At 54.5% G+C, this 57,671-nt stretch carries 49 protein-coding genes, 6 tRNA genes, 3 rRNA genes and 1 pseudogene (1 of these 59 only partly in view); 15 read left to right on the forward strand and 44 right to left on the reverse strand.

Annotated features, from left to right (window positions below; all coding sequences use genetic code 11):
* The 3 genes from dsbA to WM46_RS18900 all read right to left on the reverse strand — a co-directional run.
* Positions 1-597, reverse strand: the 5' portion of a protein-coding gene (dsbA, locus tag WM46_RS18890) for a thiol:disulfide interchange protein DsbA (RefSeq protein ID WP_044327813.1). The gene continues 27 nt to the left of window position 1, outside the view; the window shows 597 of its 624 coding nt (coding positions 1-597); it begins with the start codon at positions 595-597; its stop codon lies off the left edge, out of view.
* A 14-nt stretch (positions 598-611) separates the two neighbouring features.
* Positions 612-1,598, reverse strand: coding sequence for a serine/threonine protein kinase (locus WM46_RS18895; RefSeq protein WP_061075732.1), 987 nt, complete (start codon positions 1,596-1,598; stop codon positions 612-614).
* Positions 1,599-1,674: 76 nt separating this feature from the next.
* Complete coding sequence (locus tag WM46_RS18900; protein ID WP_042325406.1) at positions 1,675-1,944, reverse strand: YihD family protein; 270 nt, start codon at positions 1,942-1,944, stop codon at positions 1,675-1,677.
* Positions 1,945-2,013: 69 nt separating this feature from the next.
* Between WM46_RS18900 and mobA the strand changes: the two genes are divergently transcribed.
* Both mobA and mobB read left to right on the forward strand, forming a co-directional pair.
* Positions 2,014-2,598, forward strand: coding sequence for a molybdenum cofactor guanylyltransferase MobA (gene mobA, locus WM46_RS18905; protein WP_102603032.1), 585 nt, complete (start codon positions 2,014-2,016; stop codon positions 2,596-2,598).
* Positions 2,595-3,098, forward strand: coding sequence for a molybdopterin-guanine dinucleotide biosynthesis protein MobB (gene mobB / locus WM46_RS18910; protein WP_102603033.1), 504 nt, complete (start codon positions 2,595-2,597; stop codon positions 3,096-3,098). Before mobA ends, mobB begins: the two co-directional genes overlap by 4 nt.
* A 104-nt stretch (positions 3,099-3,202) precedes the next feature.
* On the opposite strand, the gene rrf is transcribed toward mobB, so the two are convergent.
* The 9 genes from rrf to pepQ all read right to left on the reverse strand — a co-directional run bounded on the left by rrf (position 3,203) and on the right by pepQ (position 12,745).
* Positions 3,203-3,318: ribosomal RNA gene (rrf, locus tag WM46_RS18915) — 5S ribosomal RNA — on the reverse strand.
* A 95-nt stretch (positions 3,319-3,413) separates the two neighbouring features.
* Positions 3,414-6,319, reverse strand: a 23S ribosomal RNA gene (locus tag WM46_RS18920).
* 182 nt (positions 6,320-6,501) lie between these two features.
* Positions 6,502-6,577: transfer RNA gene (locus tag WM46_RS18925), tRNA-Ala, on the reverse strand.
* 108 nt (positions 6,578-6,685) lie between these two features.
* A tRNA-Ile gene (locus WM46_RS18930) sits at positions 6,686-6,762 on the reverse strand.
* A 69-nt stretch (positions 6,763-6,831) separates the two neighbouring features.
* Positions 6,832-8,373, reverse strand: a 16S ribosomal RNA gene (locus WM46_RS18935).
* Together the 16S, 23S and 5S rRNA genes with 2 tRNA genes alongside form the textbook arrangement of a ribosomal RNA operon.
* Positions 8,374-8,752: 379 nt before the next feature.
* Positions 8,753-9,298, reverse strand: a complete 546-nt coding sequence (gene hemG / locus WM46_RS18940; RefSeq protein WP_061075735.1) for a menaquinone-dependent protoporphyrinogen IX dehydrogenase — start codon at positions 9,296-9,298, stop codon at positions 8,753-8,755.
* Positions 9,299-9,309: 11 nt separating this feature from the next.
* On the reverse strand, positions 9,310-10,761 hold the full coding sequence (gene trkH / locus WM46_RS18945; RefSeq protein ID WP_042326189.1) for a Trk system potassium transporter TrkH: 1,452 nt from the start codon (positions 10,759-10,761) through the stop codon (positions 9,310-9,312).
* Between the two features lie 38 nt (positions 10,762-10,799).
* On the reverse strand, positions 10,800-11,414 hold the full coding sequence (locus tag WM46_RS18950; protein WP_102603034.1) for an IMPACT family protein: 615 nt from the start codon (positions 11,412-11,414) through the stop codon (positions 10,800-10,802).
* Complete coding sequence (gene pepQ, locus WM46_RS18955) at positions 11,414-12,745, reverse strand: Xaa-Pro dipeptidase (RefSeq protein ID WP_061075737.1); 1,332 nt, start codon at positions 12,743-12,745, stop codon at positions 11,414-11,416. Before pepQ ends, WM46_RS18950 begins: the two co-directional genes overlap by 1 nt.
* Positions 12,746-12,934: 189 nt before the next feature.
* Here pepQ and fadB point away from each other — a divergent pair, with 189 nt between their 5' ends.
* Both fadB and fadA read left to right on the forward strand, forming a co-directional pair.
* Positions 12,935-15,124, forward strand: a complete 2,190-nt coding sequence (gene fadB / locus WM46_RS18960) for a fatty acid oxidation complex subunit alpha FadB (RefSeq protein WP_102603035.1) — start codon at positions 12,935-12,937, stop codon at positions 15,122-15,124.
* 9 nt (positions 15,125-15,133) lie between these two features.
* Positions 15,134-16,297: an acetyl-CoA C-acyltransferase FadA gene (gene fadA, locus WM46_RS18965; RefSeq protein WP_061075739.1), complete on the forward strand. Its 1,164-nt coding sequence runs from the start codon at positions 15,134-15,136 to the stop codon at positions 16,295-16,297.
* Positions 16,298-16,466: 169 nt separating this feature from the next.
* On the opposite strand, the gene fre is transcribed toward fadA, so the two are convergent.
* Together fre and ubiD are read right to left on the reverse strand one after the other, a co-directional pair.
* Positions 16,467-17,168, reverse strand: a complete 702-nt coding sequence (gene fre / locus WM46_RS18970; protein ID WP_061075740.1) for an NAD(P)H-flavin reductase — start codon at positions 17,166-17,168, stop codon at positions 16,467-16,469.
* A gap of 38 nt (positions 17,169-17,206) precedes the next feature.
* Positions 17,207-18,700 (reverse strand): 4-hydroxy-3-polyprenylbenzoate decarboxylase, encoded by a 1,494-nt coding sequence (gene ubiD, locus WM46_RS18975; RefSeq protein WP_102603036.1) that lies wholly within the window; start codon positions 18,698-18,700, stop codon positions 17,207-17,209.
* Between the two features lie 168 nt (positions 18,701-18,868).
* Between ubiD and rfaH the strand changes: the two genes are divergently transcribed.
* Positions 18,869-19,357 carry a transcription/translation regulatory transformer protein RfaH gene (gene rfaH, locus WM46_RS18980; protein ID WP_042326178.1) on the forward strand — a complete coding sequence of 163 codons (489 nt, stop codon included), beginning with the start codon at positions 18,869-18,871 and terminating at the stop codon, positions 19,355-19,357.
* Between the two features lie 7 nt (positions 19,358-19,364).
* On the opposite strand, the gene tatD is transcribed toward rfaH, so the two are convergent.
* The 9 genes from tatD to udp form a co-directional block, all read right to left on the reverse strand.
* Positions 19,365-20,147, reverse strand: coding sequence for a 3'-5' ssDNA/RNA exonuclease TatD (gene tatD, locus WM46_RS18985; protein WP_102603037.1), 783 nt, complete (start codon positions 20,145-20,147; stop codon positions 19,365-19,367).
* Between the two features lie 41 nt (positions 20,148-20,188).
* The gene (gene tatC, locus WM46_RS18990; RefSeq protein ID WP_061075742.1) at positions 20,189-20,980 is read right to left on the reverse strand and encodes a Sec-independent protein translocase subunit TatC; all 792 of its coding nucleotides are present in this window, start codon (positions 20,978-20,980) and stop codon (positions 20,189-20,191) included.
* A gap of 2 nt (positions 20,981-20,982) precedes the next feature.
* Positions 20,983-21,513 (reverse strand): Sec-independent protein translocase protein TatB, encoded by a 531-nt coding sequence (tatB, locus tag WM46_RS18995; RefSeq protein ID WP_061075743.1) that lies wholly within the window; start codon positions 21,511-21,513, stop codon positions 20,983-20,985.
* Between the two features lie 3 nt (positions 21,514-21,516).
* Positions 21,517-21,786, reverse strand: a complete 270-nt coding sequence (tatA, locus tag WM46_RS19000; RefSeq protein WP_061075744.1) for a Sec-independent protein translocase subunit TatA — start codon at positions 21,784-21,786, stop codon at positions 21,517-21,519.
* Between the two features lie 78 nt (positions 21,787-21,864).
* On the reverse strand, positions 21,865-23,505 hold the full coding sequence (gene ubiB / locus WM46_RS19005) for a ubiquinone biosynthesis regulatory protein kinase UbiB (RefSeq protein ID WP_061075745.1): 1,641 nt from the start codon (positions 23,503-23,505) through the stop codon (positions 21,865-21,867).
* Positions 23,502-24,107 (reverse strand): ubiquinone biosynthesis protein UbiJ, encoded by a 606-nt coding sequence (gene ubiJ / locus WM46_RS19010; RefSeq protein ID WP_102603038.1) that lies wholly within the window; start codon positions 24,105-24,107, stop codon positions 23,502-23,504. The genes ubiB and ubiJ overlap by 4 nt, the downstream gene beginning before the upstream one ends.
* Positions 24,108-24,120: 13 nt before the next feature.
* Entirely contained in the window at positions 24,121-24,876 is a 756-nt protein-coding gene (ubiE, locus tag WM46_RS19015) for a bifunctional demethylmenaquinone methyltransferase/2-methoxy-6-polyprenyl-1,4-benzoquinol methylase UbiE (RefSeq protein ID WP_042326162.1), read from the reverse strand.
* 94 nt (positions 24,877-24,970) lie between these two features.
* Positions 24,971-26,398 (reverse strand): DNA recombination protein RmuC, encoded by a 1,428-nt coding sequence (gene rmuC, locus WM46_RS19020; RefSeq protein ID WP_102603857.1) that lies wholly within the window; start codon positions 26,396-26,398, stop codon positions 24,971-24,973.
* 151 nt (positions 26,399-26,549) lie between these two features.
* Positions 26,550-27,311 carry a uridine phosphorylase gene (udp, locus tag WM46_RS19025; RefSeq protein WP_042998824.1) on the reverse strand — a complete coding sequence of 254 codons (762 nt, stop codon included), beginning with the start codon at positions 27,309-27,311 and terminating at the stop codon, positions 26,550-26,552.
* Between the two features lie 260 nt (positions 27,312-27,571).
* On the opposite strand from udp, the gene WM46_RS19030 reads away from it, so the two are divergent.
* Complete coding sequence (locus tag WM46_RS19030; protein WP_102603039.1) at positions 27,572-28,381, forward strand: dienelactone hydrolase family protein; 810 nt, start codon at positions 27,572-27,574, stop codon at positions 28,379-28,381.
* 66 nt (positions 28,382-28,447) lie between these two features.
* Here WM46_RS19030 and metE read toward each other — a convergent pair whose 3' ends face one another.
* Positions 28,448-30,709, reverse strand: a complete 2,262-nt coding sequence (metE, locus tag WM46_RS19035; RefSeq protein ID WP_102603040.1) for a 5-methyltetrahydropteroyltriglutamate--homocysteine S-methyltransferase — start codon at positions 30,707-30,709, stop codon at positions 28,448-28,450.
* A 117-nt stretch (positions 30,710-30,826) separates the two neighbouring features.
* Between metE and metR the strand changes: the two genes are divergently transcribed.
* The gene (gene metR / locus WM46_RS19040) at positions 30,827-31,780 is read left to right on the forward strand and encodes an HTH-type transcriptional regulator MetR (RefSeq protein ID WP_102603041.1); all 954 of its coding nucleotides are present in this window, start codon (positions 30,827-30,829) and stop codon (positions 31,778-31,780) included.
* On the opposite strand, the gene bioP is transcribed toward metR, so the two are convergent.
* The 3 genes from bioP to pldB all read right to left on the reverse strand — a co-directional run bounded on the left by bioP (position 31,668) and on the right by pldB (position 34,479).
* The gene (gene bioP / locus WM46_RS19045) at positions 31,668-32,567 is read right to left on the reverse strand and encodes a biotin transporter (protein ID WP_061075758.1); all 900 of its coding nucleotides are present in this window, start codon (positions 32,565-32,567) and stop codon (positions 31,668-31,670) included. The genes metR and bioP overlap by 113 nt on opposite strands.
* An 80-nt stretch (positions 32,568-32,647) precedes the next feature.
* On the reverse strand, positions 32,648-33,448 hold the full coding sequence (yigL, locus tag WM46_RS19050; RefSeq protein ID WP_061075759.1) for a sugar/pyridoxal phosphate phosphatase YigL: 801 nt from the start codon (positions 33,446-33,448) through the stop codon (positions 32,648-32,650).
* An 8-nt stretch (positions 33,449-33,456) separates the two neighbouring features.
* Positions 33,457-34,479: a lysophospholipase L2 gene (gene pldB, locus WM46_RS19055; protein WP_102603042.1), complete on the reverse strand. Its 1,023-nt coding sequence runs from the start codon at positions 34,477-34,479 to the stop codon at positions 33,457-33,459.
* A gap of 236 nt (positions 34,480-34,715) precedes the next feature.
* Here pldB and rhtB point away from each other — a divergent pair, with 236 nt between their 5' ends.
* On the forward strand, positions 34,716-35,336 hold the full coding sequence (gene rhtB / locus WM46_RS19060; RefSeq protein WP_061075760.1) for a homoserine/homoserine lactone efflux protein: 621 nt from the start codon (positions 34,716-34,718) through the stop codon (positions 35,334-35,336).
* 42 nt (positions 35,337-35,378) lie between these two features.
* Here the strand turns inward: rhtB and rhtC are convergent, their stop codons facing one another.
* The 3 genes from rhtC to pldA all read right to left on the reverse strand — a co-directional run bounded on the left by rhtC (position 35,379) and on the right by pldA (position 38,850).
* The gene (gene rhtC, locus WM46_RS19065) at positions 35,379-35,999 is read right to left on the reverse strand and encodes a threonine export protein RhtC (protein WP_102603043.1); all 621 of its coding nucleotides are present in this window, start codon (positions 35,997-35,999) and stop codon (positions 35,379-35,381) included.
* A 67-nt stretch (positions 36,000-36,066) separates the two neighbouring features.
* On the reverse strand, positions 36,067-37,896 hold the full coding sequence (gene recQ / locus WM46_RS19070; RefSeq protein WP_102603044.1) for an ATP-dependent DNA helicase RecQ: 1,830 nt from the start codon (positions 37,894-37,896) through the stop codon (positions 36,067-36,069).
* 84 nt (positions 37,897-37,980) lie between these two features.
* Positions 37,981-38,850, reverse strand: coding sequence for a phospholipase A (pldA, locus tag WM46_RS19075; protein WP_061075761.1), 870 nt, complete (start codon positions 38,848-38,850; stop codon positions 37,981-37,983).
* A gap of 164 nt (positions 38,851-39,014) precedes the next feature.
* Between pldA and yigI the strand changes: the two genes are divergently transcribed.
* Both yigI and rarD read left to right on the forward strand, forming a co-directional pair.
* A complete protein-coding gene (gene yigI / locus WM46_RS19080) occupies positions 39,015-39,482 on the forward strand; it encodes an acyl-CoA thioesterase YigI (RefSeq protein WP_042292767.1) in 468 nt (155 codons plus the stop codon).
* A 43-nt stretch (positions 39,483-39,525) separates the two neighbouring features.
* The gene (gene rarD, locus WM46_RS19085) at positions 39,526-40,419 is read left to right on the forward strand and encodes an EamA family transporter RarD (protein WP_061075762.1); all 894 of its coding nucleotides are present in this window, start codon (positions 39,526-39,528) and stop codon (positions 40,417-40,419) included.
* A 90-nt stretch (positions 40,420-40,509) separates the two neighbouring features.
* Here the strand turns inward: rarD and corA are convergent, their stop codons facing one another.
* The 8 genes from corA to lptM all read right to left on the reverse strand — a co-directional run bounded on the left by corA (position 40,510) and on the right by lptM (position 47,446).
* Complete coding sequence (gene corA, locus WM46_RS19090) at positions 40,510-41,460, reverse strand: magnesium/cobalt transporter CorA (protein ID WP_042326126.1); 951 nt, start codon at positions 41,458-41,460, stop codon at positions 40,510-40,512.
* A gap of 154 nt (positions 41,461-41,614) precedes the next feature.
* Positions 41,615-41,671 carry a YsgD/CorL family protein gene (gene ysgD / locus WM46_RS26515; RefSeq protein WP_212723238.1) on the reverse strand — a complete coding sequence of 19 codons (57 nt, stop codon included), beginning with the start codon at positions 41,669-41,671 and terminating at the stop codon, positions 41,615-41,617.
* Positions 41,672-41,819: 148 nt separating this feature from the next.
* Positions 41,820-43,982 (reverse strand): DNA helicase II, encoded by a 2,163-nt coding sequence (gene uvrD, locus WM46_RS19095; protein ID WP_102603045.1) that lies wholly within the window; start codon positions 43,980-43,982, stop codon positions 41,820-41,822.
* Between the two features lie 86 nt (positions 43,983-44,068).
* The gene (gene yigB / locus WM46_RS19100) at positions 44,069-44,785 is read right to left on the reverse strand and encodes a 5-amino-6-(5-phospho-D-ribitylamino)uracil phosphatase YigB (RefSeq protein WP_061075763.1); all 717 of its coding nucleotides are present in this window, start codon (positions 44,783-44,785) and stop codon (positions 44,069-44,071) included.
* Complete coding sequence (gene xerC, locus WM46_RS19105; protein WP_102603046.1) at positions 44,785-45,681, reverse strand: tyrosine recombinase XerC; 897 nt, start codon at positions 45,679-45,681, stop codon at positions 44,785-44,787. The genes yigB and xerC overlap by 1 nt, the downstream gene beginning before the upstream one ends.
* Positions 45,678-46,385, reverse strand: coding sequence for a DUF484 domain-containing protein (locus WM46_RS19110; RefSeq protein WP_102603047.1), 708 nt, complete (start codon positions 46,383-46,385; stop codon positions 45,678-45,680). The genes xerC and WM46_RS19110 overlap by 4 nt, the downstream gene beginning before the upstream one ends.
* Positions 46,382-47,206 (reverse strand): diaminopimelate epimerase, encoded by an 825-nt coding sequence (gene dapF / locus WM46_RS19115; RefSeq protein ID WP_102603048.1) that lies wholly within the window; start codon positions 47,204-47,206, stop codon positions 46,382-46,384. The genes WM46_RS19110 and dapF overlap by 4 nt, the downstream gene beginning before the upstream one ends.
* Before the next feature lie 36 nt (positions 47,207-47,242).
* Positions 47,243-47,446: an LPS translocon maturation chaperone LptM gene (gene lptM / locus WM46_RS19120; RefSeq protein WP_061075767.1), complete on the reverse strand. Its 204-nt coding sequence runs from the start codon at positions 47,444-47,446 to the stop codon at positions 47,243-47,245.
* 138 nt (positions 47,447-47,584) lie between these two features.
* Here lptM and cyaY point away from each other — a divergent pair, with 138 nt between their 5' ends.
* Positions 47,585-47,905: an iron donor protein CyaY gene (cyaY, locus tag WM46_RS19125; protein WP_042998806.1), complete on the forward strand. Its 321-nt coding sequence runs from the start codon at positions 47,585-47,587 to the stop codon at positions 47,903-47,905.
* A gap of 33 nt (positions 47,906-47,938) precedes the next feature.
* Here cyaY and cyaA read toward each other — a convergent pair whose 3' ends face one another.
* Positions 47,939-50,485 (reverse strand): class I adenylate cyclase, encoded by a 2,547-nt coding sequence (cyaA, locus tag WM46_RS19130; RefSeq protein WP_061075768.1) that lies wholly within the window; start codon positions 50,483-50,485, stop codon positions 47,939-47,941.
* Between the two features lie 390 nt (positions 50,486-50,875).
* Here cyaA and hemC point away from each other — a divergent pair, with 390 nt between their 5' ends.
* From hemC to hemY, 4 genes are read left to right on the forward strand one after another with little or no spacing between them, the layout of a single operon-like run.
* On the forward strand, positions 50,876-51,817 hold the full coding sequence (hemC, locus tag WM46_RS19140) for a hydroxymethylbilane synthase (RefSeq protein WP_102603049.1): 942 nt from the start codon (positions 50,876-50,878) through the stop codon (positions 51,815-51,817).
* Positions 51,814-52,554 carry a uroporphyrinogen-III synthase gene (gene hemD / locus WM46_RS19145; RefSeq protein ID WP_102603050.1) on the forward strand — a complete coding sequence of 247 codons (741 nt, stop codon included), beginning with the start codon at positions 51,814-51,816 and terminating at the stop codon, positions 52,552-52,554. Before hemC ends, hemD begins: the two co-directional genes overlap by 4 nt.
* A gap of 21 nt (positions 52,555-52,575) precedes the next feature.
* Positions 52,576-53,760 carry a uroporphyrinogen-III C-methyltransferase gene (hemX, locus tag WM46_RS19150; RefSeq protein ID WP_061075771.1) on the forward strand — a complete coding sequence of 395 codons (1,185 nt, stop codon included), beginning with the start codon at positions 52,576-52,578 and terminating at the stop codon, positions 53,758-53,760.
* Between the two features lie 2 nt (positions 53,761-53,762).
* On the forward strand, positions 53,763-54,959 hold the full coding sequence (gene hemY / locus WM46_RS19155) for a protoheme IX biogenesis protein HemY (RefSeq protein ID WP_102603051.1): 1,197 nt from the start codon (positions 53,763-53,765) through the stop codon (positions 54,957-54,959).
* 688 nt (positions 54,960-55,647) lie between these two features.
* Here the strand turns inward: hemY and WM46_RS19165 are convergent.
* The 5 genes and pseudogenes from WM46_RS19165 to thrP all read right to left on the reverse strand — a co-directional run bounded on the left by WM46_RS19165 (position 55,648) and on the right by thrP (position 57,568).
* Positions 55,648-55,724: transfer RNA gene (locus WM46_RS19165), tRNA-Pro, on the reverse strand.
* A 42-nt stretch (positions 55,725-55,766) separates the two neighbouring features.
* Positions 55,767-55,853: transfer RNA gene (locus WM46_RS19170), tRNA-Leu, on the reverse strand.
* A gap of 19 nt (positions 55,854-55,872) precedes the next feature.
* A tRNA-His gene (locus WM46_RS19175) sits at positions 55,873-55,948 on the reverse strand.
* Between the two features lie 56 nt (positions 55,949-56,004).
* Positions 56,005-56,081: transfer RNA gene (locus WM46_RS19180), tRNA-Arg, on the reverse strand.
* Positions 56,082-56,183: 102 nt separating this feature from the next.
* Positions 56,184-57,568: pseudogene (gene thrP, locus WM46_RS19185) on the reverse strand (bifunctional threonine/serine APC transporter ThrP).
* Positions 57,569-57,671: the final 103 nt, after the last annotated feature.

Below are 57,671 nucleotides of genomic sequence, written 5' to 3' on the forward strand. Positions count from 1 at the left end.
CGTGTCAGCATATTGCTGAACAAAGATATCCATGCTGCTGGTATCCATGCCCTGCGGATTCACCTGATATTTACCGTTAACAAACATCGCCGGAACGCCCTGCAGTTGCAGATCGGCAGCGGCTTTTTCCTGCTGCGCAACCAGTGATTTCACGACAAAGCTGTTCCACGCGGCATCGTAATCTTCGCCTTTAACGCCGGCATCCACGAACACTTTACGGATATCTGCAACACTCTGCACGGTCTGGGTTTTCTGTACCCCTTCAAACATCGGCACAGTCACTTTATCTTCTACGCCCAGTGCCATCGCGACGGCCCACGCTTGCGTCAGATCCTTGCCCAACGGGCCCAGGAACTCAACGTGGTATTTGGTCATTTTGACGCCTTCAGGAAGTTTTTTCTTCACGTTCTCAGAAACATGAAGAACTTCTTCAAACTGGTAGCAGTGTGGGCAATAGAAAGAGAAGAACTCCAGCACCTGCGGTTCACCGGCAACGGGCTTTTCCAGGGTGGTATACTGCTTACCATCCTCGAATTGCGCTGCCGATGCGCTAAAAGCTAAAACCATACCAGCCAGCGCCAGCCAAATCTTTTTCATGATTACGTCTCCGATTAATACATGGGTGTTAATTGTAATGGGGGTTCTTGCAGGACTTTTGCCTGCTCGATAAATGTCGCGGTCTGTCGTTGCCAGTAATCTTCCCCGGTCAACCACGGGAAGTTTTTAGGAAACGCAGGATCGTCCCAACGACGCATCAGCCAGGCAAGATAATAAACCAAACGCATAGCACGTAAAGGTTCAATCAGTTCAATTTCAGATGTTTCGAACTCACTAACTTCTTCATAAGCTTCAATAATCGTCTCAAGCTGCATACGTTGCTCAGCTTTATCACCATTAAGAAGCATCCACAAATCCTGAATGGCAGGACCATTGCGGGAATCATCTAAATCGACAAACAGCGGCCCCTCGCGCCAGAGGATATTTCCAGCGTGGCAGTCGCCATGTAGACGAAGGCGGTCAAAATTCGTATGCCACCGCTCAGTGACGGCCGCAATCAGCGTATCCGTCGCTTTCAGGAAAGCGGCCTTTTGTGCGGACGGAATGAGTCGGGCATGTTCGAAGAGTTTACGCGGCTCGACGAGGTATTCGTCCAGGCCGATGGTTGGTCGCCAGGTAAATGGCTGCTTACGGCCGGTCTGGTGCAGACGCCCCAGATAACGGCCCACCGCTTCCATTTGATCGATATTATCGGCTTCGAACTGTCGACCGCCTACGCTTGGAAAAATCGCGTAGTGGAACCCCTGATGCGATAATAGCGTCTGACCATTAAAAGCCAGCGGCGCAGCAACCGGGACCTCATCCTCGAGCAGCTCAATTGCAAACTGGTGCTCTTCCAGGATCTGGTCAACCGACCAGCGCTCAGGGCGATAAAATTTAACGACAAAACGCTGACGGTCTTCATCCTGAAACTGATAGACGCGGTTTTCATAGCTGTTAAGCGGGGTAAGACCAGAATCCACCCGGATCCCCTGCTCAAACAGCGCATCCATGATGGTATCCGGGTGTAATGTCTGGAAATTGAAAGCGTTGTTATTCATCCCATCATCCGGAAAATACGTCGAATGATTCAGGATATCATTTCATAACAACTTCGGTGGCCCCGCTTACAAGCTTTTACTCTTTAATTACGCCACGAGCGCGCAACAGCGCCGTTTTGAAATCTTCCTCGTAATCTTTCTGAATACCGGGAATAACCGCGTCTTTTGCAGAGTCGCGCATTTTCAGGTGATAGATCAGAATGTCGTCGGTTAAATCCGCCAGTTCACCGTCAAAACCTGACTCTTTCGCCAGTTTCTGCAAAAATTGCATCAGGTTCAGGTCGGGCTCTTTTTGCCAGGCTGGCTGGAGGAGTTCAATAACTTCATTCAGGCGTTTACATTTCATGGTCGTGCTCCTTACTCTTGAGACAGACACGTTAGCAGGGTCAATCCCACAATAAAAGAGGCGATATCAGTGAATCAGGATAGTGCAATAACAGGGGTTGTACTGGCTGGCGGAAAGGCCAGGCGAATGGGGGGCATTGATAAAGGCTTGCTTGAGCTTAGAGGGAAACCGCTGTGGAAACATGTCGCCGATACACTGTTATCGCAACTGAATACAGTGGTTGTGAATGCGAATCGACATCAGGAAATTTATCGCTCGGGTGGCCTGAAAGTCATTTCAGATGTGATGGCGGATTTTCCCGGCCCGCTGGCGGGCATGCTTTCTGTTTTTCAGCAGGAGGCTGGCGACTGGTTTCTGTTCTGCCCTTGCGATACCCCTTTTATCCCGCAGACGCTGGCAGCCCGATTACGTGTCCGGTGCAATCAGGCACCGGTGGTATGGGTGCATGATGGAGAGCGCGATCATCCCACCATTGCGCTGGTTCACCGCTCAGTCCAGCCATTTTTGCAGCGCTATTTACAGTCAGGCGAGCGGCGGGTAATGGTTTTCATGCGTCAGGCAGGTGGGCATGCCGTTGACTTCAGCGACTGCAAGGAAGCGTTTGTGAATGTGAATACCCTTGAGGAGCTTGATAAATGGCAGGAGAAACCATGATCCCTCTACTGGCTATCGCCGCGTGGAGCGGAACGGGAAAAACGACGCTGCTCAGGAAGCTCATCCCGGCGCTGTGCGCCGCCGGGATCCGCCCAGGGCTTATCAAACATACGCATCATGATATGGATGTGGATAAGCCAGGCAAAGACAGCTACGAGCTACGCAAAGCAGGAGCGGCACAAACGCTGGTCGCCAGTCAGCAACGTTGGGCATTAATGACTGAGACGCCTGAAGAACCCGAACTGGATCTGGCGTACCTGGTCAGCAGGATGGATCATGCCACGCTGGATCTGGTGCTGGTTGAGGGATTTAAGCATGAGGCCGTGCCTAAGATCCTGCTGTTCAGAAGCGATGCCGGGCATGATTTCAGCGAGTTAACGCTGGATGAGCATGTGATTGCGGTGGCCAGTGATGTTGTATTGCCGCTTGAAGTTCCGGTGCTGAATTTAAATGATGTGGATGTGATTGCGGAGTTTATTGTGGAGTGGAGTGCGATCTGACGACTTGCCGGGTGGCGGCTTCGCCTTACCCGGCCTACATAATTTGGCGGTCCAGAAACGCAAAAAAGCCCATCCTGTCGGATGGGCTTTTTCACTTATTTGATGCCTGGCAGTTCCCTACTCTCGCATGGGGAGACCCCACACTACCATCGGCGCTACGGCGTTTCACTTCTGAGTTCGGCATGGGGTCAGGTGGGACCACCGCGCTACAGCCGCCAGGCAAATTCTGTTTTATCACCCCGTTTTCACGCAGTGACATAATCTGTTATCAAGCTGAAAAATCTCTCAATTCCGCCAAAACATCTTCGGCGTTGTAAGGTTAAGCCTCACGGTTCATTAGTACCGGTTAGCTCAACGCATCGCTGCGCTTACACACCCGGCCTATCAACGTCGTCGTCTTCAACGTTCCTTCAGGACCCTTAAAGAGTCAGGGAGAACTCATCTCGGGGCAAGTTTCGTGCTTAGATGCTTTCAGCACTTATCTCTTCCGCATTTAGCTACCGGGCAGTGCCATTGGCATGACAACCCGAACACCAGTGATGCGTCCACTCCGGTCCTCTCGTACTAGGAGCAGCCCCCCTCAATTCTCCAGCGCCCACGGCAGATAGGGACCGAACTGTCTCACGACGTTCTAAACCCAGCTCGCGTACCACTTTAAATGGCGAACAGCCATACCCTTGGGACCTACTTCAGCCCCAGGATGTGATGAGCCGACATCGAGGTGCCAAACACCGCCGTCGATATGAACTCTTGGGCGGTATCAGCCTGTTATCCCCGGAGTACCTTTTATCCGTTGAGCGATGGCCCTTCCATTCAGAACCACCGGATCACTAAGACCTGCTTTCGCACCTGCTCGCGCCGTCACGCTCGCAGTCAAGCTAGCTTATGCCTTTGCACTAACCTCCTGATGTCCGACCAGGATTAGCTAACCTTCGTGCTCCTCCGTTACTCTTTAGGAGGAGACCGCCCCAGTCAAACTACCCACCAGACACTGTCCGCAACCCGGATTACGGGCCTACGTTAGAACACCAGCCATTAAAGGGTGGTATTTCAAGGTTGGCTCCACACGAACTGGCGTCCGCGCTTCAAAGCCTCCCACCTATCCTACACATCAAGGACCAGTGTTCAGTGTCAAGCTATAGTAAAGGTTCACGGGGTCTTTCCGTCTTGCCGCGGGTACACTGCATCTTCACAGCGAGTTCAATTTCACTGAGTCTCGGGTGGAGACAGCCTGGCCATCATTACGCCATTCGTGCAGGTCGGAACTTACCCGACAAGGAATTTCGCTACCTTAGGACCGTTATAGTTACGGCCGCCGTTTACCGGGGCTTCGATCAAGAGCTTCTCCGCGAGGATAACCCCATCAATTAACCTTCCGGCACCGGGCAGGCGTCACACCGTATACGTCCACTTTCGTGTTTGCACAGTGCTGTGTTTTTAATAAACAGTTGCAGCCAGCTGGTATCTTCGACTGATTTCAGCTCCACGAGTAAATCGCTTCACCTACGTATCAGCGTGCCTTCTCCCGAAGTTACGGCACCATTTTGCCTAGTTCCTTCACCCGAGTTCTCTCAAGCGCCTTGGTATTCTCTACCTGACCACCTGTGTCGGTTTGGGGTACGATCTGATGTTACCTGATGCTTAGAGGCTTTTCCTGGAAGCAGGGCATTTGTTGCTTCAGCACCGTAGTGCCTCGTCATCACGCCTCAGTGTTAAAGTGAACCGGATTTACCTGGAACACACACCTACACGCTTAAACCGGGACAACCGTCGCCCGGCCAACATAGCCTTCTCCGTCCCCCCTTCGCAGTAACACCTGGTACAGGAATATTAACCTGTTTCCCATCGACTACGCCTTTCGGCCTCGCCTTAGGGGTCGACTCACCCTGCCCCGATTAACGTTGGACAGGAACCCTTGGTCTTCCGGCGAGCGGGCTTTTCACCCGCTTTATCGTTACTTATGTCAGCATTCGCACTTCTGATACCTCCAGCATGCCTCACAGCACACCTTCACAGGCTTACAGAACGCTCCCCTACCCAACAACACTTAGTGTCGCTGCCGCAGCTTCGGTGCATGGTTTAGCCCCGTTACATCTTCCGCGCAGGCCGACTCGACCAGTGAGCTATTACGCTTTCTTTAAATGATGGCTGCTTCTAAGCCAACATCCTGGCTGTCTGAGCCTTCCCACATCGTTTCCCACTTAACCATGACTTTGGGACCTTAGCTGGCGGTCTGGGTTGTTTCCCTCTTCACGACGGACGTTAGCACCCGCCGTGTGTCTCCCGTGATAACATTCTCCGGTATTCGCAGTTTGCATCGGGTTGGTAAGTCGGGATGACCCCCTAGCCGAAACAGTGCTCTACCCCCGGAGATGAATTCACGAGGCGCTACCTAAATAGCTTTCGGGGAGAACCAGCTATCTCCCGGTTTGATTGGCCTTTCACCCCCAGCCACAAGTCATCCGCTAATTTTTCAACATTAGTCGGTTCGGTCCTCCAGTTAGTGTTACCCAACCTTCAACCTGCCCATGGCTAGATCACCGGGTTTCGGGTCTATACCCTGCAACTTAACGCCCAGTTAAGACTCGGTTTCCCTTCGGCTCCCCTATTCGGTTAACCTTGCTACAGAATATAAGTCGCTGACCCATTATACAAAAGGTACGCAGTCACCCCATTAAAGAGGCTCCCACTGCTTGTACGTACACGGTTTCAGGTTCTTTTTCACTCCCCTCGCCGGGGTTCTTTTCGCCTTTCCCTCACGGTACTGGTTCACTATCGGTCAGTCAGGAGTATTTAGCCTTGGAGGATGGTCCCCCATATTCAGACAGGATACCACGTGTCCCGCCCTACTCATCGAGCTCACAACACATGCGGTTTTGTGTACGGGGCTGTCACCCTGTATCGCCGGCCTTTCCAGACCGTTCCACTACCACACATGCTGATTCAGGCTCTGGGCTGCTCCCCGTTCGCTCGCCGCTACTGGGGGAATCTCGGTTGATTTCTTTTCCTCGGGGTACTTAGATGTTTCAGTTCCCCCGGTTCGCCTCGTTAACCTATGTATTCAGTTAACGATAGTGCAACGAATTGCACTGGGTTTCCCCATTCGGACATCGCCGGCTATAGCGGTTCATATCACCTTACCGGCGCTTTTCGCAGATTAGCACGTCCTTCATCGCCTCTGACTGCCAGGGCATCCACCGTGTACGCTTAGTCGCTTAACCTCACAACCCGAAGATGTTTCTTTCGATTCATCATCGTGATTGCGAAAATTTGAGAGACTCGAACACACCAATAACGGTGTGTCGTTTCAATTTTCAGCTTGATCCAGATTTTTAAAGAGCAAAACTTCGCAGTGCACCTTTTCAGGTTCACTCTGAAGTTTTCTTGATTACGTTCTACAGTATGGTGGAGCTATGCGGGATCGAACCGCAGACCTCCTGCGTGCAAAGCAGGCGCTCTCCCAGCTGAGCTATAGCCCCATACAGTGTAGTTAAACCTCATCCCCAATTCGTTGCCGGGCGCGGCGTGGTGAAGCGAAGCATACTGAAGTATGCGAGCTTTGCCACAACAAAGCACGGGAGCGAATTTGGTAGGCCTGAGTGGACTTGAACCACCGACCTCACCCTTATCAGGGGTGCGCTCTAACCACCTGAGCTACAAGCCTGTAGAGGTTTTACTGCTCGTTTTTCATCAGACAATCTGTGTGGGCACTGCAAAGGCAGGTTCTTTAAGGTAAGGAGGTGATCCAACCGCAGGTTCCCCTACGGTTACCTTGTTACGACTTCACCCCAGTCATGAATCACAAAGTGGTAAGCGCCCTCCCGAAGGTTAAGCTACCTACTTCTTTTGCAACCCACTCCCATGGTGTGACGGGCGGTGTGTACAAGGCCCGGGAACGTATTCACCGTGGCATTCTGATCCACGATTACTAGCGATTCCGACTTCATGGAGTCGAGTTGCAGACTCCAATCCGGACTACGACATACTTTATGAGGTCCGCTTGCTCTCGCGAGGTCGCTTCTCTTTGTATATGCCATTGTAGCACGTGTGTAGCCCTGGTCGTAAGGGCCATGATGACTTGACGTCATCCCCACCTTCCTCCAGTTTATCACTGGCAGTCTCCTTTGAGTTCCCGGCCTAACCGCTGGCAACAAAGGATAAGGGTTGCGCTCGTTGCGGGACTTAACCCAACATTTCACAACACGAGCTGACGACAGCCATGCAGCACCTGTCTCACAGTTCCCGAAGGCACCAATCCATCTCTGGAAAGTTCTGTGGATGTCAAGACCAGGTAAGGTTCTTCGCGTTGCATCGAATTAAACCACATGCTCCACCGCTTGTGCGGGCCCCCGTCAATTCATTTGAGTTTTAACCTTGCGGCCGTACTCCCCAGGCGGTCTATTTAACGCGTTAGCTCCGGAAGCCACTCCTCAAGGGAACAGCCTCCAAATAGACATCGTTTACGGCGTGGACTACCAGGGTATCTAATCCTGTTTGCTCCCCACGCTTTCGCACCTGAGCGTCAGTCTTCGTCCAGGGGGCCGCCTTCGCCACCGGTATTCCTCCAGATCTCTACGCATTTCACCGCTACACCTGGAATTCTACCCCCCTCTACGAGACTCAAGCCTGCCAGTTTCGAATGCAGTTCCCAGGTTGAGCCCGGGGATTTCACATCCGACTTGACAGACCGCCTGCGTGCGCTTTACGCCCAGTAATTCCGATTAACGCTTGCACCCTCCGTATTACCGCGGCTGCTGGCACGGAGTTAGCCGGTGCTTCTTCTGCGGGTAACGTCAATGGCTAAGGTTATTAACCTTAACCCCTTCCTCCCCGCTGAAAGTACTTTACAACCCGAAGGCCTTCTTCATACACGCGGCATGGCTGCATCAGGCTTGCGCCCATTGTGCAATATTCCCCACTGCTGCCTCCCGTAGGAGTCTGGACCGTGTCTCAGTTCCAGTGTGGCTGGTCATCCTCTCAGACCAGCTAGGGATCGTCGCCTTGGTGAGCCGTTACCTCACCAACAAGCTAATCCCATCTGGGCACATCCGATGGCAAGAGGCCCGAAGGTCCCCCTCTTTGGTCTTGCGACGTTATGCGGTATTAGCTACCGTTTCCAGTAGTTATCCCCCTCCATCGGGCAGTTTCCCAGACATTACTCACCCGTCCGCCACTCGTCAGCGAAGCAGCAAGCTGCTTCCTGTTACCGTTCGACTTGCATGTGTTAGGCCTGCCGCCAGCGTTCAATCTGAGCCATGATCAAACTCTTCAATTTAAGTTTGATGCTCTTAGAATTAAACGTCGTAATGAATTACGTGTTCACTCTTTGAGACTTGGTATTCATTTATTGTCCGAAGACATTAAGAATCCATGTCACTCTGAGTGCCCACACAGATTGTCTGATAAATTGTTAAAGAGCAGTGCCGCTTCGCTTTTTCTCAGCGGCGCGGGGTGTGCATAATACGCTTTCCCGCTTCAGAGTCAAGCATTTATTTTCGCTTTTCTCTGTCGGCGTTCATCTCTGAACCCCGCTGACCCGGCGGCTTGCGTGCCGTTGTTCCGTGTCAGTGGAGGCGCATTATAGGGAGTTATTTCGGGCTGACAAGGGGAAATTTAAAATAATTTCTCAACCGCGCACTTTTTACTCTTTACGTTTATTTAACCACCGAATCGGGAGTTAACTGAGCGATTTCTCGGGCAAAACTCGCAACCTGTTCCCAGTCGGTATAGATAACTTCTTTACGCGTATCCGTTTCGCCGCCCGACATTTTCATAATGAGCTGAATCATTATGCGGTCATACCAGCGATAGCGTGGATACAGCAGCGCCCCGGCGATAACCACAGAACGGTCTGGTCGCCACTGCGAGTTCATTAAAAACTTGCGCGCGTAGCTGTTGGTCTGCGGCGTCCGCTTTTCCGGTTTACGCGCCACCAGGTTGACGGAGTAAAACGCGCTTGGCATGTGATTCAGTCGCGTCGCATGTTTCTTCACAAACTCGAGAAATGCGGAATGATAGTGCCCATAACGAATGGATGCGCCGATGACCACACGATCATAGCGTTCCCAGTCAGGCTCTTCGGTACGATGCAGATTGACGACATCCGTACAAACGCCAAGCTCTTTGAGTTCTGACGCCAGATAAGCGGCGATTTCCTGGGTCTGTCCATCACGAGATGAGAAAAGAATCAGTGTTTTCACGTGTTACTCCATTATTCACGCCAGAAGGTCGGGGTAAAAAGTACCAGCAAAGTGAAGACTTCCAGACGACCGAACAGCATATTGGCAATCAGGATCCATTTTGCCACTGGATTCATACTGGCAAAGTTATCCGCCACGACGCCCAGGCCGGGTCCAAGGTTGTTCAGCGTCGCCACCACGGAAGCAAAAGCAGAGAAATCGTCCACGCCAGTCGCGATAATCGCCAGCATACTGACAATAAAGACCAGCGCATACGCCGAGAAAAATCCCCAGACCGCTTCAAGAATACGCTCCGGCAGCGCGCGATTCCCCAGTTTGATGCTATAGACCGCATTGGGGTGTACCAGACGCTTCAGCTCGCGGTTCCCCTGTTTGAACAGCAAGAGGATACGGATAACCTTCAGTCCCCCGCCCGTTGATCCCGCACAACCGCCGATAAACGCGGAGCATAGCAGCAGTACCGGCAGGAAAAGCGGCCAGCGCGCAATACTGTCGGTTGTAAATCCGGCCGTGGTGGCCATCGACACCACCTGGAAAAAGGCCTGATTGAGCGTCGTCAGCGCGGAGCTATAGATGTTATGGAACCAGAGCACTAATGTGCAGATGACCACCAGCGTCAGTTGGACGCCAATGAACATGCGAAATTCGGGGTCACGCCAGTAAACCTTCAGGCTGCGGCCACTCAGTAACGAGAAGTGCAGACCGTAGTTACAGCCGGAGATTAATAAGAAGATAGCGATGATGGTGTTAATCGTTGGGCTGTCAAAATAACCCACGCTGGCATCATGGGTAGAAAACCCGCCGATCGCGATAGTGGCGAAACTGTGTCCGATGGCGTCAAACGCTGGCATGCCAGCAAACCACAGCGCCAGCGCGCAGGCGACCGTCAGCAGGACGTAGATCAACCACAGCGTTTTTGCCGTTTCGGCAATACGCGGGCGCATCTTGTTATCTTTTAGCGGCCCAGGCATTTCAGCACGATAGAGCTGCATCCCACCGACGCCGAGTATCGGCAAGATCGCGACAGCCAGTACAATGATTCCCATCCCGCCAAACCATTGCAGCATCTGGCGATAAAAGAGGATCGCATGCGGCAGCGAATCCAGCCCCACCAGCGTGGTGGCGCCGGTAGTGGTCAGTCCGGAGAATGATTCGAAAAAAGCATCGGTAATCGTGAGGTTCGGGCTTTCAGAAAAAATGAAGGGCAACGCACCCACGCTACCCAGCACGGTCCAGAACAGTACCACGATCAGAAACCCTTCACGGGATTTCAGTTCGCCTTTCTCACGACGGTTCGGCCACCACAACATGGAACCAATCACCAGCGCGACAAAAAAGGTTTGCGTAAATGCGCGTCCCGCCCCATCACGATAGATAAGCGCTACCAGCCCCGGGAGGATCATCGTGCCCGAAAATAAGATGACCAGTAGTCCTACGATTCGGGTAATGGCGCGAAAATGCATCTCTGCCGCTTCCTTAGTTCTTCAAAATGAGGTGGGGATTATTCTTCAATCGCTAACAATTGCAATGAACCACGACTAAAATCCGCCAGCTTTGCTGAAAATTCATCCAATTTCGCATAAGGAAGCGCCACCCGTAACCGAACGAATGCCTGGTAATCACTGGTGACGATTTTGCCGTCATATTGACCCAGAAGTGCTTCAACGCCAGCCAACTGCGCGTACTCACACTGCAAAGTATATTCGGTTAATGGCGTCTTGCGCTGCGTCGTTAACTGACGCAATGCCTGGTTTACCCCACCGCCATAGGCTTTAACCAGTCCGCCGGTGCCGAGTAAGATCCCGCCGTAATAGCGCACGACGACGGCGGTAATTTCCCCAACTCCGCTGCCCATCAACTGCGCGAGCATCGGCTTGCCTGCCGTTCCCGCCGGTTCACCATCATCTGAAAAGCCCAGTTGCTGCGAATCATCGGGCGCTCCCGCCACCCACGCCACGCAATGGTGACGGGCGTCCGGGTGCTCCGCTCTGACTGATTCCACAAACGCCTTTGCCGCCTCAACGCCATCGGTATGCGCCAACAACGTAATGAAGCGGCTTTTTTTGATCTCTTCGACGACGGTGACCGGTGCCGCAGGGATTAACCAACTGTCCATTACGCCAGTTTCAGATCCCGCGTCATGTTTTCAACGTTGTTCTCGTGGATCACCACGTTGTCTTCAATACGAATACCACCAAACGGTTTCAGCGCTTCAATTTTCTGCCAGTTGAAGTGTTTGCTGAACTGCCCTTCACGCCACGGCGCGAGCAGAGATTCGATGAAATAAAAGCCCGGTTCAATGGTCAGCACCATGCCCGGCTGGAGCACACGGGTGCAGCGCAGATACGGATATTTGGACGGCGCGGCAAGATGCGTACCGCTGTCATCCTGCATAAAGCCAGCAACATCATGCACCTGCAGGCCCAGCGGATGGCCGATACCGTGCGGCATAAACGGTCCGGTGAGATCGTTTTCGACCATCGCCTCTTCGCTCATGTCGGTGACGAGCTGATGCTTACGCAGCAGTTTCGCAATACGCTGATGGAACTGAACGTGATAATCCACATAGCTGACACCCGCTTTCATGGTGGCAATCAGCGCCAGCTGTTCGTCATTCACATCTTTCACTAACTGCGCATACTCGTTGTCGCTTTTCGCCGACCAGGTACGGGTCAGGTCTGCGGCATAACCGTTGTACTCCGCACCGGCATCCAACAGGAAGCTGCGGATTTCAGACGGTGCCTGGTGATCCAGCTTCGTATAATGCAGAACCGACGCATGCTCGTTCAGCGCCACGATATTGCTGTACGGCACATCGGTGTCACGGTGACCGGTCGCAGTCAGATAGGCCAGGTTGATATCAAACTCGCTCATCCCCGAACGGAAGGCTTCTTCCGCCGCACGGTGCCCATTCACTGCCATTTTCTGCGCTTCACGCATGCAGGCCAGTTCGTAGTCCGTTTTGTAGGCGCGGTAATAGTGCAGATAGTCGATCACCCCTTTCGGGTTGATATTGCTGGCGGCGATCTCCAGTTGCAACGCACGCTCCGGAACCGGGCCGATATAACCAATATTGCCGCGCGCGGCAGGCAGTTGACTACCAATGCCATCCGCCTTCGGCAGGGCAATCACCTCAACGTCTTCAGTCCAGAAGGAGGTCGGCAGCGGTTCTACGTTGTGCCAGTAATCGACCGGCAAGTAAAACCACAGCTTGGGTTTGTTCACCCCATCAACCAGCAACCAGCAGTTGGGAACCTGAGTCACCGGTACCCAGGCTTTAAACTGCGGATTAACCTTAAACGGGTAAGGATGATCGTCGAGAAAAACGTTAACCAGCTCGCCGGAGTGAATAAGCAGCGCATCAAGCTTAAAGCGTTCCAGCGCATCACGCGTCCGTTCTTGTAAGGTAACGATATGATTTTTATAGAGTGCGGCCAGTGATTCCATTTTCTATCCTTCTGTTTTTTCGACCTCAAGTCTCCGCATCTTAGCACATCGATTCACGAGAGCGTGATTTCTACCAGGTGTGATCGGATCGGCATTTTTTTAATCAGTCATTTGCATTTTATTAACATAAAATACACACTTCGCTTCATCTGGTATGACCAGATCACCTTGCGGATTCAGGAGACTGACATGCTTTACAAAGGCGACAACCTGTACCTCGACTGGCTGGAAGATGGCATCGCCGAACTGGTGTTCGATGCCCCAGGCTCAGTGAACAAACTCGACACAGCAACCGTCGCCAGCCTCGGCCAGGCGCTGGACGTACTGGAAAAACAAACAGATTTAAAAGGGCTGCTGCTGCGTTCGAATAAAGCGGCCTTTATCGTCGGTGCGGATATCACCGAATTCTTGTCGCTGTTTCTCGTTCCCGAAGAACAGCTCAGCCAGTGGTTGCATTTCGCCAACAGCGTCTTTAACCGTCTGGAAGATCTGCCGGTTCCGACCCTCTCTGCGGTTAACGGTTATGCGCTGGGCGGCGGCTGCGAATGTGTACTGGCGACCGATTACCGCCTGGCGACGCCGGATCTGCGTATCGGTCTGCCAGAAACCAAACTGGGCATCATGCCTGGCTTTGGCGGTTCCGTACGTATGCCGCGCATGTTAGGCGCGGACAGCGCGCTGGAGATCATTGCAGCCGGTAAAGACGTTGGTGCGGAACAAGCGCTGAAAATCGGTCTGGTCGATGGCGTCGTAAAAGCAGAAAAACTGATTGAGGGCGCAAAAGCCGTTTTACGTCAGGCCATCAACGGCGATCTGGACTGGAAAGCGAAGCGTCAACCGAAGCTGGAACCGCTGAAGCTCAGCAAAATTGAAGCCGCCATGAGCTTTACCATTGCCAAAGGCATGGTCGCGCAAACGGCAGGCAAACATTATCCGGCCCCGATGACCGCGGTGAAAACCATTGAAGCCGCCGCGCGATTTGGCCGTGAAGAAGCGCTTAATCTGGAAAACAAAAGCTTTGTCCCGCTGGCGCACACCAATGAAGCCCGCGCGCTGGTCGGTATCTTCCTTAACGATCAATATGTGAAAGGCAAAGCGAAGAAGCTGACCAAAGACGTTGAAACGCCAAAGCAGGCTGCTGTGCTGGGCGCAGGTATTATGGGCGGCGGTATCGCGTATCAGTCGGCGTGGAAAGGCGTGCCGGTTATCATGAAAGATATCAACGACAAATCCCTGACCCTCGGAATGACCGAAGCGGCGAAACTGCTGAACAAACAGCTTGAGCGAGGCAAAATTGACGGTCTGAAGATGGCGGGCGTGATTTCGACCATTCACCCTACGCTGGACTATGCCGGTTTTGATCGCGTCGACGTCGTGGTCGAAGCGGTGGTTGAAAACCCGAAAGTGAAAAAGGCCGTGCTGGCGGAAACCGAAGATAAAGTTCGACCGGATACCGTGCTGGCATCGAACACCTCCACCATCCCCATTAGCGAACTGGCAAGCGTGCTGAAACGCCCGGAAAATTTCTGCGGTATGCACTTCTTTAACCCGGTTCACCGGATGCCGCTGGTTGAGATCATTCGTGGCGAGAAAAGCGCCGATGAAACCATCGCGAAAGTGGTCGCCTGGGCCAGCAAAATGGGCAAAACGCCGATTGTGGTGAACGACTGCCCTGGCTTCTTTGTTAACCGCGTGCTGTTCCCTTACTTCGCTGGATTCAGCCAGTTACTGCGCGACGGTGCGGACTTCCGCAAAGTCGACAAGGTCATGGAAAAACAGTTCGGCTGGCCGATGGGCCCGGCGTACCTGCTTGACGTCGTGGGCATTGATACCGCACATCACGCGCAGGCTGTGATGTCCGCAGGCTTCCCGCAGCGGATGCAAAAAGATTATCGCGACGCGATTGATGCGCTGTTTGACGCCAGTCGTTTTGGTCAGAAGAACGGTCTGGGCTTCTGGCGCTATAAAGAAGACAACAAAGGTAAGCCGAAGAAAGAAGAGGATGCCACCGTTGACGACCTGCTGGCTGACGTCAGTAACGCGAAGCGTGATTTCAGCGAAGACGAGATTATCGCCCGTATGATGATCCCGATGGTCAACGAAGTGGTGCGCTGTCTCGAAGAAGGCATTATCGCCAGTCCGGCAGAGGCCGATATGGCGCTGGTTTACGGTCTGGGCTTCCCTCCGTTCCACGGCGGCGCGTTCCGTTGGCTGGATACGCTCGGCAGCGCGAAGTATCTCGATATGGCGCAACAGTATCAGCACCTCGGTCCGTTATATGACGTTCCGGAAGGTCTGCGTAATAAAGCGCGTCATAACGAACCGTATTATCCCCCGGTTGAGCCTGCCCGTCCGGTCGGCGACCTGAAAACGGCTTAAGGAGTCACAATGGAACAGGTTGTAATTGTTGATGCGATCCGTACCCCAATGGGCCGTTCGAAAGGGGGCGCGTTTCGCAACGTGCGTGCGGAAGATCTCTCCGCACATTTGATGCGCAGTCTGCTGGCGCGTAATCCGGCGCTTGAAGCGGCAGCGCTTGATGACATCTACTGGGGTTGCGTGCAGCAGACGCTGGAGCAAGGCTTTAACATCGCCCGTAACGCGGCGTTGTTAGCGGAAGTTCCCCACTCCGTTCCGGCGGTGACCGTCAACCGTCTGTGTGGCTCCTCCATGCAGGCATTGCATGACGCCGCACGAATGATCATGACCGGTGATGCACAGGCCTGTCTGGTGGGTGGCGTGGAACATATGGGCCATGTGCCGATGAGCCACGGCGTCGATTTCCACCCGGGTCTGAGCCGTAACGTCGCCAAAGCGGCGGGCATGATGGGACTGACGGCGGAGATGCTCTCCCGCATGCACGGCATCAGCCGTGAAATGCAGGATGCCTTTGCCGCGCGTTCACACGCCCGCGCCTGGGCCGCAACGCAGTCTGGCGCATTTAAGAATGAAATTATCCCAACCGGCGGGCATGACGCCGATGGCGTGCTGAAGCAGTTTAACTACGACGAAGTGATCCGTCCGGAAACCACGGTTGAAGCGCTGTCCACCTTACGTCCGGCGTTTGACCCGGTCAGCGGCACGGTCACCGCAGGCACCTCTTCTGCACTCTCCGATGGCGCCGCCGCCATGCTGGTGATGAGCGCGAGTCGTGCCCGCGAGTTAGGCCTGAAACCACGCGCCCGGGTGCGTTCAATGGCGGTGGTGGGTTGTGACCCTTCCATCATGGGATACGGCCCGGTGCCTGCGTCAACGCTGGCGCTGAAAAAAGCGGGGCTTTCCACCAGCGATATCGGTTTGTTTGAGATGAACGAAGCGTTTGCTGCGCAGATCCTGCCATGCATTAAAGATCTGGGGTTGATGGAGCAGATCGACGAGAAGATCAACCTTAACGGTGGGGCGATCGCGCTCGGTCACCCGCTGGGTTGTTCTGGTGCACGTATCAGCACCACGCTGCTGAACCTGATGGAACGCAAAGATGTCCAGTTCGGTCTGGCGACGATGTGTATTGGATTGGGTCAGGGTATCGCGACGGTATTTGAGCGGGTGTAAAGATATTCACTCATTGTAGGCCGGGTAAGCGAAGCGCCCCCGGCTCGATTGCCGGATGGCGACGCTAAAGCATCTTATCCGGCCTACAACGAAAACGTCACTGTATAACAATTTAGTTGCCGTTCTTCCCGCCTGTCAGGGGCGGGTTTTTTCTTCTTCGTTTCTTTTCTCAGATAAATGCGAACGCGTCGCCAAACAGGCGATCTTCACGTGCGCTGCGCTCATTACAGAACAGGTCACGCGCAATTTTCGCCATCTCAAAACGTCCGGCAATGTAGATGTCATGATCGGCCAGTGTTCCGTGATCCTGCAACACCGCCGTTAAGACCGTTCCTGTACGTCCACGCCAGCCAGCTTCCGGTTGTTCCACCACGGCTTCGACGCGCAGATTGGGATGGTTGACAGAGAGCGCTTCAAGTTCAGAGAGATCGTAGAGATGCTTCTCTTCGCGCCCCCCCCAGTAAATCGTGACCTCACGATTGGGATTATGCGCCAGCGCTGTCAGCAGAATGGAACGGGCGTAAGAAAAACCCGTACCGCCAGCAATCAGGATCAGCGGACGCTCTTCATCGTCACGCAGCCATGCGTCGCCGTGCGGAATATCTATCGTTATCTCATGGTCTTTCAGGATGCGATCCATCACCGCTTTGGCATAGAGATTAATTTCTGACGCGCCAATGTGGAGCTCAATAAAACCTTGCTCATCCGGCGTAGAGGCCATCGAGAACGGGCGTTTGTCCCGCTCATCCATCACGACCATCAAATATTGACCGGCACGAAAGGAAAATGCCGCGTCGGGTACTAAACGAACACGGTATACGGTATCAGTGATAGCTTCTACCGAGGTCACTTTACAGCTTAAGGTTGTCATGCGCTCCCTCTATGGGTCTGTAGGGCAAAACGAGCGCCTCAGGCGCCTTTACCGTCATTAAAGATGGCCAGCTCATCCCAAATCGCATCGATGCGGGCGGTCACGTCGGGATCTTTTTTAATTGGACGTCCCCACTCACGTTGGGTTTCACCTGGCCATTTGTTTGTGGCATCCAGCCCCATTTTTGAACCCAGACCGGAGACCGGCGAGGCAAAATCCAGATAATCAATTGGCGTATTCTCTACCAGCACCGTGTCCCTGGCCGGGTCCATACGGGTGGTAATCGCCCAAATCACATCGTTCCAGTCGCGTGCATTGACGTCATCATCACAAACGATAACAAATTTGGTGTACATAAACTGGCGTAAAAATGACCAGACACCCATCATGACGCGTTTCGCATGCCCCGCGTACTGTTTTTTAATCGTGACGACGGCAAGGCGATAAGAGCACCCTTCCGGAGGCAGGTAAAAATCGACGATTTCCGGGAACTGTTTTTGCAGAATCGGCACAAACACTTCATTCAGCGCAACGCCAAGTACGGCAGGCTCATCCGGCGGACGACCGGTGTAGGTCGAATGGTAAATCGCATCCTCACGCTGAGTAATATGCGTAACGGTAAAGACCGGGAAGCTATCCACTTCATTGTAATATCCCGTATGGTCGCCATACGGGCCTTCCGGCGCCGTTTCACCCGGATCGATATACCCTTCCAACACAATTTCCGCACTGGCAGGCACTTCAAGATCGTTAGACAGGCATTTAACCACTTCGGTTTTCGTGCCGCGCAGCAGACCGGCAAAGGCGTACTCTGAGAGTGTGTCCGGTACCGGCGTCACTGCGCCCAGAATAGTGGCAGGATCAGCCCCCAGCGCAACGGAAACCGGGAAAGGTTCACCCGGATGCGCCGCACACCACTCCTGATAATCAAGCGCGCCGCCGCGATGGGACAGCCAGCGCATGATCAGTTTATTTTTGCCAATCAACTGCTGGCGATAAATGCCCAGATTCTGCCGCTCTTTATGCGGGCCACGCGTTACGGTCAGCCCCCAGGTAATGAGCGGCGCAGCGTCTTCTGGCCAGCAGGTCATAATGGGAATTCGATTTAAATCGACGTCATCGCCAGAGATGATTTTTTGCTGACAAGGCGCACCGCGCAGTCGCTTCGTCGGCATATTCAGCACCTGTTTGAACTGCGGCAGCTTATCAAACAGATCGCGAAAGCCCTTCGGCGGCTCTGGCTCTTTCAAAAAGGCCAGTAATTTACCCACTTCCCGCAGCGCAGAGACATCATCCTGCCCCATCCCCATCGCGACACGTTTTGGCGTACCGAACAGGTTACACAACACCGGCATTGAATAGCCTTTGGGGTTTTCAAACAGCAGCGCAGGGCCACCGGCACGCAGCGTGCGGTCGGCAATTTCTGTGATTTCCAGGTATGGATCCACTTCAAGCGTAATGCGTTTGAGTTCGCCCTGTTGTTCAAGCAGCGTCAGGAAGTCGCGTAAATCGTGATATTTCATGGCGTCCATTGTGGCCTCTTCGTAAGCGCCTCATTATACGGCGTTCATCATCGTGATGCTGTATTTTTGTTAAATTAGCGTGAACTCTGGCAGCCCACCGCCGCCGCCGGGATTATAATTAACTTCACGCCTTGCATTTGCTATGCTTGCGCCCCGAATAAGCGGATAAGAGTCATTATGCAATCCTGGTATTTACTGTACTGCAAACGCGGGCAACTTCAGCGTGCTCAGGAACACCTCGAAAGACAGGCAGTGAGCTGCCTGACACCGATGATCACCCTGGAAAAAATGGTGCGTGGAAAACGTACTGCAGTCAGCGAACCCCTGTTCCCTAACTATTTGTTCGTGGAATTTGACCCGGAAGTGATTCATACCACGACGATCAATGCCACGCGCGGCGTCAGCCATTTTGTCCGCTTTGGCGCATCACCGGCAATTGTCCCTTCCACGGTAATTCACCAGCTCTCCGTCTATAAACCAGAAGGCATTGTCGACCCTGAAACGCCTTACCCTGGCGACCGTGTGGTCATCACGGAAGGCGCTTTTGAAGGCCTGCAAGCGATCTTCACTGAACCGGACGGTGAAGCGCGTTCCATGCTGCTGCTCAACCTGTTGAATAAAGAGGTGAAGCAGAGCGTGAAAAATACCGGTTTCCGTAAGCTTTAACGGCGACTCAGAACGTAATTCCAAACAGCTTCCTGACGTTCGCATCCGTTGTGGCGGAAAGCCATTGCAGATCGTCTCCTCGCCAGTGGGCAATACGCTCAAGAATATGTGGCAGATGTGCCGGTTCGTTACGTCGCGATGCGGGTTTCGGCGAGAGATCGCGCGGCAACAGATACGGCGCATCGGTTTCAATCAGCAACTGTTCGGCCGGAATAAACGGTAGCAATTCGCGCAGCTCAAGCCCACGACGTTCATCACATACCCAGCCCGTAATACCGATGTACATGCCCCTGTCGACACACGCCTGCATCTCTTCGCGCGTGCCGGTAAAGCAGTGCAGCACCGCACCCGGGAGTTTGTCCAGCCACGGATCCAACAGCGTCAGAAATCGTGTATGCGCATCACGACAATGCATAAAGACCGGCATCTGTAACTCAGCAGCGATACGCAACTGTGCGTCAAACGCCCGCTCTTGTTCCTGCGGGGTGGAAAAATTGCGATTGAAATCAAGGCCACATTCGCCAATCGCCACGACCTCAGGCCTGGACGCCAGCGCCACAATCGCCTCCTCAGTTGCAGGCTGCCACTGGCTGCTGTCGTGTGGATGAACACCGGCCGTCGACCAGCAGTGAGGATAGATCTGCGCCAGTCGCTGCGCCTGCTGGCTTTCATGCACATTGGTTCCGGTAAGAAGCAGGCCATTCACACCAGCGGCGGTCGCGCGCGCCACAACCTCATCACGGTCTTTTAAAAACTGCGAGCTGGTTAAATTAACGCCGATATCAAACATGCTTCGCTCCATATGACAACCGCCCTGGCGGGCGGTTGAATTTACTCTTCTGTCTTCTCGGCTTTCTCAGCGTCGGCTTCTGATTCCGCCTCGTTATCTTCATCCCGCGTCTGTCGTTTACCGACATAGAAACGTGAGAAGAAAACGCCGACTTCAAACAGGCAGTACATCGGAATCGCCAGTAACGTCTGCGAAAAAACATCCGGCGGCGTCAGCAACATCCCCACCACAAACGCGCCGACCAGCACGTAAGGCCGTTTTTTACGCAAATCATCCGGTGTAGTCACCCCCATCCAGCAGAGCAACACAATGGCTACGGGAACCTCAAACGAGACCCCGAACGCCATAAACAGCGCCATGACAAAGCTCAGATAGCTGGCAATATCCGTCGAAACCTGTACGCCTTCCGGCGCGGTATTGGCAAGGAAGCCAAACGCCAGCGGGAACACGACAAAGTAGGCAAACGCCATGCCGATATAGAACAGTAACGAGCTGGAGATCAGTAACGGCACCACCATGCGGCGCTCATGCTTATACAGCGCTGGCGCGATAAACGCCCAGACCTGATAAAGGATCACCGGCGCTGACAGGATCAGCGACACCATGAAGGTTAATTTGATCGGGGTGAAGAACGGTGATGCGACATCCGTCGCGATCATGGTCGCACCCTGCGGCAACTGTTTGATAAGCGGCGAGGAAACCAGGTGATAGATGTCATTGGCAAAATAGACCAATGCCAGAAAAATCACGATAACCGCAATAATGCAGTTAAGCAGACGTTTACGCAGCTCAATCAGGTGCGTGATAAGCGGTTGAGTATCTTCTACAGCCATGTTTACGGTTTATCACTCGACGTAGGGGAGGAGCCAGCAACAGGGGCAGCGGTTTTCGGTTCAGCGTCCTTCACGTTGACGGCAGGAGGCGTCTCCCCGACAATCTCAGGAGCCTGTTCCGGTGCGCTGGCCTGGACTTCAGCAGTGGCGGGCGTGACCCCTTCATGCTGTTCTTCGTTCCCTTTCACCACCGGGTTATGGATGGTGTGCGCTTCGTCGCTCGCTTTTTCGGGCTCGTTTGCGCTATAGGAACGCTTCATTGACTCCGCCGCCTGGCGCAGTTCATCCATCGAGGCTTTCAGCTCGGGAGTCAGGTTTTCCAGGCTCGCTTTCTCAACCTTTTTCAGGCTGTCCTGAAACTCCTGGAGCTTAAGCTCCTGGGTCAGTTCATTCTGAACGGTGGTCGCAAGGGATCGCAATGCGCGTACCCAGCCAGCTATCGTTTTGACGGCTACCGGCAATCGCTGCGGCCCCAGTACGACGAGGCCGATAATAAACACCAGTAACAGTTCGCTAAAACCGATATCAAACACGAATTACACCTGCTCTTTATCGTGGCTTTTCGCGTCTTCTTTTTTCGCAGTTTCTTTATCAGCGTCTGCCGGTTTGTCAGTAATAGACTTCGCGGTAAAGTCAGCGTCCTGACTGGCTTTATCCTGTTTAGCATCATCATCACTCATGGCTTTTTTGAAGCCTTTGATGGATGCGCCAAGATCGGAACCGATGGAGCCGAGCTTCTTGGTGCCAAACAACAGTACAACGATGACGGCAATGATCACCAACTGCCAAATACTGATACCACCCATACATGTTCCTCTGTGATAGATGATGAATTATTAAGGCCGTAGTATACGTTACCCGGCCTGCCTTGAGCGATGAAAAAATCAGCGAGTTTTGCGCCAGCCGACAATCCAGGCGACCAGGCCACCCGCCATTAACCAGCCGGGCATATAGCCCCATTCAGGACGATTAATCAGCAGGAATGTCCCACTTAATAGTAACGTGGCGCCAATTCCCAATAAGTAACGGGATTGGCCCTGACGCACATGATTCTCCTGAAGCTCGCGCGCAATCTTATCAACACTGTGCTGTAAATATTTGCCCTGGCGCAAACTGTCGTACACCAGTTCGGGGAGTTCTGGCATTTTTTCGACCCAGAACGGCGCTTTTTCCTTAAATGCCCTGACCAGCGCCGGAATACCGACCTGATCTTTAATCCATGATTCCAGAAAAGGCTTCGCCGTTTTCCAGAGATCCAACTGCGGATAGAGCTGACGACCTACGCCCTCAACATACAGTAATGTCTTCTGCAACAATACCAGTTGGGGCTGCACTTCCATGTTAAATCGACGCGCCGTATTGAAAAGGTTTAACAAAACGTGACCAAACGAGATTTCTGCCAGCGGTTTCTCGAAGATAGGCTCGCACACGGTACGAATCGCAAACTCAAACTCTTCAACGTTGGTATCCGGCGGAACCCAGCCAGAATCGACATGCAGTTCCGCAACCTTGCGGTAATCACGATTAAAGAACGCGATGAAGTTCTCCGCCAGGTAACGCTTATCTTCCTTGTTTAAGGAGCCGACAATGCCGCAATCAATGCCAATATATTTCGGGTTTTCGGGGTGTTCATAACTGACAAAGATGTTCCCGGGGTGCATATCCGCGTGGAAAAAGCTGTCGCGAAAGACCTGAGTGAAGAAAACCTGCACGCCACGCTCCGCCAGCAACTTCATGTTGGTGCCGTTTTTCTCCAGCGTCACCACATCGGAAACCGGGATGCCGTAAATGCGTTCCATCACCATCATATTCTCACTGCAGTAGTCAGAATAGACTTCCGGGATATAGAGCATTGGGCTGTCTTCAAAGTTTCGCCGCAGTTGAATCGCGTTGGCCGATTCGCGCAACAGATTCAGCTCATCAATCAGCGTCTTTTCATATTCCCGCACCACTTCCGTCGGGCGCAGACGGCGACCGTCCGGCAGTAGGCGCGGCACCCAACGGGCAAGCCGATAGATCAGTCTCAGATCTGCTTTGATGACCGGCAGAATGTCCGGACGGATGACTTTGATAACGACCTCTTTGCCGTTCGATTTCAGTCTTGCGGTGTGCACCTGGGCAACCGACGCCGATGCCAGCGGCTGAATCTCAAACTCATCAAACCAGGCTTCAACAGGCAGTCCACCCATCGCTTCTTCAATTTGCGCTTTCGCCAGCTTGCCATCGAAGGGGGCGACTTTGTCCTGTAACAACGCCAGCTGATCGGCGATATGCGGAGGGAAGAGATCGCGGCGGGTCGAGAGCATTTGGCCAAACTTGATCCACACCGGCCCTAACTCCTGCAGAGCCAGTCTCAGTCGCTCTCCCAGTAATTTGTCTTTATGCCGGTTTGGCATCCAGAACAGGCAGTAACGCCATAACCGTAGCGGCAGCGTGATCCGCATTTTGGGGATGAGCTCATCAAGTCCGTAACTTAGGAAAGTGCGAATGATGAAATATAGGCGCCGTACTTCACCTGGCGTCATTTAGCCTCCAGTTTTTCCAGCCGCCGGATCAGCGCATCGACAGCGCGTTCCACAGCTGCCGTTTCTTCCGCGAACCAGGCAACCTCAAGCGGTCCGGGCGCCATTCGCCACTCTTCCGTAATGGCTTCGGCAACATAACGTTGCTGACGTTGGATCCCGTGACGGAGAAATTTTGCCCCGCCGCGCAGGGCTTTGCTGATCCCTTCTGCTGCGATGTCGCCAGTATAGGGCGCCAGCAGTTCAGCAGGATCGAATTCCGCCAGATCGGCAAGGGCAACGAAATTCTGCACAACCTGAATATCACCCTGCACTTCCAGTTCACCACTGCGAATCAGCGCTGTCAGTTGCTGGCGATCGCGTAATTTTGGCAACACGCTGGCATGGGTGATCACCGTACAATCGGCCTCGCCAGCCCACTCGCCCAGCACGTCAACCTGGCGTTCGCTGAACAGCAGAATTAATGATGTCGAAAAGCCTTTTAGCTCTACACGCAGCACTTTTCCCAGCAGACGCGCTCGCGCCGTTTTCAACGCCGGCGAACGATACAGGAATGAATTAAGCAAACTTTCCATTCCTGCAGTCACTAAGGGTTTAAAAGGCATTCCCGTTCTCCTGTCAGAACTTATAGCCGCGATGTAGCGCAACCACACCCGCTGTCAGGTTGTAATAGTCGACGCTTTCGAACCCGGCGTCCTGCATCATCGCTTTCAATGTGTCCTGATCGGGATGCATACGAATGGATTCCGCCAGATAGCGATAGCTGTCGGCATCATTGGCGACCATTGAACCGATACGCGGCAGGATATGGAAAGAGTAGGCATCGTACGCTTTGCTCAGCGGCTCGATAATCGGTTTAGAGAATTCCAGCACCAGCAGACGACCACCCGGTTTCAGGACACGGAACATGGAACGCAGAGCTTTGTCTTTGTCCGTGACGTTACGCAAACCGAAGGAAATCGTAATGCAGTCAAAGGTATTGTCCGGGAACGGCAGCGCTTCCGCATTGGCCTGAACGTATTCTACGTTGCCAATCACGCCAATATTGCGCAGCTTCTCACGGCCCATTTTGAGCATCGAGTCATTGATGTCCGCCAGAATTACCTTGCCAGTCTCCCCGACCAGACGGGAGAATTTGGCCGTCAGATCGCCGGTTCCGCCGGCTAAATCCAGCACTGTCTGACCACGGCGGACGCCGCTACAGTCGATGGTGAAGCGTTTCCACAAACGATGAATGCCAAAAGACATCAAATCATTCATAACATCATATTTTGATGCCACAGAATGAAAAACGTGGGCCACCATGTCCGCTTTATGCTCTTTAGCGACAGTCTGAAAACCAAAGTGCGTCGTTTCTTGTGAATTATCCACCATCTCAGTGCCTGCTCATCAAAAAATTGTTCGAGAAGTGTAACAGATTGGGGCTCATTGCCCTACCCTTCTGCCCGTCCTGGCTACCCCGAACGGACTAATTCGATTGCTGCTTTATCCCGTCATCGTCGGAATAAGATGCATCTTCCTGCTCTTCAGGTACCGATCGCAACCGATACTCTTCATCCTGCGTCGTGGCCTGTTCCGCCAGTTCAGGATTAATCTCGCGCTTAATTTCTACCCCTAAGCCGCGAAACGCTTCGGCCTGCGCCAGCACGTTGCCGCGCCCCGACGACAGCTTTTTCATCGCCTGACGATAGTTATCCTGCGCTTTGTCCAGACTCTGCCCGATGGAGGACATATCATCGACAAAGAGGCGCATCTTGTCGTAGAGCTTACTCGCACGGTCCGCAATCTGTTGCGCATTACGACTTTGATGCTCGTAACGCCACAGATTCGCAATGGTTCGCAACGCCACCAGTAACGTCGTGGGGCTGACCAGCATAATATTATTTTTAAGCGCCTCGGTAATCAGTTCGGGCTGTCGGTCGAGCGCTAACAGAAACGCGGGCTCCACCGGGATAAACATCAGCACGTAATCCAGCGTGCGTAGTCCCGGAAGCTGCTGGTAGTCCTTACGTCCCAACAGGCGGATATGGTTACGCACCGAAGCGATGTGCTCCTGAAGTGCGCTTTCGCGGGTGTAATCGTCTTCCGCATTAAAATAGCGTTCATAGGCCACCAGCGTCATTTTGGCGTCGATCACCACATCTTTCCCCTGCGGCAAACGCACAATTACGTCGGGCTGCATACGGGAACGGACGTCATTCTCGATACTGACCTGCGTTTCGTACTCGTATCCTTCCCGTAACCCGGAGGCCTCCAGCACGCGGGTGAGCACCACTTCGCCCCAGTTCCCCTGCGTTTTGTTATCGCCTTTTAGCGCACGCGTCAGGTTGACCGCTTCCTGGGCCATTTGTGCATTAAGCTGTTGGAGATTGCGAATTTCATGCGCCAAGGTGTGACGTTCGCGCGCTTCCTGACCAAAGCTGTCCTGAACCTGGCGACGGAAACCGTCCAGTTGTTCACGCAGCGGCGTCAGCAGACCATTCAGGCTCTGTCGGTTTTGCTCATCAACCCGGCGATTGCTTTGCTCAAAGATTCGGTTTGCCAGATTTTCAAACTGTTCGCTCAGACGCTGCTCGCTGTTGATCATCTGGCGGATTTTATCTTCCGCATGCTGCTGTGTGGCTTCCATTCGCGTGGTCACTTCACGCAAATCCGCTTCCAGAGAGGTGTTAATACTGCGCAGACTACGCAATTCGTTATTGAGTAATTCACACTCATCGCGCCAGTGTTCACTTTGGGCAAGCTGTTGTCTGGCTGCGCTTAATGCCGCCACCATCTCTTCACGTTCAGCGAATTGCTCGGCTTTCTGTTGCGCATGCTGATAGCTGGCCATCAGCCAGCCAAGCGCAATGCCCGCCAGCGCAATAACCGCATAAATGATGATTGAGATATCCAAAATGCCTCCCGACGCCATACATCACCCGCACAAAATAGAATTGTGCTGTATAAACGTCCAGTTTTAAAGAACTTTCCTGCGAGGCGCTACGCAAATAATCGCGTAAAAGCAAAAGGCCGAACGCATCGGCCTTTTACGGAAGAGAAGAGAATTAGATGAGACGACGTGCCGCTTCCACCACGATTTTCACCGCATGGCTTTCGGTTTGTTTCATCGTCTCAGCATTCGGGATCTCTTGCTGAGTACGGTTAACGATCACACCCGCAACCATCCCGGCGCGCAGGCCCTGGCTTGCGCACATGGTCAGCAGCGTGGCGGACTCCATTTCGTAGTTCATCACGCCCATTGACTGCCACTCTTCCATAGAGCCTTTGAAACGACGTACTACGCGACCGGAGAAGGTGTCGTAACGTTCCTGGCCTGGGTAGAAGGTGTCAGAAGAGGCGGTTACGCCCACGTGAGTGGTGGCACCGATGGATTTTGCCGCTTCAACCAGCGCGGTAGTGCATTCAAAATCAGCGACTGCCGGGTACTCCATCGGAGCAAAGTGCAGGCTCGCGCCATCCAGACGAACGGACGCCGTGGTGACCAGAACATCGCCGACATTGATGTGCGGCTGAATAGCGCCAGTGGTACCAATACGCAGGAAGGTACGAATGCCCAACTGAGCTAACTCTTCCACCGCAATTGAGGTAGATGGGCCGCCGATACCGGTCGAGCAGACGATGACGGCTTTACCGTCCAGCTCTGCACGCCAGGTGGTGAATTCACGGTGAGATGCCAGCTTAACCGGCTTCTCCATCAGCGCGGCGATCTTTTCCACACGTTCCGGATCGCCAGGGACGATAGCCAGCGTAGCCCCTTGTAAATCGTTCTTGGTGAGGCCGAGATGAAAAACGTCAGACCTGGACATATAAAACTCCTCTGTGATTCGGTTTTTGTCAGAAGAAGCAAAAAGACACTTTACCGAAGGACTTAAGATATTTTCGTGACCATCATCACCATGGAGCAATTCAGTTGCATGAATTTACTGATAAAAAGTGACGAACATCACATTAACAACCCGATTCTCTCTTTCTTTGCGCAAAAAGCGAGCCGTTTGAGGCAGTGTGAATGGTTAAAGCCTGTCTATAGTTAATAGTGCGCTATTTTTCTAAGGGTACGGAGAATACCATGACATCAACACCACAAACCGGTTTTGCACCTGCAGCATCCCCTATTGCCTCTACCTCAGTTCATACCCCGGACGACGCCATCGTCGCGGGTATTACGTCAATCCCTTCCCAGGGGGACGATATGCCGGCGTTTCACGCCCGGCCGAAAAAGAGCGATGGCCCACTGCCTGTGGTCATTGTAGTGCAGGAAATCTTTGGCGTGCATGAACATATCCGCGACATCTGCCGTCGTCTGGCGCTGGACGGATATCTGGCTATCGCGCCAGAACTCTACTTCCGCGAGGGCGATCCCAATGATTTCGCCGATATTCCCACGCTACTGAGCGGTCTGGTGGCAAAAGTGCCGGATTCTCAGGTTCTGGCCGATCTGGATCACGTCGCCAGTTGGGCGTCCCGCAACGGTGGTGATGTTCATCGTCTGATGATCACTGGCTTTTGTTGGGGCGGACGTATTGCGTGGCTGTACGCGGCGCATAATCCGCAACTGAAAGCCGCCGTAGCCTGGTATGGAAAGCTGGTTGGCGATAAGTCGTTGAATTCGCCGAAGCACCCTGTCGATGTGGCGACCGATCTGAACGCCCCGGTATTAGGTCTGTACGGCGGGCAGGATAACAGTATTTCGCAGGAGAGCGTGGAGACCATGCGCCAGGCCTTACGCGCCGCTAACGCCAATACGGAGATTGTCGTCTATCCCGATGCCGGTCATGCCTTCAATGCCGACTACCGCTCGAGCTATCACGAAGAATCCGCCAAAGACGGCTGGCAAAGAATGCTGGTGTGGTTCGCGCAGTACGGAAGTAAGAAATAACGCAGGTCTGGACCGCCACCCGACAACAGGCCGGGTGGCGGCTTCGCCTTACCCGGCCTACGGAGATTATGCCTGACGCAGATTCTGCGCGGCTTGCACCATGTTCGCCAGCGCGGCGCGGGTTTCCGGCCAGCCGCGGGTTTTCAGGCCGCAGTCCGGGTTCACCCACAGGCGTTCAGCGGGGATACGCTGTGCCGCTTTTTGCAACAGCGCCTCAATCCACTCCACGCTCGGGACGTTCGGCGAGTGAATGTCATACACGCCCGGCCCGATTTCGTTCGGATAGTCGAACTCTTCGAACGACTCCAGCAGTTCCATGTCGGAACGTGAGGTCTCAATGGTGATCACGTCGGCATCCAGCGCGGCAATAGAATCCATGATGTCGTTAAACTCGCAGTAACACATGTGGGTGTGGATCTGGGTATCGTCTTTCGCCACCGCCGCGTTGATGCGGAACGCTTCCACACCCCACGCCAGATAAGCGGCCCAGTCGCTACGACGCAACGGCAGCCCTTCACGCAGTGCGGGTTCATCAATCTGAATGATGCCAATGCCTGCCGCCTCCAGATCCGCCACCTCATCACGCAGTGCCAGCGCGATCTGTTTGGCGATGGTTTCGCGGGTGACATCTTCACGCGGGAAGGACCAGCAGAGAATGGTCACCGGGCCGGTCAGCATGCCTTTTACCGGTTTGTCAGTCAGCGACTGCGCATACTTCGCCCATTCCACGGTGATCGCTTCCGGACGGCTGACGTCGCCGATCACCACCGGCGGTTTCACACAGCGAGAGCCGTAGCTCTGCACCCAGCCGTTCTGGGTGAAAACGAAACCGTCGAGGTGCTCGCCAAAATATTCCACCATGTCGTTACGCTCGGCTTCGCCGTGGACCAGCACGTCCAGGCCCAGACGCTCCTGCTCTACAATCGCCTGCTTAATATGCTCCGCAATGCCGGTGCGGTAGTTGTTGGCATCAAGCTGACCTTTTTTGAAGTCCAGACGCAGGCCGCGGATTTCAGTGGTCTGCGGGAAAGAACCGATAGTGGTCGTTGGCCACGCTGGCAGGTTGAAGCGCGCACGCTGAGCTTCAGCACGCACCTCGTACGGGTTCGCCCGCTGGCTGTCCTGTGCGGTGATGGCCGCCAGACGTTTTTCCACTGCCGCATTGTGCACGCGGGTTGAGTGGCGACGCGCCTGAATCGGGGCGCTCCATTCGGCGATGGCGGCGGTATCGCCGCTGTTCAGCGCATCGCGCAGCAGCGTCAGTTCACCACACTTTTGCAGGGCGAAGGCAAACCAGCTCTTCACTTCCGCATCCAGACGCGTTTCAACGCTCAGGTCGATCGGGCTGTGCAGCAGTGAGCAGGACGAGGCCACCCACAGATCGCGAAGGCCTACGATATCTTTAATCTGGGCATATTTTTCTGTCAGATCGGCACGCCAGACGTTACGTCCATTGACCAGCCCTGCAGACAGCAGCCAGTCAGTCGGCAGGCGTTTGTGCAGCGCTGCCACGTCATCTTTACCGTGGACCAGGTCAACGTGCAGTCCCTGTACCGGCAGCGCGGCAATGGTATCAAGGTTAGGCGTCCCCCCTTCAAAGTAGGTGGTCAGCAGCAGTTTCACCTGCCCGGAAAGCGCATCGTAGGCCGGTCTGAAGGCATTCAGCCACGCCTGCGGCAGTTCCAGCACCAGCGCAGGTTCGTCGATCTGCACCCACTCGATGCCGCGTTTTGCCAGTTCCGCCAGCACCTGCTGATAAACCGGCAGAATGTCTTTCAGCAGGCTCAGACGATCGAACGACTCGCCCTTCACTTTGCCCAGCCACAGATAAGTCACCGGGCCGAGCAGCACAGGTTTCACCTTGTGACCCAGCGCCAGCGCTTCGTCCACTTCATCCAGCAGTTGTGTCCAGGTCAGTTTGAACTGCTGACCTTTAACGAACTCCGGCACCATGTAGTGATAGTTGGTGTTAAACCATTTGGTCATTTCTGCCGCTGCCGCCGGTTCGCCGGTCGGCGCACGACCGCGACCAATGCGGAACAGAGTGTCGATATCGACGGAGCCGTCTTTGTTCTGATGACGAGCCGGGACGTTACCGAGCAACAGGCTGGTGGTCAGAACATGGTCGTACCAGGCGAAGTCGCCGACCGGCAGAAGATCGATACCCGCTTGCTTTTGTTGATCCCAGTGGCGCGCACGCAGTTCGCGGCCCACCGCCAGCAGTTCTTCACGGGTCGCATTGCCCGCCCAGTAGCTCTCTTGCGCTTTTTTCAGCTCGCGACGCAGGCCAACACGAGGAAAACCGAGGGTGTGATTCAGTATTGTCATTGTATGCCTCTTAGAAAATTTGCAGGTTTTAGCCGTCCAGATGTTTACACTGCTATAATTCGCAAGTACTGTATATTCCTCAAGCGCAATTTGTTCATGCCGAAGTGAAGGACTTTCATGATCGAGATTAAACACCTGAAAACGCTCCAGGCGTTGCGGAATACCGGGTCACTGGCAGCCGCCGCGGCGACGCTGCATCAGACCCAATCCGCCCTGTCTCACCAGTTCAGCGATCTGGAACAGCGCCTTGGCTTTCGGCTATTCATACGTAAAAGTCAGCCGCTGCGTTTCACCCCACAGGGTGAGATCCTGTTGCAACTGGCCAGCCAGGTACTGCCGCAAATTAACCGCGCGTTACAGGCCTGCAACGAACCGCAGCAGACCCGTCTGCGTATCGCCATTGAATGTCATAGCTGTATTCAGTGGCTGACCCCGGCGCTGGAAAACTTCCGCGCCAAATGGCCGCAGGTGGAGATGGATTTTAAATCCGGCGTGACGTTTGACCCTCAACCGGCACTCCAGCAGGACGAGTTGGATCTGGTGATGACCTCTGACATTCTGCCGCGCAGCGGGCTGCACTATTCGCCGATGTTTGATTTTGAAGTCCTCCTGGTGCTGGCCCCCGAGCATCCGCTGACCAGCAAAACGCAGATCACGCCGGAAGATTTAGCCAGCGAAACGCTGCTGATCTATCCGGTACAGCGCAGTCGACTAGACGTCTGGCGTCATTTTCTTCAGCCCGCAGGGGTCAGCCCGTCACTGAAAAGCGTGGATAATACTCTGCTGTTGATTCAGATGGTGGCGGCGAACATGGGCATTGCCGCCCTGCCGCACTGGGTCGTGGAGAGTTTTGAACGTCAGGGTCTGGTCGTGACCAGAACCCTGGGAGAAGGCTTATGGAGCCGCCTGTACGCCGCCGTGCGTGACGGCGAGCAGCGCCAGCCGGTGACTGAGGCGTTTATTCGATCGGCGCGCAATCACGCCTGCGATCATCTGCCGTTTGTTCGGAGCGCGGAGCGACCCAGCGGCGATGCACCCACAGTGAAGCCAGTATCACCATCGCGCCTGTAATAAAACTGGGCCAGTGAGGCTGTTGGTGCCAGATCGCCAGGTTGACCAGCAGCCCGGCGGGCACATGCATATTGTTCATAATGCCGAGCGTGCCCGCATCGACCTGTGTCGCACCGTAGTTCCACATAAAGTAGCCGATCCCTGAAGCGGCCACGCCCAGGAACACCAGAATCCCCCACTGGAGCGTAGTTTCCGGCATTTTCTGCGCATTGCCCAGCATGAACCAGGCGACTACCGCGACCAGAAACGCGCCGATGTAAAACCATGCAAACGCGTTATGCTGCGGCATCGGGCGCGTCTCCATCAGGCGTTTATAGCCCACCATGCCGATGGCAAAACTGATGTTGGAAAGCTGTACCAGCAGCAGACCGGTCCAGAAGTGATCGGTCACCTGGTCATAGCGAATAATCCCTGCGCCAATCACCGCCAGCAACGCGCTGAAAGCATAGCCCCAGCGCAGCCGCCGTTTACTCATCAGATCGTAAATCAGCGTGATATAGAGCGGCGTCAACACGGTAAACAGCAGCAGTTCAGAGACGGTCAGGTAGAGATAAGCATGGAAACTCAGCATATACATGATGCCAAGCTGCATGGCGCCCACCAGCATATACAGGCCGATAGTTTTCAGGCTGTGCCCGCGCGTACGCAGGAAAGGCAGGAACACCAGTGCGGCCAGACCGACCCGAACCAGCACCGCAAAGTAGCTATCGACATGTCCGGCAAGGTATTCCCCGAACAGGCTGAAGGAGAAGGCCCACAGGATCGTGGTAATGATCAGTAACGCCACAATGGATATCTCTTAGAATAAGGAGTATCCATTGTAGCGGAGAGTTAAGTTGACAACTGATTAATTAACGCGCAGTCATCTTAGCGTAAGAAAAGATCGCGCAGATAGTGCGGCACCGCATCATCGACGTTGATGCCAATCACTTCCAGCTCCGGATGCAAATCCTTCAGGCGCTGGTGGGCATTGCCCATAATGCAGCCTTTACCCGCCATCGACAGCATTTCAGCGTCGTTCATGCCGTCGCCAAACGCGATGCAATCTTTGAGGCTGTAACCCATCGCTTTGGCGACCGCTTCCAGCGCATGGCCTTTCGACACGCCGCCCGCCATCACTTCCAGGCAGGTGAGCGTAGAGAAGCTCACGTTCACGCGATCGCCCCAGCGCGCATTAATGGCCTGTTCCAGCGGCAGCAGGATGTCATGGGAATGACTGGTGAAAAACACTTTGCTGACGCCTTCCGGCTCCAGTAAACCAGGTTCAAACAGCGAGTAATGGAACACCGCCTCTTTGAAAAAGCGCATCTCATCCGGACGATGGCGGTTCATGAACCAATCGTCATTGCGATAAACGTTGGTGATGATATCCGGGTTCGCGTTCACCACCCCAAACAGATCGCTGGCAATATCGCGATCGAGGTTATGGGTAAACACCAGATTTCCGTCCATGTCATGTACCCGCGCACCGTTGGAGGTGATCATCCAGGACTTAATCCCCAGATTATCGCGGATCTGCCCCACATCGACATGATGACGACCGGTCGCAAAGACAAAGTTAACGCCGCGTGCGGTCAGCAGCTTCAACGTCTCTTTCGCGTAGGGGGAGAGGGTATGGTCGGGAGAAAGCAGTGTGCCATCTAAATCAGACGCAACAACCTGATACATATAAAAATTCAACCTCTGAGCAAAGCGGTTTCCGCTGATGAGTTATGCTTGTTGAAAAAATCAACGATAGCCTGAAGCGCAACTGAGCGCATAGCGTCCTTTTCAAAAAGGATCTCATGGTAAGCGCCTTTAATGACCAGCGGATGACCCCCTTCAACAGGATGGCCCGCTGCGGCGCGGAGTTCACAAAAACGTTCGTGCATGCGGTTATCCACCACACGCTCTTCTTCGGCCTGAATCAGCAGCGTTGGCGTGGCGTCATCGCCCGCACCGGCCAGCACCTGTTCAGCCGCCAGAATACCTTCCCGCACCCAATGAAAGGTCGGGCCGCCGACACGCAGCTGCGGTTCATCGGCATAAAAACGTAAATTACGCCGATAGCGTTGTCGACTGTGGGTTAATAAATTCATGCCAAAGGGCAATGCCCACCAGCGTCCGGTGCCGATCGCATACCCTTCCCGGATACGCTGATGACCTTCGGCCCAGTCGAGGATATGGCGCACCATCCAGTCAGGTAAACGCATCACAATACCAAACATTGGCGCACAGAGCGCGATCGCATCGCACTGATGCGGATGACGCTGCAAAAACAGCGTCGCAATCGCCCCACCCATTGAGTGCGCCAGAATATAACGTTTACGCCACGGTCCCGGCTGCACTTCCTGTTCCCAGAACGCCGATAAATCATCAACATAGTCGTTGAAATTGTCGACATGACCGCGATTAGGATCCGATAGCATGCGCCCTGAACGTCCCTGACCGCGATGGTCAATAATGAGGACATCAAAGCCCAGATGAAACAGGTCATACGCCAGCTCGGCGTACTTTACATAGCTTTCAATTCGCCCCGGACAGATGACAATGACACGATCGTTATGCGCTGCGCGAAACCGGACAAAACGCACCGGCACACGACCGACGCCGGTCAATTCCGCTTCCTCGCGCTGACGCCAGAAGTCTGTCAGCGGCCCCATGGAAAAAGCCGCAAACGCGTTTTCTCTCGTTTCCCAGTCTTTTTGCTGCTGAAACATCGGGTATCCAGCCTCGTTTACCAGGTAAAAATCGTTTTTTCAGTCATGTCTGACACAACACAGCAACAGTAGCGTATTGTGGCATATACCCGTCATACTTCAAGCTGCAGATGCGTTGGCTCTCCTCGCTCATCCCCGTCATGTACTCCCTGTACGCGCCTGGGATTTCGCTGCGTCGCCGCCTTTGTGCAACTCGAATTATTTAGTGTATTTAAAGTGCAATCAGGGAGTTTCTCATGACCTTTGAATGGTGGTTCGCCTACCTGCTGACATCCATAATTTTGAGCCTTTCACCCGGCTCCGGCGCCATCAATACCATGACGACTTCCATTAATCACGGCTATCGCGGCGCAGCGGCGTCGATTGCCGGGTTACAGGCCGGACTGGGCATTCATATCGTGTTGGTCGGCGTCGGTCTGGGCACGCTGTTTTCTCGCTCCGTCATCGCCTTTGAGGTGCTGAAATGGGCGGGCGCTGCCTATCTGATTTGGTTAGGCATCCAGCAATGGCGCGCTGCCGGTGCGATTGATCTGAATACCATGGCCCAGACCCAGTCACGCGGTCGCCTGTTTAAACGCGCCGTATTCGTGAACCTGACAAACCCCAAAAGCATCGTCTTTCTGGCGGCCCTTTTCCCACAGTTCGTGATGCCCAAAGAACCCCAGCTGATGCAGTACATCGTGCTCGGCGTAACCACCATTGTGGTCGATATCGTAGTGATGATCGGCTACGCCACGCTGGCGCAGCGTATCGCGTTGTGGATCAAAGGGCCGAAGCAGATGAAGGCGTTGAATAAAGTCTTCGGCTCGCTGTTTATGCTGGTGGGTGCACTGCTGGCGTCGGCGCGCCACGCCTGACAGGTTGCCGGATAGCGGCTGGCGCGTATCCGGCACGAAGATTTAGCGCGAAATGATCAGATGGATACCGAACCCGGCAAACAACGCCCCGGCAAAACCGTCGATCCATTTCGCCATACGCTGGTAACCACGCCGCATTTTCGGCAGCGCAAACAGGCTGGCAACCACGGTAAACCATACGAAAGTCTCAACGATAATCAGCACGAAAATCCCCCAGCGCGCGGCAGTACCGACGCTGTCGCCGACAAACAGAGAAAAGACCGAACCGAAGTAGATGATGGCTTTCGGGTTAGCCAGGTTCGTCAGTAACCCTTTCAGGAAACTACGACCGCTTTGCGCCAGCTCAACCTGCGGCTTGGGTGCGGCGACATCCTGTTTTTTCAACGCGCCGCGCAGCATCTGGTAGCCCATCCAGCACAGATACAGACCGCCGCCGACCATAATGATGGTGTGTAGCCAGGCCATTTTTTCGATAATCAGATGCAGGCCGAGCAGCGCGATGCCCGCCCAGACCATGACGCCACAGGTAATGCCCAACACGCCCATCATCGCTTCTTTGCGCGAGCGGCTGACCGCCGTCTGCGAGACAAAAAAGAAATCCGGCCCTGGGCTCATCAGCGCCACAATGTGCACCATCGCCACGGTGAGAAATAACATTAACATGATCGAAAATACTCGCGGGGGAAACAGTTCAGTGAGTCACCATCCTGGCACTTTTTTGCCTGGCTGACTACTCTTCGTCGTCACCATCGACGTGGGCGCGGATCAGCGCCATAAATGCTTTACCGAAGCGTTCCAGTTTGCGCATTCCCACCCCGTTGACGCTGAGCATTTCGCTCGCGGAAACCGGCATCTGTTCTGCCATCTCAATCAGCGTGGCGTCGTTGAAGACGACGTACGGCGGGATATTCTCTTCATCGGCAATGGCTTTACGCAGCTTGCGCAGTTTAGCGAACAGTTTGCGATCGTAATTGCCGCCGAAAGATTTCTGCATGACGCGCGGTTTCAGGGCGACAATACGCGGCACAGCGAGTTGCAGGGTGACCTCGCCGCGCAACAGCGGACGTGAAGCGTCGGTGAGTTGTAGCGCAGAATGCTGGGCGATATTCTGAGTGACGAAACCCAGGTGAATCAACTGGCGGATCACGCTCACCCAGTGCTCGTGACTTTGCTCGCGTCCCATACCGTACACTTTGAGCTTGTCGTGACCGAGCTCGCGAATGCGCTGGCTGTTAGCCCCGCGAATCACTTCCACCACGTAACCCATCCCAAAGCGCTGGTTTACCCGACCAATGGTCGAGAGCGCAATCTGTGCGTCCTTCACGCCATCATACTGTTTTGGCGGATCAAGACAGATATCACAGTTGCCGCACGGTTCCTGACGCCCTTCCCCGAAGTAGTTAAGCAGCACCAGACGACGGCAGGTTTGCGCCTCGGCGAACGCGCCCATCGCATTCAGCTTGTGCCGTTCGATATCCTGTAGCTGTCCCTGCGGTTTTTCTTCCAGGCAGCGGCGCAGCCACGCCATATCCGCCGGATCGTAAAACAACATCGCCTCCGCAGGCAGGCCGTCACGCCCGGCACGACCGGTCTCCTGGTAGTAGGACTCAATGTTGCGGGGAATATCGAAATGCACCACAAAACGCACGTTAGGTTTGTTGATGCCCATACCAAAAGCGACGGTTGCCACCACGATTTGCAGGTCGTCGCGCTGGAATTTCTCCTGCACGTCGGCACGGATGTGATTTTCCAGCCCTGCATGGTATGCCGCGGCGCTAATGCCCCGGCTTTGCAGACGCGCAGCGGTGTCTTCTACCTTCGCACGACTGTTACAGTAAATAATCCCGGATTTACCGCGCTGTTCCTGCACGTAGCGCATCAGCTGATCGAGCGGTTTAAACTTCTCCATCAGCATGTAGCGAATGTTCGGACGGTCAAAACTGCTGATCTGGATTAAGGGATCGTTCAGCCCTAGCAGACGAACAATATCCAGCCGCGTGGTTTCATCGGCGGTCGCGGTCAGCGCGACAAACGGCAGTGCGGGAAAACGCTGCCTGAGCTGACCAAGTGCGGCATATTCCGGGCGGAAGTCATGTCCCCACTGCGAGATGCAGTGCGCTTCGTCCACGGCCAGTAACACCGGATTCCAGTGCGCCAGGTGCTCAAGGAAGTTATCCAGCATCAGGCGTTCAGGAGCGATATACAGCAGACGGATTTGTCCGGTACGACACCCTGTCATCACCTCAAGCTGCTGCTCGCGGGTTTGCGTCGAGTTCAGACAAGCGGCCGCCACGCCGTTCGCCAGCAGTTGGTCGACCTGATCTTTCATCAGGGAGATCAGCGGCGAAACCACCACGGTCAGGCCGTTGAGCAATAATGCAGGGATTTGATAGCAGAGGGATTTTCCGCCCCCGGTCGGCATCACGACCAGGCAGTCGCGCCCCGAAACGACGGTGTCGATGATCGCTTCCTGACCCGGGCGAAACTGTTGGTAGCCAAAGGTTTCTTGCAAAACCTGCTTAGCTCCAGATTCCAGATTCAACACTTCCGCCTGCGCCACATTAACCCCGTTCGCTTAAATCAAAACAGGCGCTATTTTCAGCGCCTGAGGGAGAAACTGCAATGTTTAAAACACAATCATCGATCAGAAGATATCGTTGAGCATCACACCCACACCGACACGCGTCTGATTAAAGTTATAGTCGATCAGCGATTCGCCGTACCCGCTATACACCTGGGTATAGAGACGAATATGCTTCGTCATCGGATAACTCAGCCCCAGTTCCGCGCCGCCGTAACCGGTATTCCAGTTGTACTGGCCCTTCGCGCTCAGTACCGCATCGCCCAGGTGATAGCCGACCTTAAGCTGATAATAGCCCATGTATTTGGTGATATCGGGGTTATCGTCGGTACTGCCGATGACGTACCACGGTTTAACCTCCACCAGCCAGTTGCCGTTTTCCGCCATCAGGCGCGTGTAAAGACGGTTCCAGCTACGTGATGTCGGGTCGGAACGCCCGTTAGAATCATGGTTGTAACCCATTTCCACGTCACGCAGCGTCCATCCAGCCAACCGGTAATCTGTTGCAAAACCCAGGAACAGCTGCGGTTCATAGTTGGTTTCACGAAATGGCGATGACTCTTCTGTGTTGGATAACTGCCACCAGGACTTCTGCGTATAAGAGGCGCCCAGAACCGAGTTTGGCCCCGCAATTCCACGCCAGATCGGAAACGCCAGACTCAACTGGAACTTCACTTCATCTTTGCGGGCATTTTCGGACCAGTTGTAGGAACTGATCGCTTCTTTGTTCATGTCGCTGGTATTGGTGTAGATCAGGTAGTTTGTATCGTAGGGGTAGAGCGTAAAAGGATTATCATGCTCCTGCAGCAGGTTGGCGATAATACTGCCCCGCACCGCCGGTGCATCATGAACCTCTTTCACCGTCGCCTCTTGCGCATACGCCGCCAGCGGCAGCAGTGCTGCTGGTAGCAACCAAGCCAGAATCGCCCGCATTCTTGTTGTTCTCCTGAACGAAAGATTTTTAATTTGTCTATTATTCTGCCAACCATTTTACATATTTACACACATCCTCGTTAGTTATCCCGTCTTAAAGTGGAAAACAACATTTAAGAAGCATAACATCAACATTTCATTAACTAATGGAGTGTTGGAACCGTATGTCTGCCGTACTGACTGCTGAGCAAGCCCTGAAGCTCGTGGGCGAGATGTTTGTCTACCACATGCCGTTCAACCGGGCGCTGGGGCTGGAACTGGAACGCTATGAGAAAGAGTTTGCCCAACTGGCGTTTAATAATCAGCCGATGATGGTTGGAAACTGGGCGCAGAGCATCCTGCATGGCGGGGTAATTGCCTCTGCTCTGGATGTGGCTGCCGGGCTGGTGTGTGTCGGCAGTACTCTGACGCGCCATGAAACCATCAGTGAAGACGAACTGCGCCAGCGGCTGTCCCGCATGGGGACCATCGATCTGCGCGTAGACTACCTGCGTCCGGGTCGGGGCAATCGCTTTACCGCCACCAGCAGTCTGCTGCGCGCCGGGAATAAAGTCGCCGTCGCGCGCGTGGAATTACACAACGAAGAGCAGCTTTATATTGCCAGCGCCACCGCCACTTATATGGTGGGGTAAAAACAGGTAAACTGTTGTTACACTTCAGACATGAGTTTTCCCGATGGATGCAAAACAAACGCGGCTGGGCGTGTTACTCGCGCTTGCCGCCTATTTTATTTGGGGGATCGCTCCGGCGTACTTCAAGCTAATTTATTACGTCCCCGCAGATGAAATCCTGACCCATCGCGTGATCTGGTCGTTTTTCTTTATGGTGGCGCTGATCAGCATCAGCCGGCAGTGGTCGAGCGTGAAAGCGCTGCTGAAAACACCGAAAAAGATCTTCCTGTTAGCGCTCTCGGCGGTACTCGTGGGGGGCAACTGGCTGTTGTTTATCTGGGCGGTAAACAACCACCATATGCTGGAAGCCAGCCTGGGTTACTTTATCAACCCACTGGTGAACATTGTGCTGGGAATGCTTTTCCTCGGCGAACGCTTCCGTCGGATGCAGTGGCTGGCGGTAATACTGGCGACCTGTGGCGTTCTGGTGCAGCTCTGGACCTTCGGTTCATTGCCAATCATCGCACTGGGACTGGCGTTCAGCTTTGCGTTTTACGGTCTGGTACGCAAGAAAATTGCCGTTGAAGCGCAAACCGGGATGTTAGTGGAGACCCTGTGGCTGTTGCCCGTTGCCGCAATCTACCTGTTCGGTATCGCCGACAGCTCAACCAGCCATATGGGGCAGAACCCGATGTCGCTCAACCTGCTGCTGATTGCCGCCGGGGTGGTGACCACGGTTCCGCTGCTGTGCTTTACCGGTGCGGCGACGCGCCTGCGCCTTTCCACGCTGGGCTTCTTCCAATACATCGGCCCTACGCTGATGTTCCTGCTGGCCGTGACGTTCTACGGCGAAGTGCCGGGGTCGGATAAAATGGTGACATTCGCCTTTATCTGGGTCGCATTGGCGATCTTCGTGACGGATGCGATTTATACCCAGAGACGGGGACGTCGGAGTTAGGGGATTACCGGATGGCGGCTGTGCCTTATCCGGCCTACGATGATGTACTTTTTGTAGGCCGGATAAGCGAAGCGCCATCCGGCATGACAATTACAGCCAGTTCTTCCGTTTAAAGTACAGATACGGCGCCAGACCGGCGAGCAGCATAAAGATAATCGCGCCCGGGTAACCAAAGCTCCACTTCAGTTCAGGCATAAACTCAAAGTTCATCCCATAGCTGGATGCCACCAGCGTCGGCGGCAGGAAGACCACGGAGACCACCGAGAAGATCTTGATGATGCGGTTCTGCTCGATGTTGATAAAGCCCATCGCCGCCTGCATCAGGAAGTTCACTTTCTGGAACAGGGATTCATTGTGCGGCAGCAGGGATTCGATATCTCGCAGGATCTCGCGCGCCTGTTCCAGTTGTCCGCCCGGTAAACGCGCCTTACGGACCAGGAAGTTCAGCGCACGCTGGGTATCCATCAGACACAGGCGAACTTTCCAGCCGATATCTTCCAGTTCCGCCAGCGTCGAGAGTGCTTCATCGTACTCATCGCCCTGGTGCCCTTCCATAATCACCCGACTCAGCTCTTCCAGATCGCTGTAGATGTTTTCGATTTCATCCGCCAACTGTTCGATTTTGGTTTCGAACAGATCCAGCAGCAGTTCATAGGCGTTACCGTCAACCATGGCCTGGCTGCGGGCGCGCATACGGTACAAACGAAACGCGGGCAGCTCACGTTCACGCAGGGTAAACAGGCGGCCATCGCGGATGGTGAATGCCACGGTGGAGTTACCCGCGTGGTCTTCCGCATCTTCGAAGAAGAAAAAGGAGTGGATGTGCAGACCGTCTTCGTCTTCGAAGAAACGGGCGGATGCTTCGATGTCTTCCAGTTCAGGACGGGTCGCCAGGCTCTGGCCCAGCTCAGATTGTACGCGCAGTCGCTCGTCGTCGTCGGGCTCGACCAGGTCGACCCAGACGGCATCAATCAGGGTTTGTGACTCTTCGACTTCCAGCCGGGTGAGTCGGTTATTTTCCAGTTGAAATGCGCTCAGCATGACCGGGACTCCCAATGCTTAAAAATATCGGACAGTTCGGTGGGCACACAGAAACAAATTGGGTTTCAGACCATTAAACAGCCTGACTCAGCGCGACGGGAAAATAGAGAAGGTCGCTGACAACCGCTAAGGCTATCAGCAAAAAGGGATAGCCTTAGGAGTTGATCCTGGATGACAGGATAATGAGCCAGTATCTACTGGGTGTGTCCAAGGCGAATGTCCTCTTAGCGTAATCGTGCGCGCATGTTACGCCAGCAAAAATTTGCCGTCAACACGCAACGAAACGCGAAAAAGTAATAATTTCCCCTTATGCAGAAAGGTTAGCAGAGAGGGAAATTAAAGTGATATTTATCTATAAGTTAGACCGTTTCCAACTTCGCGTACGCGGCAACGAGCCATTTAATTCCCTGTCCCTGGAAAGCCACCTGCAACCGGCTGTGTTCGCCGCTGCCCTCCAGATTCACAATGGTGCCCTCGCCGAACTTGGCATGACGCACACGCTGGCCCAGCTTGTAACCGGTGTCATTCTCCGCCATCGGCGTCCCCATCCGCTGATGGCTCACCGGACGGCTGATCGTTGCGCGCAGACGGACCTCTTCAACGCACGCTTCCGGCAACTCACCGATGAAGCGCGACGGACGGTGATACACTTCTTTGCCATACAACCGACGCGTTTCGGCATAGGTTAGGGTCAGTTTCTGCATCGCACGGGTCACGCCGACGTAGGCCAGACGACGCTCCTCTTCAAGGCGTCCGCCCTCATCCAGCGACATCTGGCTGGGGAACATCCCCTCTTCCATCCCGACGATAAACACCTGCGGGAACTCCAGCCCTTTCGCCGAGTGCAGCGTCATAAGCTGTACCGCATCCTGCCAGGTATCCGCCTGCCCTTCGCCCGCTTCCAGCGCTGCATGGGAGAGAAATGCCTGCAACGGCATTAGATCTTCGTCTTCGTCGTTGTAGCTGAACTGGCGCGTCGCCGTCACCAGTTCCTCTAAGTTCTCAATGCGAGTCTGGCCTTTCTCGCCTTTCTCCTGCTCGTACATCATGCGCAGGCCGGAATCTTTAATCACCCGGTCAGTCTGCACGTGCAGCGGCATATCGACGGTTTCCTGCGCCAGCGCGTCAATGAGTTCCATAAAGCGTTGCAGCGCACTGGCGGCACGACCGGCCAGCGCTTTTTCCTGCAACAGTTCACGGCACGCCTGCCACAGCGTGAGCTGACGATCGCGTGACGTCTGGCGCACCACGTCCAGCGTCCGATCGCCAATCCCGCGCGTCGGGGTATTCACCACGCGTTCAAAGGCGGCGTCATCATTCCGGTTCGCAATCAGACGCAGATAAGAGAGCGCATCTTTGATTTCCTGACGCTCGAAGAAGCGCATGCCGCCGTAAATACGGTACGGCATACTGGCCTGTAGCAGCGCCTCTTCCAGCACACGCGACTGGGCGTTACTGCGGTAGAGAATGGCGCACTGCTCCAGCGCGCCACCGTTATCCTGCCAGGTTTTGATCCGATTGACGACAAAGCGCGCTTCATCCAGCTCGTTAAACGCGCAGTAGAGTGAAATGGGCTCGCCTTCTACGCCATCGGTCCACAGCTTTTTACCCAGACGCCCATTGTTGTTCTCGATCAGGGCGTTCGCAGCGCTGAGGATATTGCTGGTTGAACGGTAGTTCTGCTCAAGACGGATGGTTTGCGCGCCGGGGAAGTCGTTCAGGAAGCGCTGGATGTTCTCTACCTGCGCACCGCGCCAGCCGTAGATCGACTGGTCGTCATCGCCCACGATCATCACTTTGCCGGTATCGCCAGCCAGCAGACGGATCCAGGCATACTGGATGTTGTTGGTATCCTGGAATTCGTCCACCAGGATATTGGTAAAACGTTCGCGGTAGTGCTGAAGAATATGCGGTTTGTTGAGCCACAGCTCATGCGCGCGCAGCAGCAGTTCGGCAAAATCCACCAGCCCCGCACGATCGCACGCTTCCTGATAGGCCTGATATACCTTCTGCCAGGTCTGCTCAATCGGGTTACCGAAACTCTGAATATGATGCGGGCGCAGACCTTCGTCTTTCTGTCCGTTGATGTACCACATCGCCTGACGCGCCGGCCACTGCTTCTCGTCGAGGTTCATCGCCTTGATCAGACGCTTGAGCAGACGCAACTGGTCTTCGCTGTCGAGGATCTGGAAGTCCTGCGGCAAATTCGCATCCATGTGATGTGCGCGCAGCAGTCGGTGCGCCAGACCGTGGAAGGTGCCGACCCACATGCCGCCCTGGCTGGTGCCCATAATCTGGCCGATACGGTGACGCATCTCCGCCGCCGCTTTATTGGTAAAGGTCACCGCCATAATCGAGTACGGCGAGTTATTTTCTACCGTCAGCAGCCAGGCGATACGGTGCACCAGTACGCGTGTCTTACCACTCCCTGCCCCCGCGAGAACCAGCATGTTGCTACGTGGCGCGGCCACCGCTTCGCGCTGTTTATCATTGAGGCTGTCGAGCAGATAAGAAACGTCCATTGGCACCGCCGCATTAAAAGAGGTAGGGCGGATGAGCGTCGCGCCATCCGCCAAAAAGCTGTGTATTTATACAGAACTGTTGGTGATTATATCAGCGAGGTCAGAGATGCCAACTGTGAAATCTCAATATGTGGCAGTAAGCGGCTGTCAAAGGTGTGCATCAAGTCGGCATTTTCCGGTTTAATCCAGCAAGCCTGCAACCCGCTACGGATCGCCCCGGCAACGTCGGTCGTCAGATCGTCGCCCACGTGCAGGATCTCGCCGATCGGCACATTCAGCTTTTCCGCCGCCAGGAAGTACATATCACTGAACGGCTTTGAGCGTCCGTCCGGACCGGCCCGCAGCACAAATTCGAAATAGTCGCCGAGGCCGAACAGTTCCGGCTGCGCGTTGCCGTTGGTAATCGCCACCAGCGGCCACTTTCTCGCTAACGCTTTCAGCGTGTCGTGCGTCTCTTGCGGGACATCGACCCGACTGCGCCACTTCGCAAAGTTCATCATCGCGGCATTCGCCCCCGTAATCGCTTCCTCTGCAGAAAGCCCGGCGTTTAGCATGGCACGCTCAACGGCGCGATGACGCCAGCGGGTGACATCGTGATAAATTTCCGGCTCCGCTTCCCGTACCGCCTGACGCAGGCGTTGCAGATCAGCATTTTGCAGCGTGCGTAGCGCCGGATGGTAGTTTTGCATAAAGGCGAGCGCTTCCTGTTCGGTGCGCTGGATAACCGGGCGGTTATCGTAAAGGGTGTCATCGAGATCGAAAGTGATCGCCGAGATGGGTCCTGGAGACCGGTAAAAACGCATTATTTCCCCCGTTTGGCGCGCGGATGCGCCGCATCGTACACCGAGGCCAGGTGTTGAAAATCAAGATGAGTATAGATTTGCGTGGTTGAGAGGTTGGCGTGTCCCAGCAGTTCCTGTACACCTCGCAGGTCACCGCTCGATTCCAGCATATGCGTGGCAAACGAGTGACGCAGCTTATGCGGATGCACATGGCTGTTTAATCCCTGCTTAATGCCCCACTCGGCAAAACGCTTTTGCACGTTGCGCGCGGAAATACGGTTGCCCAGCTTCGACAGGAACAGCGCGTCTTCCTCACTGCCAAACAACCCGCGCAGATCCAGCCAGTGCTCAATCCACGCCACTGCATTGCGACCAATGGGCAGGCGACGCTCTTTGCTGCCTTTCCCCATCACCCACACCTCACCGGTGTCGAGATCCAGATGTTTGATGTCCAGCCCCACCAGCTCCGACAAACGCAGACCCGCACCGTACATCACCTCCAGCATCGCGCGGTCACGCACGGCGAGCGGATCGTTAAGGTCGATATCCAGCAGACGGTTGACATCATCAACGTCGATATTTTTCGGCAAATGGCGCGGCGCCTTGGGCGCCTGTACCCCTTTCGCCGGATTGGCTTTCAGCTTGCCTTCGCTGACCATCCAGTCGAAGAAGCTACGCAGTGCAGAAAGACGTAGCGCGAGACTCGCAGGGCCAAGCCCTTTACGGCGACTGCGCACCCCGAAACTGCGCACCATTGCAGCGTCACATTGCTGCCAACTTTGCAGTCCGGTTTCTCCGGCTAAGGCGATGATGGCATCAAGCTGACGCTGATAGTTTTTCAGCGTGATGGGGCTAAGCTGGCGTTCTACGCCCAGATAGCGCAGAAATCGGGTGACATCGGTGGTGAAGTCCGTCATACGCGTTCAATCCAGCGCTCCAGCAGATCCGGCATCATCAGCGCGATTTCATGCAGGAGTTGCGTTCCCTGGCCTGCCTGATAGTGATGTATGTCGCGGCTGCTGAACAGAATGACGCCCAAATCGCCATCGCGTCCCAGCATCGACATCGCCACCGAACCAATCGCCTTCGCCTCCGGCAGCACCACCAGCAATTCCGGACCGTTTAAGGTGCCCAGATAGTGCTGTTCCTGCCCCAGCCGCTGAATACGCAGCGGTTCGAAGGCCTGACGGCTTAACGCCAGATGGGTATAGCTCGACGGCGCGCCGAGACGCCAGCGATCGGGAAACAGACGCACCGTTGCACCGGCAAGGCCCAGTTCACGCGCCCAGCGATGAAAACGCATCAGCATATCGTCCAGGCTGGTCGCGGCAACCAGACGTCCCTGCAAATGCAGCAGGCGATAAAACAGGCTTTCGTTGGCATTCGCCTGCGCCATCAACAGCGACATATTTTCTTCAAGGACGTTGATGTGATTGCGTGCGCGGGCCATGTGCCACTCAACGAGTGAGACGGTGCCCCGCACCGGGTGCGGCACCCGCATCGCTTCCACGGCATGCGCATTGCGGATAAAAAACTCAGGATTTTTCTGCAGATAGTCGACGACCGCCCGGTCATCGAGTTCCGTAAGCGTTTCCTGTAGTTCTTCCCCTGGTTGCTTCATAGATGGATAAACCCGTCATAGACATGTGCCGCCGGGCCAGTCATGTATAACGGATGACCCGGACCTTTCCAGGCGATATCAAGGCGACCGCCCGGTAATTCCACGCGAACCTCTTCCGCCAGCAAACCTTGTTGAATGCCGACGGCGACGGCCGCGCATGCGCCGCTCCCACAGGCCTGTGTCTCTCCCGCGCCGCGCTCATAAACGCGTAAGCGAATATGCTCGCGTTTCACGACCTGCATAAAGCCGATATTGGCCCGTTCAGGAAAACGTTCGTGACTTTCCAGAACCGGTCCCAGCGTTTCCACGGCCGCCGTGTCAACATCGTCGACCTGAATCACGCAGTGCGGATTTCCCATTGAAACTACACCGCACAATATTGTCTGTTCTGCCGCTCGTATAATATAGGTCTTTTCCGCTTTGTTAGCGCGAAAAGGCACCTGCGATGGCTCAAAATTGGGTTCGCCCATGTTGACGCGCACCAGCTCATCGTCCGTCACGCTCAACACCATCCGCCCATTCGCCGTACTGACGCGAATATCACGTTTGTTGGTTAACCCTTTGAGGCGCACAAAACGGGCAAAACAGCGCGCGCCGTTACCACACTGCGACACTTCACTGCCGTCGGCATTAAAAATGCGGTAATGAAAATCCAGCTCAGGATCGTACGGAGGTTCAACCACCAGCAGTTGATCAAACCCCACCCCCAGATGCCTGTCAGATAAGCGACGGATCAATTCTGGCGAAAAAAAGATATTCTGCGTTACCGCGTCGACGACCATAAAATCGTTGCCAAGGCCATGCATTTTAGAGAATTGCATTATTCACTCCGTTCACGCGGGTACAGAAACACACCGTCAGTAGTTCACCTGGGAAGGCCCATCTCCCGTGGCGCGATCGTTTTGATCGGGCGTGGTGGATTGCGTTTGTGGATCAACCGGTTTAGTCGGCGGCGGTGCATTTTTATCAGCCGGAGGGAAATAGAGCGGCCCTTTAAGGCCACAACCCGTCAGGCTGAACAGAGTGAGAAGAACAGCGAGTGCCTGAAACACGTTTTTCATTATGGATTGCCTGTAAGTTCATACTTTCTGTTTTCTATCATCGCAGGAGAAGGCGTAAAAGCAAGAGTTTGCCTGTAATCTGCAACGCGATTTGTTTCAGGTTATACTGCCGCCATCACGAAAAAACGGGAAACGACAATGAACGACAGTGAATTTCATCGCCTGGCCGATACCCTGTGGATGACCATCGAAGAGCGTCTTGACGACTGGGATGGCGACAGCGATATCGACTGTGAAATCAATGGCGGCGTACTGACCATTAGCTTTGAAAACGGCAGCAAAATCATTATTAACCGTCAGGAACCGCTACACCAGGTGTGGCTGGCGACCAAACAGGGCGGCTACCATTTTGACCTGAAAGGCGACGAATGGGTTTGCGACCGGAGCGGGGAAACCTTCTGGGATCTGCTGGAACAGGCGGCAACGCATCAGGCGGGCGAAGAAGTCAGCTTTCGTTAAGGCTTATTTGCCGGATACCATCCGGCAAAACCATTACGAGAAATACTGCTGCAGCTGCGGCGTGTCGTTATCCTGATTGGCTGGCGGAACGTTGCCGAGTGATTGTGCGCGGAACGGGATCACCTGTGCGCGCCCTTCCGTGTTCACAATCTGATAGAACTGCGGCAGGTTGAAGTTGATGAAGCTGGAGCCGTAGGTAAAGCGGTCGTGCGACGAGGAGTAGAAACGGCTGACGTCGCGCACCAGCTCTTCTTTGCTGCCTTCGCAGTGATGATACACTTCCGCCCGGTTACTCTCGTCCAGAATGTAGATGTTAAAGCCCTTCTCATCACCCGTCTCTTCAAAGAAGAACTGAATGATCCCTTCGCTGGCGAAACCATCCACGACCGACGGCAGTTTCACCTGATTGGTTTCCACCTGAACAGACAGGCCGTGCAATTTGTTATGCGAGATTGCGCCGTAGAACTCAATAGCATTTTCCAGCTTCTGTACCGACACATTCAGGCGTTCAAAGAACAGGCCCCATGTCTGACCGGAAACGCGCAGTGCCTTAAAGCGCCCTGTCTCCTGACGGGTACTGGAAAGACGCAGCTCGATGCACTCTGAAACCAGTTGCTGCACGCGGGTACGAATCAAACCACGCAGATGCTGGCTGTAGCAGAACACTTCCACGCTGTCCGGCGGCGCGGCGTCCTGGTGCATTTTGCCCAGAATCGTTTTCAACGCTTCAATCATCGCCTGTTCGCCGTTGAAATGCAGCGTACGCACTTCATTCCACGAGTTGCGATACAGCAGGTCTACGCTGCCCACCAGGCAATTTTGCTCTTCGCCAAAGCTGAAAACATCCAGCTTACGGAAGTCAAAATGAACCACCTGATTGCGGAATGCCGCCGTCGGGTCATATTCGAGGTTAACGATGATCGCCAGATGACGAATTTCACACGGGCTGTAGAGCGCTTTCGGCGTCGGCGCAGGCAAACGCAGCGGGAAGTGGTGCGACACATCGGCCACCATCTCCTGCAACTTCGGCAGATCGACAATACCGTTGCCCTTAATAAACAGATGCGTGCGTGACGTCAGCAGACCGTTAAACCACGCCCAGGCCACCAGCTTATTCAGATAGCGGTTATATTCCAGCGGCTGATGGCTGATGATGGAATCCATGTTTGGCGCACGGTTGTAGAGATACCAGCCTGAACGGTTGGCGCGGCCCGGCGGAACGTGGATAAAGGTTAAGTTCGGTTCAGAGAGGTCCGGCGAAATCTGCGGGTTCACCAGCGTGACTTTACCAGGTAACGCTTCAAACGCGGCGTACAGCTTACGGGTCAGAACGCCAATATCCTGCGGACTGGCGCTGACGCTGAGATTATTGCGGCGCGCAAAACGGATCAGATTACGGTAGCTCTGCATCATGGCATCGAGCAGTTCGTTGTGCGCTTCACGCACCTGATCAATCTTCCAGTTCGCCCGGTTGTCGAGCATGGCCAGACGATTTTCGTCCCATCCCCACTCGCTCACTAGCTGACTGAGCACTTCACGACGCCAGCCAACGCAGGCGCGTTCACGGCTCAGTTTTTCGCAAACTTTTAAGTAGAAACATCGGCGCACTAAATCCAGGCGCGTCGGATCTTCAATCGCCGTGAGGTATTCAGTCACGCGTTCCAGCATCATGCAGTACGGGTCAAGACCAAACGAGACGATCTCGCCGTCATGCAGGCGCTGTTTAATGTCTTTCGCCAACAGGCGCGGATTGGGGTATTCCCAGGAGTAGGCTTCCAGCAGCAGCGTTTTCAGCACCGCTTTGTACGGTGAATCGATACTTTTATACAGCTGCCAGAGGCTGGCGCCAAAGTACTCTTCGGCGGAGAGCGAGCTTAATCCGCCCAGGTCCAGCCATTCGTTTGGCGTGAGTACACCCTGAGCGTAGAGCGTCATGACGTAGTCGTCGTAATGCTCTTCTTCATCGCACGGCACCATATTCCACAGAATACGCTTACCGGCGAGACGCACCGCGGTGCGGTAGAATTCATCCAGCAGCAGGATATGCTGCGTCGAGCCACAGTCTTCGCCCCCCAGACTGCCGCTTTCATTATGGCGGAAACGGTTTTCATCAATCAGGAAAAAGCTAACTTCCACCCCCAGCGAGGCGGCCCAGCTTTCCAGCAGGCTGCATTTACGCTGCAGCAGTTGTCGTTCTTCACTGTCGAGCCAGGACTGGTGGCACACCCAGATATCAAGATCCGACGAACAGCTTTGTCCGACAGAGGAGGTGCTGCCCATGGAATACACACCAGTGATCGGCAGTTCACCTTTTGGCGGATCCTGCGGTGCCAGACCGCGATACAGTTCCAGTTCGTTCAGATAGTGGCGTTGGGTTTCATCAGGCGTGTAGAAGCAAATGCCTCTGGGAACGTTACCATCGAGGTATCCCGGCATCAGCGGATGGTGATAGTGCAATAATGTCGGCAGAAGACTGTACACCTGCTGGAAAGCAGGGCCCATGGCAGCAAGCGCGCGATCCACACGCAGTTGATTAATGGCATCCAGTCTCTGTTTCAGAGTCTCAATATAGAGGTACAAGACGTATCGCCTGATGTTGCTACCCGTCATGCTGTCGATTGTCGCAGCGCGATCCGCTTACCAACAATCTTCACCATTCGGGATAAACCAAATGACAAAAATAACCGTTACCTTTTACGACCTTTTTTTTGTGCGTTCAGTCGAAAAAATGGCCTAAAACGTGATCAATTTAACACCTTGCTCATTGACCGTAAAGAAAGATGCGCTACAGACAAGTGTAGCACCAATCGCTTCGCGTAAATTCTGAAGTACGCCCGGACGGTTTCTCGTCATTAAATACTGCCAGCCGCAACACAGCGTCTTATCCTTGACTTACCTTTGACCGTAACACTGACATCCCACTTGTAAGGATGTTAGGATGAACCACGGACGATAATGACGGTAACAAGCATGTTAGACAATGTTTTAAGAATTGCCACACGCCAAAGCCCCCTTGCGCTCTGGCAGGCACATTATGTCAAAGACGCTCTGATGGCGAGCCATCCCGGCCTGGTCGTGGAGCTGGTGCCTATGGTGACGCGTGGTGATGTCATTCTTGATACCCCACTGGCGAAAGTAGGCGGCAAAGGCCTGTTCGTAAAAGAGCTGGAAGTTGCGCTACTCGAAAAACGCGCCGACATCGCGGTGCACTCAATGAAAGATGTACCGGTTGAATTCCCGGAAGGCCTGGGACTGGTCACTATCTGTGAACGCGAAGATCCGCGCGACGCCTTTGTCTCGAACACTTATAACACCCTTGATGAACTGCCTGCCGGCAGCATCGTGGGCACTTCCAGTTTGCGCCGCCAGTGTCAGCTGGCAGAACGCCGTCCGGATCTCGTCATTCGTTCACTGCGCGGCAATGTAGGCACCCGCCTGAGTAAGCTGGATAACGGCGACTACGACGCCATTATCCTGGCCGTTGCCGGTTTAAAACGTTTAGGGCTGGAATCGCGTATCCGCACAGCGCTACCGCCAGAAGTGTCGCTGCCTGCCGTAGGGCAAGGCGCGGTTGGCATCGAATGCCGCCTCGACGATAGCCGGACTCAGGCGCTGCTGGCGCCGCTGAATGATGAAATCACCGCACTTCGCGTCAAAGCCGAGCGCGCCATGAACACCCGCCTGGAAGGGAGCTGTCAGGTGCCAATTGGCAGCTATGCTGAAATCATTGATGGTGAGATTTGGCTACGCGCGCTGGTCGGTTCGCCAGACGGTTCACAAATGGTACGCGGAGAACGCCGTGGCTCGCCCGATCAGGCGGAGCAGATGGGCATTTCGCTGGCCGAAGAGCTGCTGGATAACGGCGCGCGCGCGATTCTGACCGAAGTTTATAACGGAGAATCCCCCGCATGAGTATCCTGGTCACCCGCCCGTCTCCCGCAGGGGAAGAGTTAGTGAGCCGTCTGCGCACACTGGGGCAGGAGGCCTGGAGTTTTCCGCTCATCGAATTTACCCCGGGGCAGGATTTATCGCGACTGGCCGGGGTGTTTTCGACGATCACTGATAACGATCTGCTCTTTGTGCTGTCACAGCACGCGGTCTCTTTTGCCCATGCGCAACTGGAACGCGAAGGGCTGAAGTGGCCCGCCGCCGCGCGCTATTTTGCTATTGGTCGCACGACCGCCCTGGCGCTGCATACCGTCAGCGGATACGACATTCGCTATCCGCTGGATCGGGAAATCAGCGAAGTCTTGCTACAATTACCTGAATTACAAAATATTGCGGGCAAACGTGCGCTGATCTTACGCGGCAACGGCGGTCGGGAGCTGTTAGGCGAAACCCTGGCGGCACGCGGAGCGGATGTCACGTTTTATGAATGTTATCAACGTAGTGCTAAACATTACGATGGGGCACAAGAAGCGATGCGCTGGCAGTCGCGCGGCGTGACAACGATAGTGGTCACCAGCGGGGAAATGCTGCAACAGCTTAACGCGCTGATCCCGCAGTGGTATCGCGAAAACTGGTTACTACGCTGTCGGCTTATTGTCGTCAGCGAGCGTCTGGCGCACCTCGCCCGGGAACTGGGCTGGCAAGATATTAAGGTCGCTGATAACGCCGACAACGATGCGCTACTGCGCGCATTACAATAACTCTCATAATGGGAAGCCATAATGACGGAACAAGAAAAATCCTCCGCCGTGGTTGAAGAGACCAGGGAGGCCGTGGAGACTCAGCCACAGCCAGCTACTGCAGAAAAAAAGAGTAAAAACGGCACTGCGCTGATCCTGAGTGCGGTGGCAATCGCCATCGCGCTGGCAGCCGGTGTTGGGCTCTATGGCTGGGGAAAACAACAGGCGACCACGCAGACCGCCACCAGCGATGCGCTGGCTACTCAACTGACCGCGCTGCAAAAAGCGCAGGAAAGCCAAAAGGCGGAGCTGGAAGGCGTCATTAAACAGCAGGCGGCGCAGCTGGAGCAAGCCAACCGTCAGCAAACGGAACTGGCGAAACAGCTGGATGAAGTCCAACAGAAAGTCGCCACTATCTCCGGCAGCGATGCCAAAACGTGGCTGCTCGCACAGGCCGATTTTCTGGTCAAGCTGGCCGGACGTAAGCTGTGGAGCGATCAGGATGTGACGACAGCAGCCGCGCTGCTGAAGAGCGCAGATGCCAGCCTCGCGGACATGAACGATCCCAGCCTGATTACCGCACGCCGGGCAATCACCGATGATATCGCCAGTCTTTCCTCTGTCGCTCAGGTGGATTACGACGGCATCATCCTGAAAATTAATCAGCTTTCTAATCAGATCGATAACCTGCGTCTGGCGGATAACGACAGCGACGGTTCGCCAATGGACGCCGACAGCCCTGAGCTTTCCAGTTCAATCAGCGAATGGCGCGTCAATCTGCAAAAAAGCTGGCAGAATTTTATGGACAGCTTTATCACCATCCGCCGCCGCGATGACACCGCGGTTCCGCTGTTAGCGCCGAATCAGGATGTTTATCTACGGGAAAACATCCGCTCTCGTCTGCTGGTTGCCGCCCAGGCGGTACCGCGTCATCAGGAAGAGACCTATCGCCAGGCGCTGGATAACGTCTCCACCTGGGTACGTGCTTACTACGATACCGACGACGCCACGACAAAAGCCTTCCTTGAAGAAGTGGACAAGCTGAGTCAGCAGAGCATCACGATGGACGTACCGGAAACGCTACAAAGCCAGGCGATCCTCGAAAAATTGATGCAAACCCGTGTGCGTAACCTGCTGGCACAACCGGGTGCCGCGCCATCTGAAGCGACACCTGCGCCTGAAGCACCGCAGGCAGAAACCCCGGCAGCCGCGCCGCAAGGAGAATAATGATGCTAAAAGTATTGTTGCTCTTTGTGCTGCTGATCGCGGGTATCGTGATCGGCCCAATGATTGCCGGTCATCAGGGTTACGTCCTGATCCAGACCGACACGTACAACATTGAAACCAGCGTGACCGGGCTGGTCATCATCCTGATCCTTGCGATGGTGGTACTGTTTGCCATCGAATGGCTGCTGCGTCGCCTCTTCCGTACCGGCGCACATACGCGCGGCTGGTTTGTGGGTCGCAAACGTCGTCGCGCCCGCAAACAGACCGAACAGGCGCTGTTGAAACTGGCGGAAGGAGACTATCAGCAGGTTGAGAAGCTGATGGCGAAAAATGCCGATCATGCTGAACAGCCGGTAGTGAACTACCTGCTCGCCGCTGAAGCAGCGCAACAGCGTGGTGACGAAGCGCGCGCGAACCAACATCTGGAACGTGCGACAGAACTCGCGGGCAACGACACAATCCCGGTTGAGATTGCGCGTGTCCGCCTGCAACTGGCGCGCAATGAGAATCATGCTGCGCGCCACGGCGTGGATAAATTGCTGGAGATGACGCCGCGTCATCCGGAAGTATTGCGTCTGGCGGAACAGGCCTACATTCGCACCGGAGCCTGGAGCTCGCTGCTGGATATCATCCCGTCAATGGCGAAAGCGAACGTCGGTGATGAAGAGCATCGTGCGATGCTGGAACAGCAGGCGTGGATTGGTCTGATGGATCAGGCACGCGCCGATCAGGGCAGCGATGGTCTACGTGAGTGGTGGAAAAACCAGAGCCGCAAAACCCGCCATCAGGTTGCCCTGCAGGTGGCCATGGCCGAACATCTGATTGAATGCGACGATCACGACATGGCGCAGCAAATCATTATCGACGGTCTGAAGCGTCAGTATGACGATCGCCTGGTGCTGCCGATTCCGCGGCTGAAAACCAATAACCCGGAACAGCTGGAGAAAGTCCTGCGTCAGCAGATCAAGACCGTTGGCGATCGCCCGCTGCTGTGGAGCACGCTGGGTCAGTCGCTGATGAAGCACGGCGAATGGCAGGAAGCGACCGTTGCCTTCCGCGCAGCGCTGAAGCAGCGCCCGGACGCGTACGATTATGCCTGGCTTGCCGACGCGCTCGACCGCCTGCATCAACCGGAAGAAGCGGCCACCATGCGCCGTGACGGCCTGATGCTGACGTTACAGAACACGCCCCCGCAGTAACGCCCTGATGCCCGGTGGCGCTACGCGCTCCGGGCATTAATCAAAGACACAAAATCATTCAGGATGCATCGAGGCGGCCAGTCTGAGGATCCCCGGAAGCTTACATAAGTCAGTGACCGGGGCAAGCCAGCGTAGCCAACAAAGAGGCAACCTGAAGGATGACGTGCATTCATAAAAAAACGCCTGCTCTAAAAGAGCAGGCGTTAAACAGGTCTGTATGACAACATAAATGGGTGCTTCACTCAACGTTATGTCCATGGTGTTTGATGAGGCCGAAGCGACATCTGTCTGTGGACGATAAGCACCGTAAACGGCTCTGCATCATTCCTGAGTTTATGAGGCACTATGGCGAGCATAAGAGATGGAATGAGCATCTACCCGTCTATTATTGCACATTGCGTGCCAGGATTGCACCGCTAAAAATAGGGATTACGGTATTTCACTATCCCTGTACTGGCGCGGGTTGTCGGCAATTTTCCCTTTTTCTGCCCACCGGGAATACACCACATTGTCGCTCAGCAGAGACAGATCTCGTCCGATACGCGAAAGTTTTGAAATATCAGAATGTTAATCGTCACCAAATGGCGACAATGGCAAACAGGATTGTCTCAGGGAAGCAACAGGGTCAAAGAAGAAGAAAGAGAGTGGTGTAGAAAAAGAAAAACCCCGCCGAAGCGGGGTTCAAAATTGGTCGGCGAGAGAGGATTCGAACCTCCGACCCACTGGTCCCAAACCAGTTGCGCTACCAAGCTGCGCTACTCGCCGATGTACTGCTTTTTTGAATTTTTAGTTCAACTCTTTAAGTCGTGGTGCGAGGGGGGGGACTTGAACCCCCACGTCCGTAAGGACACTAACACCTGAAGCTAGCGCGTCTACCAATTCCGCCACCTTCGCATTTCACAACTTTTAATAATGGGGTGGCTAATGGGATTCGAACCCACGACAACTGGAATCACAATCCAGGGCTCTACCAACTGAGCTATAGCCACCACTACAAATCTATTTACGCGGTATCGAAACCACCGCAGCTCCAGCACCGGGTGAATGGTGCGCCCGACAGGATTCGAACCTGAGACCTCTGCCTCCGGAGGGCAGCGCTCTATCCAGCTGAGCTACGGGCGCTTAGCGCCGTTGCGGGGGTGGATAATACGGACTTCACACCCCGCTGTCTAGTGCCTTTTTAAATAAAATGCGCGTTTGGTTACGCTTTGCGCGTTTTGTCGCTTATTCCCCCGTTTTCTGGGCGATCCCCTGACGGTTGAGGCCAAAAACCTTGTAAACAGCCGTCACGGCGAGCAGGAAGATGATGCCGACAAACAGCGACATACGGGTATCTTCATTAAAGTACATGCCGATCAGTACGCAAACCAGGAAAGCCATCGTCAAATAGTTTGCCCAGGGAAACAGAATCGAACGGAACGGATGGCTGGCCATCGCCGCTTTATGCGCCCGACGAAAACGCAGCTGGCTAATCAGGATCACAAACCACGGCACCATCCCCGGCAGCACACTCGCACTATAAACATAGACGAAGACGCGCTGCGGATTAGGAATGATGTAGTTCAGGCACGAACCGACCAGCAGGATCACAATCGACAGCGCGACACCCGCCACCGGAACGCCGTGACGGGAGACTTTCGCCATCGCCGCCGGCAGTTGACGGTTCTTCGCCAGCGCATAGAGCATACGTCCACAGCTGTACATTCCGCTGTTACAGCCAGATAGCGCGGCGGTCAGCACAACAAAGTTGATAATCGCCGCCGCGGTAGTGATACCAATTTTGGCAAAGGTCAGGACGAACGGACTGCCGTTGCTGCCAATTTCGTTCCACGGGAAGATAGTGACGATCACGAAAATCGCGCCCACGTAGAAGATCAGAATACGCCACAGCACTTTACCTACCGCGCTACGCAGCGTGACCTGCGGGTTTTTGGCTTCGCCCGCCGTAATCCCGATCAGCTCCACGCCCTGATAAGAGGCGACCACAATACACAATGCGGTGAGGAAGCCTTTCCAGCCACCGGCAAAGAAACCGCCGTGCCCGGTCAGGTTACCAAAGCCAATCGGCTGACCACCGTTGCCGAGACCGAAGAAAATCACGCCCAGACCCACCACAATCATCACGATGATGGTGGTGACTTTAATCATCGCAAACCAGAACTCGATTTCGCCATACAGACGAACGGCCGCCAGGTTTGCCAGCGCCACCAGTCCAACGGCAATCAGCGCGGGTATCCATTGCGGCATCTCCGGAAACCAGAACTGAACATAGACGCCGATCGCGGTGATCTCCGAAATACCGACCGCCATCCACATAAACCAGTATGACCACGCGGTGAGATAACCGAAGAACGGGCTCATGTAGCGGTGAGCGTAAACGGCGAAAGAACCGGCAACCGGCTCCAGGAACAGCATCTCGCCCATTGAACGCATAATGAAAAAGACGAACAGGCCGGCGACAATATATGCCAGCAGTACCGAGGGTCCTGCCCACTTCAGGGTGCTTGCCGCCCCCATAAACAGGCCGACGCCAATGGTGCCCCGAGGGCAATCAATTCGATATGACGAGCCTCCAGCCCACGCTGTAGCTCAGTTTTTTTCTCTGCCATAAATCCTCTTGTCGTGTTTACATGCTTTCCGGCATCGCCGGTTATTGTTATGGGTACATCGCTGGGGGCGCATGTTTTCGCAAATTTGGCAAAATGGCAAACG

The sequence above is a fragment of the Citrobacter freundii complex sp. CFNIH2 genome (assembly GCF_002880615.1).
Taxonomy (GTDB): Bacteria; Pseudomonadota; Gammaproteobacteria; order Enterobacterales; family Enterobacteriaceae; genus Citrobacter_A; species Citrobacter_A amalonaticus_F.

Excerpts from the sequence above, each read along its gene's own strand:
- yigL (WP_061075759.1), bottom strand. The coding sequence starts at position 33,448 with ATGTATCAGGTTGTTGCGTCTGATTTAGATGGCACACTGCTTTCTCCC.
- pepQ (WP_061075737.1), bottom strand. The coding sequence starts at position 12,745 with ATGGAATCACTGGCCGCACTCTATAAAAATCATATCGTTACCTTACAA.
- rarD (WP_061075762.1), top strand. The coding sequence starts at position 39,526 with ATGGATGCAAAACAAACGCGGCTGGGCGTGTTACTCGCGCTTGCCGCC.
- corA (WP_042326126.1), bottom strand. The coding sequence starts at position 41,460 with ATGCTGAGCGCATTTCAACTGGAAAATAACCGACTCACCCGGCTGGAA.
- rhtB (WP_061075760.1), top strand. The coding sequence starts at position 34,716 with ATGACCTTTGAATGGTGGTTCGCCTACCTGCTGACATCCATAATTTTG.
- cyaY (WP_042998806.1), top strand. The coding sequence starts at position 47,585 with ATGAACGACAGTGAATTTCATCGCCTGGCCGATACCCTGTGGATGACC.
- rfaH (WP_042326178.1), top strand. The coding sequence starts at position 18,869 with ATGCAATCCTGGTATTTACTGTACTGCAAACGCGGGCAACTTCAGCGT.
- mobB (WP_102603033.1), top strand. The coding sequence starts at position 2,595 with ATGATCCCTCTACTGGCTATCGCCGCGTGGAGCGGAACGGGAAAAACG.
- ubiD (WP_102603036.1), bottom strand. The coding sequence starts at position 18,700 with ATGGACGCCATGAAATATCACGATTTACGCGACTTCCTGACGCTGCTT.
- hemC (WP_102603049.1), top strand. The coding sequence starts at position 50,876 with ATGTTAGACAATGTTTTAAGAATTGCCACACGCCAAAGCCCCCTTGCG.
- rhtC (WP_102603043.1), bottom strand. The coding sequence starts at position 35,999 with ATGTTAATGTTATTTCTCACCGTGGCGATGGTGCACATTGTGGCGCTG.
- xerC (WP_102603046.1), bottom strand. The coding sequence starts at position 45,681 with ATGACGGACTTCACCACCGATGTCACCCGATTTCTGCGCTATCTGGGC.
- ubiE (WP_042326162.1), bottom strand. The coding sequence starts at position 24,876 with ATGGTGGATAATTCACAAGAAACGACGCACTTTGGTTTTCAGACTGTC.
- pldB (WP_102603042.1), bottom strand. The coding sequence starts at position 34,479 with ATGTTTCAGCAGCAAAAAGACTGGGAAACGAGAGAAAACGCGTTTGCG.
- hemX (WP_061075771.1), top strand. The coding sequence starts at position 52,576 with ATGACGGAACAAGAAAAATCCTCCGCCGTGGTTGAAGAGACCAGGGAG.
- WM46_RS19110 (WP_102603047.1), bottom strand. The coding sequence starts at position 46,385 with ATGAAGCAACCAGGGGAAGAACTACAGGAAACGCTTACGGAACTCGAT.
- tatA (WP_061075744.1), bottom strand. The coding sequence starts at position 21,786 with ATGGGTGGTATCAGTATTTGGCAGTTGGTGATCATTGCCGTCATCGTT.
- trkH (WP_042326189.1), bottom strand. The coding sequence starts at position 10,761 with ATGCATTTTCGCGCCATTACCCGAATCGTAGGACTACTGGTCATCTTA.
- lptM (WP_061075767.1), bottom strand. The coding sequence starts at position 47,446 with ATGAAAAACGTGTTTCAGGCACTCGCTGTTCTTCTCACTCTGTTCAGC.
- hemD (WP_102603050.1), top strand. The coding sequence starts at position 51,814 with ATGAGTATCCTGGTCACCCGCCCGTCTCCCGCAGGGGAAGAGTTAGTG.
- tatD (WP_102603037.1), bottom strand. The coding sequence starts at position 20,147 with ATGTTTGATATCGGCGTTAATTTAACCAGCTCGCAGTTTTTAAAAGAC.
- fre (WP_061075740.1), bottom strand. The coding sequence starts at position 17,168 with ATGACAACCTTAAGCTGTAAAGTGACCTCGGTAGAAGCTATCACTGAT.
- WM46_RS19030 (WP_102603039.1), top strand. The coding sequence starts at position 27,572 with ATGACATCAACACCACAAACCGGTTTTGCACCTGCAGCATCCCCTATT.
- WM46_RS18950 (WP_102603034.1), bottom strand. The coding sequence starts at position 11,414 with ATGGACAGTTGGTTAATCCCTGCGGCACCGGTCACCGTCGTCGAAGAG.
- hemY (WP_102603051.1), top strand. The coding sequence starts at position 53,763 with ATGCTAAAAGTATTGTTGCTCTTTGTGCTGCTGATCGCGGGTATCGTG.
- dapF (WP_102603048.1), bottom strand. The coding sequence starts at position 47,206 with ATGCAATTCTCTAAAATGCATGGCCTTGGCAACGATTTTATGGTCGTC.
- metE (WP_102603040.1), bottom strand. The coding sequence starts at position 30,709 with ATGACAATACTGAATCACACCCTCGGTTTTCCTCGTGTTGGCCTGCGT.
- udp (WP_042998824.1), bottom strand. The coding sequence starts at position 27,311 with ATGTCCAGGTCTGACGTTTTTCATCTCGGCCTCACCAAGAACGATTTA.
- tatC (WP_061075742.1), bottom strand. The coding sequence starts at position 20,980 with ATGGCTGTAGAAGATACTCAACCGCTTATCACGCACCTGATTGAGCTG.
- pldA (WP_061075761.1), bottom strand. The coding sequence starts at position 38,850 with ATGCGGGCGATTCTGGCTTGGTTGCTACCAGCAGCACTGCTGCCGCTG.
- WM46_RS18900 (WP_042325406.1), bottom strand. The coding sequence starts at position 1,944 with ATGAAATGTAAACGCCTGAATGAAGTTATTGAACTCCTCCAGCCAGCC.
- yigI (WP_042292767.1), top strand. The coding sequence starts at position 39,015 with ATGTCTGCCGTACTGACTGCTGAGCAAGCCCTGAAGCTCGTGGGCGAG.
- ubiB (WP_061075745.1), bottom strand. The coding sequence starts at position 23,505 with ATGACGCCAGGTGAAGTACGGCGCCTATATTTCATCATTCGCACTTTC.
- fadB (WP_102603035.1), top strand. The coding sequence starts at position 12,935 with ATGCTTTACAAAGGCGACAACCTGTACCTCGACTGGCTGGAAGATGGC.
- fadA (WP_061075739.1), top strand. The coding sequence starts at position 15,134 with ATGGAACAGGTTGTAATTGTTGATGCGATCCGTACCCCAATGGGCCGT.
- ubiJ (WP_102603038.1), bottom strand. The coding sequence starts at position 24,107 with ATGCCTTTTAAACCCTTAGTGACTGCAGGAATGGAAAGTTTGCTTAAT.
- yigB (WP_061075763.1), bottom strand. The coding sequence starts at position 44,785 with ATGCGTTTTTACCGGTCTCCAGGACCCATCTCGGCGATCACTTTCGAT.
- metR (WP_102603041.1), top strand. The coding sequence starts at position 30,827 with ATGATCGAGATTAAACACCTGAAAACGCTCCAGGCGTTGCGGAATACC.
- WM46_RS18895 (WP_061075732.1), bottom strand. The coding sequence starts at position 1,598 with ATGAATAACAACGCTTTCAATTTCCAGACATTACACCCGGATACCATC.
- uvrD (WP_102603045.1), bottom strand. The coding sequence starts at position 43,982 with ATGGACGTTTCTTATCTGCTCGACAGCCTCAATGATAAACAGCGCGAA.